The sequence below is a fragment of the Staphylococcus sp. HMSC14C01 genome (genome assembly GCF_001808085.1).
GTDB lineage: Bacteria > Bacillota > Bacilli > Staphylococcales > Staphylococcaceae > Staphylococcus > Staphylococcus hominis.
Map to the genome: position 1 here is coordinate 115,343 of NZ_KV792011.1, position 46,416 is coordinate 161,758.

A 46,416-nucleotide genomic window follows, 5' to 3' on the forward strand; every position below is an offset into this window, starting at 1 on the left:
GTTGTGCTTTACATTCATGGTGGTGCTTGGTTCCAAGATCCATTAGATAATCATTTTGATTTTATTGATCAACTTGCAGGAGAATTGGATGCACGAGTGATTATGCCTGTTTATCCTAAAGTACCTCACAGAGACTATCGAACAACATTTGAATTACTAAAAAATATTTATCAAAAAGAAATATTGGAAGTTGAAAATCCGCAACATATGACGATAATGGGAGATTCAGCAGGCGGTCAAATCGCTTTATCATTTGCACAATATCTTAAAAAAGAAACACAATTACCACAACCAGGACATATTGTGATGCTGTCTCCAGTTCTTGATGCAACATTTAGTAATCCTGAAGCTAAAAAATATGAAAAAGTAGATCCTATGCTAGGAATTGAAGGAAGTAAATATTTCATTCAATTATGGTCTGGTGATACGCCAATAGAAGACTATAAAATATCGCCAATTAACGGAGATTTAGAGGGTCTTGGTCGTATATCTATTTTTATAGGCACAAAAGAAACGTTATATCCAGATGCATTAAAGCTCTCTAAAATGTTAAATGATAAAGGAATTGAACATGATTTTACACCTGGTTATAACTTATTCCATATTTATCCTATTTTCCCATTACCAGAACGTCAAAAGTTCTTTACACAACTGAAAAATATAATGGGAAAAGATTAAATACTAGTTTGAACATTGGTGTTATTTTTAAAAGCACTCGAATAAAGAATAAAACATCTATGATAGCACATATGACTAGGCTGTTTTTTTAAAAAGATAATAATAAAATAATGAGTAAAATGAATATCATTCTAAGAATTTGAAATGCATTGAAAATCGAATGTTTAGGTTGTAAAATTTCAGCAAAATTCAATAAAAACATGTCACTTATTAATAGTCTAGCAGTAAGTAACATATTAATTCGCATTTTATATAAACATAAAAACAGATACTAACTTGTATTATTCTCTAGAGTTAGTATCTGTTTCTTTATATTCAGTATTAATAGTATCGTTATGTGAAGATAGGGCATCTTCTTTTTCTATTTCAGTAAAATTTGAAGTCGAATGTGGTGATTTGTTTTTATTGATTGTCTCGTGAGAAGATTGAGAACTGTTGTTGATATAACGATGATCAGTATCTAATACAGAATTACTCATGTCATTTCCTTGTAGACTGCCAATCAAAATAAAGATGAGATAACTAGAACAAGCCAGTAAAACTAAAGAAAGATAAATGCCAACTGCAATTTTAACAGGTTTAGCCATAGATTTATCCATTTATGTCCTCCTAGAGTCATAGCAATGTTTACTTATAAACTAACATGAGAGTTTTAAGTAAATGTAAATAAGAAGTAAATATTTATCGATTTACTATTAATAAATGTAAGGTAATTAAATTTGTCGATATTAATTTGAAATAATCAATAATTTATTCGAGAAAATATTGATATTCTATTAACTTTTTTATAATTTTATACTATTTTTAACTGAATATTTACATTTTTAAAACTGACTAAATATTAAGATGATAGCATACCCTTATTAAAGTGTTTAACGCATTCATTAAGATAATATTAAATGAAAGAAAAAATATGTTTAAAGAGAGGGACTTCAGTTTGATTCTCATTATCATTTGTATCGCTTTGATATTATTTCTAGGAATTAGAGAGAAAAAGCGACATACACACCGTTTAAATAAGATTCCTCTACGAATAAATATTAATGGTATTCGTGGTAAATCAACTATTACAAGAATGATTTATAGTATTTTGCGAGAAGATCAATATCATGTCATTGGTAAAACAACAGGCACTGATGCCAGAATGTTGTATTGGTTTACAGAGAAAGAATATCCTGTCCTTAGAAAACCGCAAGGCGCCAACATAGGAGAACAAAGAGACATTGTGCAAAAAGTAGTTAAGCAAAAAGGCAATGCGCTTGTTAATGAATGTATGGCAGTGAATCCAGATTATCAAATTGTCTTTCAAGAAGATTTAGTAAAAGCGAATATTGGTGTCATTGTCAATGTTATGGAAGACCATATGGACGTATTAGGGCCGACACTTCAAGATATTGCTCAAGCATTTACTGCAACGATTCCCCGAAATGGAAAATTAGTAGTCATGAAGGATGAGTTTACAGACTTTTTTGCTAAGGAAGCTAAAAAACGTAAAACTGAACTTATTGTTGTAGATAAAAATGATATACCTGAATCATACTTAAGGAAATTTAATTATTTAGTATTTCCTGATAATGTCGCTATCGCTTTAGGTGTAGCGCAAGCTGTAGGAGTTGAAAAAGACGTTGCACTGCGCGGCATGTTAAATGCACCTCCTGATCCAGGAGCGGTTGAAATTAAATATTTTAATGCAAATAACACAAAAAATGTATTTGTTAATGCGTTTGCTGCTAATGAGCCTCAGTCTACGAAAGCGATATTAAATAAAGTAGAATCATACGATTATCCTTATACAAAAAAAGTAGTGATTCTTAACTGTCGTTCTGACAGGGTGGATCGAACGCGACAGTTCGTTGAGAATTTTATTGAGGACGTCGAATTCGATACCTTAATTTGTACAGGAAAAAGCACGCAAATGGTTACAGATTTAATGCAACATCTACCTGAAAAAACATACATAAACCTTGAAAATCATGATTTTTCAGATATAGAAAAAGCGATTCTTAGTGAATCACATCAGGCACTCATATTTTGTGTTGGAAATATTCATGGTCCAGGTGGAAAAATAGCAGAATTTATAGAAGGGATAGAATAAAATGATAGGTTCGGAATTATACTTTTCCCTATTTGTTGGTATTGTATTAAGTTTAATTTTTGCAGAAAAATTTGGGATTAATCCCGCAGGTCTTGTTGTACCTGGTTATTTAGCACTTATTTTTGATCAACCCATTATGTTACTATCTGTGTTGGTCATTAGTTGTCTCACTTATTTTATTGTTACGTTTGGTATTAGTAGATGGGTCATTCTTTATGGTAGACGTAAATTTGCAGCGATGATTTTAACTGGTATGGTTCTAAAATTTGTTTTTGATTTAATTTATCCACTCACTCCATTTGAAGTTGTAGAGGTTTCAGGTATCGGAGTTGTTATTCCTGGTATTATTGCCAATACCATTCAAAAACAAGGTGTTGTAATTACATTAGCTACGACAATGTTATTAACATGTATTACTTATGTCATCTTGTTCTTATATAGCTTTATTAATTAATCGCGAGCGAGGAGCGCATAATAATGAAAAAGAAAAAACGATTATCAGCGAGCGAATGGTTACTTAAGCAATCGAAACGACATAAACGAAGAAACTTTTTGTATACGTTTATTGTCTTAGTTATCACAGTAGTACTTCTAATTTTTGCTATTCGAGCTGTTAAAGTTGAACCTGTAGAGGCGATGCCACATTCGGGTAATAGTATTAGAAATACATATTTAGGAAATATCACTTTGAATAATGACATCAGAAAAGTCAATTTAAATGATGTTTTTAAAAGTTTAAGACAGCCATTACAACAAAGTGATTTTTCCACAGCTTCTTTATATGTGAACCAATTTTCTAAAAATCCTAAAGAAAATATAAACAAAAACATAGAAAACATTATGTTTTTAAAAAAACAAAATATTAAAAGTATCAATTTAATTAATAGCACTATAGATAATGTACAAGCGCAAGATTTATCCAAAAAAGTTGAAGCACAAACAGATTATAATTTTTTAACTGGAAATGGTTCGAATCCAATTAATAGTAAAACAGTGCAACAAAAAGTTAAAAATAAAAAAGTCGCTAATGTTTCGTTCACAGATATTGAATCGTATTATGAAGATCCTTTAAAAAATACGACATCTATTAGCTTAGATCCCAAAATTTTTGTACCATTAATTAAAAACTTAAAGGAAAACAATGATCTTGTAGTTGTGAACGTAGATTGGGGGATTCCTAACGAACGTAATGTAACAGATCGCCAAAAAGCTTATGCCCATGCATTAGTTGATGCAGGTGCAGATGTAATCATTGGCCATAATACAGTTATACAAAGTATTGAGAAATATAAACATGCTAGTATTTTTTATAGTTTAGGAAATTTAACCTCTGCTGATTTTCTATCAAAAAATCAAAAAAGTATAGTTGTTCAACATGATTGGGATGGTCAGCATCATCAATTTCAAATTACACCTGTTCGCTCTGCAGATGGAAAATTAACAAAAGATCATATGAATAGTATGGAGTCACAACGTTATTACAATAATATTAAAGATAAAACAATTCATCTGAAAGAAAAGAATGGGGGGTATTCTTTTGAATATTAAACAACATTGGTTACCTATTGTTACAACACTCATTATTATTGCTATTTTATTAATGGTTACATTTGCTAGAGCAAATGAAGGTCTCGATAATTACGAAAAAAATGAATTAAATAAAGCCACGGAGCAATATTTATCTAAAGGGGCCAAGTAGTATGAATATCTATAATAAAGTGACACTATCAGTCATTTTAGTGATTACAATTTTAATCTCATTTATATTTTATTTTTTTAATAAAGAAGATAAACTTGATAAAGATGATCTATATGAAAACAAGATTGCTAACCGTAAATCAGCAACCTCTGATGAGCAAAAAACGTATGGTGTCGCTTCAAACAATGCGATCGCAACACGTGTAGGTAATAAAATTATTGAAGATGGTGGTAATGCAGTTGACGCAGCGGAAGGTGTCGCATACGCGCTTGCAGTAACAGAACCTCATTCATCTGGATTAGGTGGTGGCGGCGCTACACTTACCTACGATGGTAAAAATGGTGAAGAACCTCGCATGTATGAATATAAAACAACATCTTCATTTAATTACAAAAAGGGAGATAAAATAGGGACACCTGGTTTTGTACGCGGTTTACATGATATGCATGAAAAAGAAGGTAAAATGGATGAGAAAAAAATCTTAAACTATGTCATTCCATTAGCTGAAGATGGCTTTGAAGTAGATTCAGAGTTAGAACGTAGCTTGAAATTATTTGGTTCTGACATTGATCGAAACTCTCCCTTCTTTAAAGGCAAGCGTACAGTTCGTGAAGGTGCAATTGTAAAACAACCTGCTTTAGCAAATACTTTAAAGAAAATTCGAGATAAAGGACCGGATTATTTTTATAATCATATTGGAAAAAGTTTATCTAAACAATTAAAAAATCAACTCACTGAAGAGGATTTTAAACAAGTAAAGACAGAAGAAAAGAAACCTATTAGTACAAAATATTTAAACAATACTGTTTATGCTGCATCTAACCCATTAGGTGGAATCTTAATGGAACAAGGTTTGAAGATTGATGAAAGCGTAAATTCTGCAAATGATCGTACAGATTATATTACAGGGATTGTCAAATCTCGTGATATTATGTATCGAAATAGAGATATTGTTAATGGCAAAGAATCTAGTAGCAATACCTACTTGTCTCAAGATTATTTATTAGATAAGATTAACGGTATCAATTTTGACGAACAAGGTAGTGACTTCAATACACAACGTATTGATAACACAAGTACAACACACTTTGTAGTGATTGATAAGAACGGTAAGTTAGCAAGTACTACAAATACATTATCAAGCTTCTTTGGAACAGGTAAATATGTTAAAGAAGGTTTTTATATGAACAACTCGCTAACAAACTTTTCAACAGATCCAAACAGTCCAAACTATGGTGAGAAACATAAAGCACCACGTTCTTATACGTCACCTACTATTATTGTTGGACCCGACTTCTATATGGGTATTGGTTCGCCTGGAGGAAATAAAATTCCAACGATTCTTAATGAAGTCATTGTAGATTATTTAAGAGGAAATGGGACGTTACAAGAATCTATTAATAAGCCACGTTTTTATAATGATGGTGGAACAATCTTCTATGAAAATGCTATGGATGATAATGATGTCAATATTTTCAAAAGTCTAGGTTTTGGTGTAGAAGAAAAACGTAACGATCCTAACTTTGGTAGTGTTCAAGGTGCGGTTTATAACAAGCAAGATAGAACAGTGGAAGTTGGACAAGATGTAGGAAACAGATAATAAAAAGGGACAAAAATCAATCGGTTTTTGTCCTTTTTTTATTTACTTAAAATAAGTATTGAAATAATTATTTAAAACGCTATCATAAATACATAGATAGCTAAATTTAATTTATATATAATAGAAAATATAAAAATAATAAATTGTCATTAATATAATTATATGAATAGTGATATAAAGGGTGAGTCGTATGAAAGAAGCAGTATTAGGTATTGATCTTGGAACTAGCGCAGTTAAAATTATTGCGGTAAATCAATCAGGCCATGTGATTACTTCAACAAGTGTGCCTTTAAATTTAATACAATCCCAACCTGGATATAGTGAACAAGATCCAGAGGAATGGTTTAATGCAGTTAAAACAGGCATATATCAGTTAAATCATTCTGATGAAATGAAATTATATAAAGTGAAGGGTATCTCATTCTCAGGGCAAATGCATGGGCTAGTAGCTTTAGATAAAGAAGGTCACCCTGTACGACATGCTATTCTTTGGAATGATACACGTAATTCAGAACAATGTAAGCAAATTAGATCGGTTTATGGAGAGCGATTAAATGGAAATCCGATTCTTGAGGGTTTTACACTTCCTAAGATGATGTGGGTAAGTACTCATGAACCTGAACTATGGAAGAAAGTAGATGTGTTCGTTCTTCCTAAAGATTATGTACGTTATCGTTTAACAGGTAAGATTCACATGGAATATTCTGACGCTGCAAGTACGCTCCTTCTTAATCCAGAAACGCATGATTGGTCAAAAGAAGTTGGAGATACATTTGATATAGGAGATGTTTATCCCTCACTTGTGAAATCCACAGACGAAGTTGGAACTATTCAAGAACCCTTAGTGAGTGAACTGGGTTTTACATCTTCGGTAAAAGTATTTGCTGGGGGTGGAGATAATGCTTGTGGTGCAATTGGTGCAGGTATAATCAATGATAATGATACATTATGTAGTATTGGTACTTCTGGTGTAATCGTAAACGTAGAAAAAAGTAATCAAACGCACTATAAAAATAATATACATTTTTTTGATCATAGTGTTCCAAATACATATTATGCAATGGGAGTAACGCTGGCTGCAGGATATAGTCTTAATTGGTTAAAGAGAACATTTTTTGAGAACGATACGTTTGATGAAATTGTTAAACAAGCGAGTACCTCTTCAATAGGTGCAAATCGTTTATTATTTGCACCTTACCTAGCTGGTGAGCGTACACCACATGGCGATGCATTTATTCGAGGAAGTTTCATTGGCATTAGCGGTAACCATTCTAAATCAGACTTTGCACGAGCGGTACTAGAAGGTATTACCTTTTCTTTATATGATTCAATTCAATTGATGCGAGAAGCGGGAAAAGAAATTACACATATTACTTCAATTGGTGGAGGAGCAAAAAGTGAATTTTGGCTTCAAATGCAAGCTGATATTTTTAATGCATCTATACGTAAATTGAAGCATGAAGAAGGACCAAGTATGGGGGCAGCAATGATTGCGGCGTATGGGTTACAATGGTTTGATTCTTTTGATGACTGTGTAGCGCAATTTATAGACGTTGAACATATATATGAACCAAATTTGCAACGACATCAACAATATGAATCTTATTACAATATTTATAAACAAATCTATCAACATACACATCAACTTACAGAAGCATTATTAAAGGTTTAAAGTGTTTAGCACATGATTATTTAGAAAGAAACTCGAAGAATCAGATGATAAAGTAGGGACAGATATCGTTTTTATGTCCCTACTTTTTAATAGTAAATTCCCATTAATATCCCTTATTATAATTAAAATATTATATTTTTTAATAAATATATTGACAAAAACCTAATATAGATATTAAATAATATATATAAATTCCTCATTCCAAATAACATTATCTGTTAAGTATGGAAAGGAGTGATAGTTATGAACAATACTCATTTCATTGATCAACTATCACACGTAAATATGATTGAGACGCTTTATTTAAATTCCAATGATTTAAAACCCTCTATGAATCTTTTCCTAAATTTATTATTTAAACGATTATTACTAGAATACTATGTATACATTCGTACAATTTATAATAAGTATGCATGTTTAGAAACGCCATTTCTATCCTTTCAACTTTTTTTCAATAATTTTCATGAGTTATTTTATATCATGTATACACTCATCGATACGCAAAATATAACAACTTATTCTAACGTTTTAGAATAGTAAAACGATATAGTTAAGTATGTTTGTGTGTATAAGAGATCCACCCCATTAAGAAATAGAGTGAGTAAGAAAACAATAAATAATTGATAAAATTCAATCAAGTGGTGAACATTCATATTACTAAAAGATGTATTATAACTGAGTGTATTTATAAACATCTTTTTCAGTAGAAGTGAGTATATTTCTCGTTTCTACTGTTTTTTTATGAACAAAATTAATATTTTGCGTCTAATTTTTTTTACATGAAAATTAAATTCGTTAAAATACTTAAAATGTGAATTATTTCACAAATAAATTTTAGATTTACTGTATTAGGTGTTGAAAACGTTTTCCAAGGGGTGTACTATGACATTGGCTAGGAAATTAGAGAGAAAGAGGTTATCGGGAAATGAATATTATTTTAGGCGTTGGGACTCTTGTATTAGTATTAATTGTAATGACACTTTTCTTAAACTTTGCACCATATGGGAAACAAGGATTACAAGCACTGTCGGGAGCAGCGTGTGCAACTTTCTTGCCACAGGCATTCTTAAGTTATGCGATAGGTGGCGTTTTCCATATTCACTTCTTCCAAGTGATTGGAGATTTAGCAGGGAGTTTAGCTGGCGTTGCAGTAGGAATTTTGACATGTGTTAATTTAGGTATTTCACCAGTATTTGCAGTTATCGTTGGTTTAGTATTACATGATTTTAAATTATTACCAGCATTTATTGCAGCGTATATTATTTCATTTGGTATTAAATTTATTGAGAAAAAAGTACCAGAAGGTTTAGACTTAATTGCAGTTATTTTAATTGCTCCAGCTGTTGCATTTGGCTTAGCAACAGTCATTAGCCCAGGAGTAATGGCTGTATTGCAACAAATTGGTGGTGCAATTACTGCTGTAGGAGATAGTCATCCATACGCTTTAGCAGTGATACTTGGATTAGTCATTCCAGTTACAGGTATGACACCATTAAGTTCAATGGTACTGACAAGCTTATTAGGTTTAACAGGTGTACCAATGGCAATCGGTGCATTAACTTGTACAGGCGCTTCATTTGTTAACTACGTGATGTTTAGTAGATTAAACATTGGTGGTCCATCTAAAGCATTTGCAGTTTTTGTTGAACCGCTCACTCAAATTGATTTAATTGCTAAATATCCATTACAATTATATGGAACAAATGCCTTGATTGGTGTAGTAAATGCATGTATTGTAACATTTAGTGGACTAGTAATAAATGTAAAAGGTATGGCTACACCAATTGCTGGTGCAATTGTATTGTTTGGCTTTAATACACCTATGAAAGCAGTAATTACAATCATTGCTGTAGCAATTTCAAGTATCATTTTGGCGTTCGTGATCAGTACATTGATTAAAAAATTCAATCTCATGGATTTATCTATCAAATTACCATCTAAACAAAAACAACCTAAGGAGAGTGTTTAAGAATGGCTACTAAAAAAAGTTATGACTATCAAAGTGCGTTTGATATTATTGGACCAGTCATGATGGGACCTTCAAGTTCTCATACAGCTGGAGCAGTAAAAATAGGGAATGCTGCTTTTAATGTACTCGGAGGCATTAAACCAGAAACATTAGCAATTCATTATTATGAATCATTCGCAAAAACACACCAAGGGCATGGTACAGATTTAGCAATTGTAGGTGGTGCAATGGGTTATAGTACGTTCGATAATCGAATTAAAGATTCATTAACTATTGCTAACGATTTAGGTATTCATGTTGACATTATTGAAGAAGATGGAGAAAGTATTGGAGAACATCCAAATTGTGCTTATTTAATTGCTGAAGCAAATGGACGTCATATTGAAGTGATTGGTAATTCTATAGGTGGCGGTACCATTAAATTGAGAAGAATTAGTGTTGAAGGTATAGATGTTAACTTTAATCATGGCTTACCCATTTTAGTCATGGATGGATCTAAAAATAAGTCGGAAGTGAATCATTTCTTAAATGAAGTAAACGAACTTGGCGTAAGTATAGACGAAGAATTGGTTGAAACAGATGATGATAATAGTTTAGTTGTTTTACCGTTAACAAAAGCAATCAAAGAATCAACATTAAATCAAATCAAAGAAAAATATAATCACTTAAATATATCCTATATAAAATAAAGGAGGATTAAAAATGTTCGATTCAATTAGAGAAACTATAGATTATGCTGTTGAAAACAATATGTCATTCGCGGATATTATGATTCAAGAAGAAATGGAATTATCAGGTCAATCACGTGATGAAGTTAGAGATTTAATGAAAGAAAATTTACAAGTCATGCGTGATGCTGTAGTTAAAGGGACTACAGGAGATGGGGTAGAAAGTGTCACAGGTTATACAGGACATGATGCAGCTAAAATCCGTGATTATAACGAGAATTATCATGCTTTATCAGGCCATGAAATGATGGAAGCAGTTAAAGGCGCTGTAGCAACAAATGAAGTCAATGCAGCAATGGGGATTATTTGTGCAACACCGACAGCTGGTTCCTCCGGTACGATTCCGGGCGTATTATTTAAATTAGAAAAAACACATGGTTTAACAGAAGATCAAATGATTGATTTTCTATTTGTTGCATCATTATTTGGACGTGTGGTTGCAAATAATGCGAGTGTTGCTGGAGCAACGGGAGGTTGTCAAGCAGAGGTAGGTTCAGCATCAGCTATGGCAGCAGCAGCTGCAGTATCTGTCTTTGGTGGTGAACCAGAAGCTTCAGGTCATGCGATGGCATTAGCTATTAGTAACTTATTAGGCCTTGTGTGTGACCCAGTGGCTGGACTTGTTGAAATTCCATGCGTCATGCGTAATGCCATTGGTTCAGGAAATGCATTAATTTCAGCTGATTTAGCTTTAGCTGGTGTGAAAAGTAGAATTCCAGTCGATGAAGTCATCGAAGCGATGGACAAAGTAGGGCGAAACTTACCTGCACAACTTAGAGAAACTGGACTAGGTGGTTTAGCAGGTACACCAACAGGAGAAGCCATTAAACAAAAAATCTTTGGTAATGCAGAAGACCCAGTCAATAGTTTTTCATAACATTTAAAATCCTAAACCATTCTTGAATGACAACATATTCAAGAGTGGTTTTTTTACGCCTTAAATTATCAGAAAATTTCAAAAAAAGTAATTGCAATATTTCACTTTTGGATATAAAATAACTCAAAAGGGGATGATGATATGCTTAGATTATATCTCTTATTTTTAGCCTTCATCATTAATACAACGTTAACGCGTGTATGGACGATCGAAGGAACTTGGGAGAATCTTTTACTTCAATCAATGTCCATGAGTATAATGTTTGTATTTCTTTTTTACTATGTGTGTTTTATGCTTGAAAATAGAAAACATGAAAAAATAGATAGCCTTAGAGATGAAGAATAAACAAAAAAGTCGAGACAGTTATGTGAATAACAAGATCTCGATTTTTTTATGAGTTATTTATCCGTATTTAAATCATATTGATAGAAAGCTAAATCAAGCCAACGTTCAAATTTATAGCCTACGTTTTCAATCGTACCAGCATGTTTAAAATTGAATTTTTCATGAAGTTTAATACTTGCTTCATTTGATGCATCTATGCCTGCAACTATAGTGCGATACTGGCGGTGTTTAGCATCATCAATTAAATGCTCGAGTAAATGTGATGCCACGCCTCTTCCACGATAATCTTTATTTACATATATAGAATGCTCAATAGAATATAAATAGGCAGGCCAATTTCTAAATTGACCATACGTGGCAAACCCAGCAACTTTATTATCTATTTCAAATATAAATATAGGTTCGTTTGCAAGCACTTTTGTTTCGAACCATGCTTCTCGTTCAGCAAGACTTTGTGGATTATAAGTATATACAGCAGTTGTATTCAGTATGGCATCATTATAAATATTTAATATATCAGGTAAATCTTTACGTTCTGCTTTTCTAATCATGATAAGCACCTACTTATAGTATTTATTGTTAATTTAAGCACTTGCATGAAGTTAAATCAAATATATGTCATATAATCTAACATTTTATTTAGAAAAATAAATGATATACTATGAATTAAGAATTTTAAAATTAAAGGAGTACTACTTAGTGAAAAATTGGACAAATCGACTCATGACCATTATTGGTGTGATTTTGATATTAGTAGCAGTATATTTATTTGCGAAACCATATATTGATAATTACTTACATCAAAAAGATAATGACGATAAAATAGAACAATATGATAAAAATGATAAAAGCAATACATCAAAAGAAAAACCTACGATTCCAAAAGATAAATCGAAAATGGCAGGGTATATCAGTGTACCCGATGCGGAAATCAAAGAACCTGTTTATCCTGGTCCTGCGACACCTGAACAACTTAATAGAGGTGTAAGTTTTGCAGAAGGTGATGAATCACTTGATGATCAAAATATTTCTATTGCAGGACATACATTTACTGATCGTCCACATTACCAATTTACAAATTTAAAAGCAGCAAAAAAAGGCAGCAAAGTTTATTTTAAAGTTGGAGATGAAACTCGAGAATATAAAATGACAAGCATTCGAGATGTAGATCCTGAAGATGTTCAAGTATTGGACGAACATAAAGGGGAAACTAATCAACTGACATTAATAACGTGTGATAATTATAATCAACAAACAGGCGTTTGGGAAAAAAGAAAAATTTTCGTAGCTAAACAAATTAAATAAATATTTTAGTTGACCGTTCATCTTCTCATTGATGAGCGGTTTTTATGCATAAAATTTTATTCTTTGTATGTAATTTCTAAATGTGAATATAGTTTCACTCTTCAAGTACTGACTTCAATCCCAATCATAAGGTGGATATAATGGACGATGAAAAGTATTGTAAGGGGGAAACCACTCATGATTAGAGCCATTGCAGTAGATATGGATGGGACATTTTTAGATACAAATAAAGAATATGACAAAGCGCGCTTTGAGATAATTTATCAAGAATTAAAACGAAGACATATTGAATTTATTGCAGCCAGTGGTAATCAATATGCTAAGTTAAAGTCTATTTTTGGAGAGCGAGACATGTACTTCATTTCTGAGAATGGTGCAGTGATTTATCATGGTAATCAATTGTATAATTACCGTAGTTTTGATCAAACCATATATGAAAAAGTAGTGAATTATATTCATCTTGATCAACATATCGACGAATTCATTGTATGTGGACTTAAAAGTGCATATATTTTAAAAGATACGTCAGAAGCCTTTAAAAAAGATGCCCATTTTTATTATCGTCAATTAGAAGAAATAGATACATTTCAACCTTTACCTAATGATGAATATGTGAAGATTGCATTAAATATTAATCGTGAGACACATCCCACTTTGGATACAGATTTAGAAACAAAGTTTAAAGAAGAAATTAAACTGGTTTCAAGTGGCCATGATAGTATTGATATTATTATGCCTAATATGACAAAAGGCCAAGCGTTAAAACGTTTGTTAAAAAAATGGGAAATGTTACCATCTGAATTAATGGCATTCGGTGATGCTAACAATGATAAAGATATGCTAGAATTTGCAGAGCATAGTTATGTTATGGCAAATAGCCATGATCAATCATTATTTGATATTGCAAAATTTATAGCGCCAAGTAATGATGAACAAGGGGTACTTCAAATTATAGAAGAAAAAGTATTAAAGAGTGAGACAGAATAATTCGTCGTCTCATTCAGTAGTCGACTACTAACACATAAAAAAGGCCTAGGACATCATAAGTTGTCCCAGGCCTTTTTATATATTAAATCTTAGTTTAATTGAGTGTCACATTTACCTGTGTTAATTACAGATAATGCAGCATTTAATCCACCTTCAACTAAGTTTCTAACTGCTTCATCTGAGAAGAAAGCAATATGAGGTGTCACTAAGATGTTTTCATTTTCAATTAATTCAAGTAACGTTTTATCTTCAATTTCTTTACCTGTCCAGTCATATGTGAAGTAATCAGCTTCATTTTCATATGTGTCAATGGCAGCACCGTATAAAGTACCATTATTTACAGCATTAATTAAAGCTGGTGTATCAATAACAGCACCACGAGCGGCATTTACTAATACAGCGCCTTTTTTCACTTTGCTAAACATGTCAGCATTGAATAAGTGGAAGCTTTCTTTGTTAGCAGGTACATGTAAAGAAATGATATCAGCATCGGCAATGGCTTCTTCAACTGAATCTTTATATTCTAAGAAATCTAATGAGTTGTTTGGATATGCATCATAGCCTACTACTTTTGCGCCAAAACCAGCATAAATTTTACCAGTTGCAGCACCAATACGGCCTGTACCGATAATTGCAACAGTCATGTTTTTAACAGGTGTAGACATGATAGGTGCAGCCCATTTGAAATTATGTTCTTGAACGCGTTTTTCAATTGCAGGGAATTTACGTACTAATTGTAAAGCGATTGATACTGAGTATTCAGCAATTGTTTCAGGTGAATAACTTGGTACGTTAGAAATTACAATATTGTGTTTTTTTGCAAGATCTAAATCATACATATCAAAACCAGCAGTACGTTGAGCGATTTGTTTAATACCGTATTTTTCAAGTTTAGGATAAACAGAATCTGATAATTTACCGAATTGCATTGTAGTTACGCCATCGAAACCTTCTAATTGATCTACTGTGTCTTCGCTTAAAATTTCTTCAGAAGTAACAACTTCTACATTGTGTTCTTTACCCCAATTTAAAGCGTCTTTTTTTTCGTAATCACGAGTTCCGAAAAACATAATTTTTGTCATTAAAATAACCCCATTTCATTTTGTATAAAAAAGTTAAAATTTAATAAATACGTAAGACTAAAGTTAAAGTAAGAGATTTGGTACAAAATCATTAAATATTATCTCTAACAAAACTTACAACCCTATTATATTGTGAATTAGTTCACAAATCAATTAAAAAGGATTTTTTATTTTGTATAATGTGAAATTATATACATAAAATATCATTTAAAATGAAATATTACAACTTAGAATTAGACAAATCATTTTGAGCTAATTATTTTGGCTAAAATAGTTTGTATTTTATAATTTGAGTAAGATTTTTAATAGAGGAGTGGATGACTATCAATCAGATTCAAAATACCATTATAGATGCGTTTAAATTTAGATTTGCTACTAAGGAATTCGATACAACAAAAAAGATAAGTGATTCTGAATTTAATACAATTCTTGAAGCAGGACGATTATCTCCTAGTTCGTTAGGCCTTGAGCCTTGGAGATTTCTTGTGATTCAAAACGAAACGCTGCGTGAGAAATTAATACCTTATAGTTCTGGTGCACAAAAGCAACTTAAATCTGCCAGTCATTTTGTACTAATTTTAGCTCGTAAGAATGTAACACAGACGTCTGATTATGTACAGTCATTTATTAGAGGGATTAAGCAGTATGAAGAGAGCACCATTCCAATGTTTGAAGATAAAGTACAGGGATTCCAAACACGTTTTCATATTAATGACAACGCTAGAACCATTTTGGATTGGGCGTCTAAACAAACCTACATTGCATTAGGTAATATGATGACAGCAGCTGCATTAATGAATATTGATTCCTGTCCAATGGAAGGTTTCGATTTAGATGGCGTAACTGAGTTATTAGAACATGAAGGAATCATTGATAGTAATCAGTTTGCACCTTCAGTTATGGTAGCTTTTGGTTACAGAAAAGAGAATCCTACAAAACCTAAAACACGTCAACCACAAGAAGATGTAATTGAATGGTTAAATTAAGCATAGTTTTGTAAAAAAAGGGTAAATAATAAATATACAAAACGTATCAATGATGAAGTGAATTTAACATTACTTTATAGAGAGTTACGTTATGATTTATTTATAAACAAAGAAAGAGGGATGAAAACGTATGGCAAAAGTAAATGTTAGAGATTTTTTAGATGAACAATATGATTTATTTATAAATGGCGAATTCCAACCAAGTGAAAGCGGAGAAACACTTACGGTAACTAACCCAGCAAATGGTGAAGAATTAGCTAAAGTTGCTAAAGCAAATGAAAAAGATGTTGATAAAGCAGTGCAATCAGCACATGATGCATTTGATAGCTGGAGTAAAATTTCTAAAGCAGAACGTGCAGATTATTTATTAGAAATTAGTCGTCGTATTGAAGAAAATAAGGAACATCTAGCAACAGTTGAATCACTTCAAAATGGTAAACCTTATCGTGAAACTTCAACGATCGATATTCCTCAAGTAGCTGAACAATTTAAATATTTTGCAGGAGTATTAACGACTGATGAAGGTTCGGTTAATCAAATAGATCATAACACTATGAGTTTAGTTGTAAATGAACCTGTGGGAGTAGTAGGTGCAGTAGTAGCATGGAACTTCCCAATCTTACTTGCATCTTGGAAATTAGGTCCAGCATTAGCAGCAGGTAATACAGTGGTGATTCAACCATCATCTTCTACACCATTAAGCTTAATTGAATTAGCTAAAATTCTTCAAGATGTGTTACCTAAAGGTGTAGTCAACGTCATTACTGGTAAAGGTTCAGAATCAGGTGATGCGATTTTCAAACATGAAGGTGTAAATAAATTATCATTCACTGGTTCAACTGATGTAGGCTATGGTGTTGCTAAAGCAGGTGCTGAACGTATTGTGCCGACTACATTAGAACTTGGCGGTAAAAGTGCTAATATTATCTTTGATGATGCAAATTTAGATCAAGTCATTGAAGGCGTTCAATTAGGTATTCTATTCAACCAAGGTGAGGTATGTAGTGCCGGTTCACGCTTATTAGTACAATCATCTTTATATGATAAATTATTACCAAAATTAAAAGAAGCGTTCGAAAATATTAAAGTAGGTGACCCATTCGCTGAAGATACAAAAATGGGTGCACAAACTGGCCCAGAACAAATTGAAAAAATTGAAAGTTATATTAAATTAGCAGAAGAAGATGACAAAGCAAATATCTTAACGGGTGGACATCGTATTACTGATAATGGTTTAGATAAAGGCTATTTCTTCGAACCAACAATCATTGAACTTTCAGATAATAGTCATAAATTAGCACAAGAAGAGATTTTTGGACCTGTTGTTGTTGTTGAAAAATTCGAAGATGAAGAAGAAGCAATTAACATTGCTAATGATTCAGAATATGGTTTAGCTGGTGGTGTCTTCACTACAAACTTACTTCGTGCATTAAATGTTGCAAAAGCAATTCGTACTGGACGTATTTGGGTTAATACGTATAATCAAATTCCAGCTGGTGCGCCATTTGGTGGTTATAAAAAATCTGGTATCGGCCGTGAAGTTTATAAAGATGCAATTAAAAACTATCAACAAGTTAAAAACATCTTTATTGATACAAGTAATGAAACAAAAGGCTTATACTAATTAAAATATAATTAAATAGTTTAATAAATGTTTTGAAATGTCGACAAAGGTGTATACTTTGTCGGCATTTTTTTATGAAGTATGATTAAGAAATAGAAAAGTATGACGGATTTTATTTTGAAGTTGTATAGTCTTTTAAATAATCTCAATCCCACTTATATGAAGATGTTCTGATGAAAATCTAAATATTAAGATCTTCAAACTGAAATCAAAATTTAATATAAATTGTATTTTCAATTTAAATATTGGTGGTTAATATATTATAAATACGTCTTTATATTTTAAGTTTGATAAAGTTTAAATACATTATATATTTTGAAAAGGAAAAATGATGAAACGTTTAAAATTTTTAGTTATTTATTTAGTTATTACAATTATAGTAAGTGGTTGTTCAAACATTGACAATGTAAAGCATCCTAAAGAAGCATATACACCTAAGTCATTAACTGTTGGGTTTATCCCATCTCAAAATGCTCAAATTCTTAACGCTAAAGTAAAACCTTTGCAACAATTATTATCTGATGAGCTGGAGGTTCCTGTAAAAGTACATATAGCAACAAATTATAATACAATGATAGAAGGATTGAAATCGAAAAAAATCGATATTGCTTTTATTTCTCCTGTTTCTTACACATTAGCTCATGATGCTCATGCAGCAGATGTATTGTTAAAGTCAAAAGGTTACCTAGTAGATAATAAAGGGAATCAAACACATCACCTTGTAGATTACTATCGATCTCAAATTGTGGTTCGTAAAGATAGTAATATTAATCATTTAAAAGATTTGAAAGATAAGAAGATAGCATTGCAAGATGTGGAATCAACGTCAGGATATATTTATCCTTTAGCAACATTAATGGAAAAAGGAATAAAAAAGTCTGATATTCAAATTCAACAAGTGAAAGGTCATGATCAGGGATTAATTGCATTATTAAATCATGATGTAGAAGCTGTTGCTACATATCAAGATGCTCGGGCAGATTTAAAAAAAGATGATCCCGATATTTATCAAGAAACTAAAGTGATTTATCGTACAAAGAAAATTCCTAATGATACCATTTCAGTACGTAATGACATGAGTAACAAATGGAAAAATAAAATTAGTCAAGCATTCATTAATATAAGTCATACAAAAAAAGGTAAACAGATTATTAGTGATATTTATGGTCATCAAGGTTATGAAAAAGCAAAAGATAGTGACTTTGATACTGTAAGAAAATATCGAGATATTGTAGATTAAAAAAGGTTGGATGACAATCATCCAACCTTTTTTAATCAGGAACCACACTCACATCTCCATGAATAGTCATACTAAAACCTTCAGGTGATGTTAAATTTGTTTCTTTAGCGTGAGGTTGATAGATATCAATATGTGTTAATCCATAAGTGTTTTTATTGTCTGGATTCACTTGATTAGATTGCCATGTATTCACAGCAATGTGATGATGATAGTGTTGTGTAGAAATAAATAAACTTTGAGGGAGATTTGAAATATGTTCAAAACCAAGTTGATCAATATAGAATTGACGAGCCTCTACCAAATTATGTGTTTTTAAATGGAGATGTCCTAGTTTTCCATCTGATGGAAAACCTTGCCAACCATTTTCAGTACGATGTGAAATTAAATCTTGTACATCAACTTCAAGAGTATCCATTTTAATAAAGCCATTCTTCCATTCCCAACCACTAGAAGGGCGATCTTGATAGACTTCAATACCATTACCTTCTGGGTCATTGAAATATAGTGCTTCACTTACTAAATGGTCACCGCCACCAACAGGCTGATTTAAACTACTCATATGATATAGGAAGTTAGCTAAATCTTGTCGTGAAGGTAATAAATAAGCGATATGAAAAAGGCCAGCTTCTCTAAATTCAGGATGACGTCCATGATCTAAAAGATGAAGCGTTAACGTGTGACCATGTTCTCCAACATTAAAAATAGTTTGTGTGTCAGTTTTCTTTTTAATAGAAAAACCGAGTACTTCAGAATAAAAGTGATTCATTTTGTTTAAATCTTTAACATTTAAAGTGACGTTCGTCACTTGCATTGCTTCTTTTGAATGAAATGTAGTCATGTATCATAGCCTCTCTTTTTTATACTAAGTATATTAAATATACTAGAATAGTTACTAAGAGACAAGATAAATAACTTGATTAAAAAATCCTCTAGAGAATCATTCTCTAGAGGATGATATTTTACTTTTATCCTAAATAAACATCTTGGTAACTATCATTTTTTTCTAATACATCTTTTGCAAATGGACAAGAAGCGATAATTTTTAAGTTATTTTGACGAGCATGTTCTACAACTGCGTCAACTAATTTAGTTCCTAAACCTTGACCACCTAATTCATCAGATACACCAGTATGATCGATTTCAATTTCATTGTTATCAACTTGTTTGTAAGTGATTTCTGCTTTAGGATTATTTTCGTCTTCACCTACATAAAATTTATTGTTACCTTGTTTAATTTCTTCAGCCATATTACTTCACTCCTTATATAATGTCTTAGTATTATTTATCACATTTCCGCTAAATTAAAACATTACATAAATAAAATTTAGAATATAAAAATTATAAAAAATTTAAATACAAAGTCATTGCTTTTTTATAAAAGAACAGATATAGTTGAGAACGAAATTATTACGTTTTGGAGGGGTTTGTGTGAAGAAGATGATCGCAATCATCAGTTTAATGTGTTTGTGCCTCATATTATCTGCTTGTAGTACAAATCGCGATATCACTCACAAACATAAAAAGGTAACAACTGAGAATAAATTGAAAATTTATACTACGGTTTTTGCGTTTGAAAGCTTTACAAAACAAATTGGTGGTAAATATGTGGATGTAGATACGATTTATCCACCGGGTGCTGATATGCATACATATGAACCTAGTCAACGCGATATGATTAATATTGCAAAGAGTGATTTATTTGTTTATTCAAGTGATCATCTTGATCCAGTAGCGGCTAAAATCACAAAATCAATGAATAATAATGATATGAAATTGGCGGTTGCAAATAGTTTAAATAAACAAATCCTTTTGAATGAAGACGATGATCACGATGAACATGGACATCATCATGAAGCAACATCATATGATCCTCATGTTTGGCTTGATCCAATACTAGATCAACAATTCGCAAAGAAAATTAAAGATGATTTAGTTCACAAAGATCCTACACATCGTATATATTATGAGCATAACTATAAACAATTAGTTGAAGATTTAAAACAAATTGACCATACATTATCTAATATAACGACGCGTCCTAAACGAGATAAAGTAATTATTTCTCATGATTCATTAGGATATTTAGCGCGACGTTATCACTTCGAACAAAAAGGGGTTAGTGGTATGAATAATAAAGAGCCAAGTCAGAAAGACATCTTAGCGCTCATTAATCAAATAAAAGACACACATGAACCGTATATTTTATATGAACAAAATATTTCTTCAAAAATAACCGATGTGATTCGTCAAGAGACACAAACACAACCTGTAAATTTTAATAATTTAGCAGTATTGTCTCAATCTCAATCAGAAGACCAAACACTCACGTTTCAATCTATTATGAAAAAAAATATTCAAGCCCTTGATAAAGCATTAAATAAATAAAAAGAGAGCAAAAAAGAATGTAACGCCATTCTTTCTTGCTCTCTTTTTTTATTTTTAATTTACCATCTAATATAACTTACAGTTGTATTGTAATATTCTTCAAAACCATGAATACCATCTGCACCACCAAGGCCAGATTCTCTCCAACCTGCGTGATAACCATTGACTGCTTCTTCTGCCTCACAATTCGCATACACTTCTCCAAATTTTAAACGTTCAGTAGCTGTCATAATTTCTTTTAAGTTTTCAGAGAAAATATAAGATGATAGACCAGCGTTAGTATCATTTGCCATATCAATAACGTCATCAAAGTTTGTATACGTAGTTATAGCAAGAACAGGACCAAAAATTTCTTCTTTAAAAGCACTATCAGTCGTTTTTACATGATCTAAAATAGTAGGAGCGTAGAAGAATCCTTCACGGTCTAATTTATAACCACCTAACACTAAATCTGCTCCATTTTTTACTGCTTCTTGAACTTTATCATCAATACTATCTAATTGTTTTTGATTAATGATTGCACCATAGTCAGTGTTTTCATCATATGGATCTCCAACTTGAAGCGCATCCATTTTATCTTTCACTTTGTTAATAAAGTCATCATGTACATCTTCATGAACAAAGATACGTTCTGGACATGTACATACTTGACCAGCGTTATTAATACGTGCAGTAACGATATAATCAACAGCTTTATCTAAGTCAGCGTGTTGTGTGACAAGAACAGGCGCATTTCCACCTAGTTCTAAGTTAAGTTTTTTAATGCTGTCAGCTGCGTTTTTGAATACAGCTTTACCTGCTCCCATACTACCTGTTAATGAAACAAGTTGAATATCTTTATGAGTTGCCAATTGTGTTCCAACTGTTTCGCCAGTACCTGGAACGATTTGAATAAGACCAGCTGGAATAGTTGAATCACGGAAAAGTTCAGCGATTTTTAATGTTAATAATGTTGTTTCTTCACTTGGTTTGATAACGACAGAACAACCCGTTACAATAGCTGGAATCACTTTACGCATAAGCACTAAAATTGGAGCATTCCAAGGTACAATACCAGCCGTCATACCGATTGGTTTTTTTGTCAGTTGAATAGTTTCATTTACTATACTATTTTGTAATACTTCACCTTTGTTACTCATACTTAAACTTGCCATATAATCAATGAATTCTATTGATTTATCAATTTCACCTTTAGCTTGTACTATTGTTTTACCTTGTTCTTTAACGTATAAATGAGCAATGTCATCTTTATGTTGTTCAAGTAAAGGAATTAATAATTTTACATGCTCAGCACGTGTAGGAGCTGGTACTTTTTCCCATTCAAGTTGAGCGTGTTTAGATTTTTCAATTGCGTCGTTTACCTCTTCTTCAGTAGCGAATGTAATCGTATCGATTGTTTCTCCCGTAGCAGGATTAATCACGTCCATTGTTTCGTTTGACTTACTTTCTACAAATTCATTATTAATAAATAGTTGATTGGTCATTAACGACACCTCCATACCTATTATTCCCGTAAAGTATTAAATTTAATCTATAAAAATAAAAGATTCAAAAGGAGATTAATGTGCTCCCTTTGAACCTTCTTTTTTTGAATATTTAAAATGTCTAACCCCTTTATATAAAATAGGAATGAGTAGAATAAAGCCAAATAACCCCATAATTGGAAATACTTTGCCAATGAGTGAAATAAAGCCGATAAATGTACAAATGAACGTCACGATTGTCATGACGATAATAAGTACAAAATATTGTTTTGAAAACGGTGTTGTGAAACGAGAGGCGAATGCGTACATTAAGCCTACAATAGTATTATAAATAACTAGAATCATAATAATAGACATGATAGTTCCCAAAATAGGTGAGATATGTCGTGCCAATAATAAGGTTGGAAGCGCTACGGATTTAATATCATTAAATTTTGTAATTAAGCCTAAATTAATCATTAAAAGTAAAAATGTAATAATGACGCCACCAATTAATCCACCCCAAATAGAAGCACGTTGGTCATGTAAACGTCCCCCCATTACACTTAGAAAACTGAAGGCAGCAGCAATTTGTAAACTGGCATAATTGATACCATCAAACCACCATCCAAGTGAAATAGATGATTTATGCTGTGCATATTGATTTGCACTTTCAAAGTCAAGATGGCCAGTTGCAAGATAATATATCGCAATAATTGTGACGACGATAACTAAGAAAGGTGTAACGATACCTAGTACTGCAATTAAACGATCAAATTTTAAAAATAATGTAACCAAAATAAGACTTACGAGAATAAGTGAACTAAGCCAATAAGGTAAATGAAAACTTTCTTGAATTGTAGATGCACCGCCCGCGCTCATAATAATAGCGAGTGAAAACAAGAATAATGTTAGAACAATATCAAATAATCGAGCAATCATAGGATGCAAGTAGTAATGAATGGATTCTGAATGATTATGTGATTTTATGTTGTAACCAGTATTTAAGACGAACATACCGCCAAGTGTGATGATTAATCCTGTAATAATAATCCCTAATACACTGAATTGACCGTTACTTGTGAAAAATTGGAATATTTCTTGACCCGTAGCAAAACCAGCACCAACGACAACACCTACAAAGGCAAATGCTACGATCATCGATTCTTTTAAAACTTTCATTTTTAAAAATCCTTTCTAAATCAAACACATGAGAATATATTAATCTATTTTAAAGGACATTTTGTTAAAAATAAATATTAAAGTTTACTTGTAATGAACATTGTATTTCTCAAAAATACATTCGAAAGAATTTGTATAAATTTTAAGTTATATGGGGTATATAATAGTTTATAGTTCTCATATAAATGTTATTAAAAAATGTAATAAATATACTATACAGTATTCAGTAAAGTTTGATAGGATATTGCAATATATTCAATTTAAATAAGGAAGGTGTAGATATGTTATTTGATTTACCTGTAATGCTAGTTATTGTATTATTTCTTGCATTAGGTATCTTCAGTCAATGGTTAGCAAATCGAATTAAATGGCCTTCGATTGTAGTAATGTCGATTGTTGGTTTATTAGTGGGACCCATATTAGGACTAGCAAATCCTGAGCATACGCTAGGTTCAGAGGTATTTAGTCCAATTGTATCTCTTGCGGTAGCAATCATATTATTTGAAGGAAGTAGTAATTTAGATTTTAGAGAATTAAAAGGCATTTCTAAGGCGGTTATACGTATTATTACGCTAGGCGCCACAATTGCATGGGTGCTTGGCGCCATTGCCTTACATAAAATTTTAGGTTTTCCTATTTCTATCGCTATTGTTATGGGAGGATTACTTCTTATTACTGGGCCAACAGTGATTCAGCCACTGTTAAAACAAGCCAAAGTTAGAAACAGTGTAGATACTGTCTTACGTTGGGAAAGTATTATACTTGATCCACTTGGTCCAATACTAGCATTAGCTGCATTTTATGTGTATCAAATAATTGGACAAGGTTTTGGTTTCCAATTACTCTTTATATTTATTTTTAAAATGTTGGTTGTAGCATTAATTGGTTTTGGTGCTTCATTCTTCTTCAATTGGCTCATCCAACGCGATGTCATACCACAAAATTTAATGCCTTCTATTCAGTTGGTGTTTATATTGCTCGTGTTTAGTATCTGTGACCAAATTCTCGATGAATCTGGTTTACTGGCAGTAACTATTTTTGGATTAATGATGGCACGTTATAAACGACATGATTTAATTTATAAAGAGTCAGATCATTTTATTGAAAATATGTCTTCTATTCTAGTTTCAACGGTGTTTATTTTAATTACATCATCATTAACACCATCTGTATTGATGAATGTATTATCATGGAAGCTTGTGATTTTCTCACTTATCATGGTTGTGTTAGTACGTCCAATTGCGGTTTTATTATCTACCATTGGTACTGAAATCACTAAAAAAGAGCGTGCGCTTGTAGCCATGATGGCACCAAGAGGGATTGTTGTATTAACTGTAGCACAATTTTTCGGTGGATTATTCTTAAATGATAATATGAAAATGGCATCTTATATTACACCGGTAACATTTGGTTTAGTATTTATTACCGTAGTCATATATGGTTTTAGCTTTACACCAATAAGTAAAATGCTTGGTTTAGCAAGTACTGAACCTCCAGGTGTCATTTTAGTAGGTGAGAGCGAATTCTCTTATCACTTAGGTACACAGTTACAATCGCATGGTATTCCAGTTATGGTGTTTAACTTGTTTAGTAACACTTCTGATAAAGCTGAAGAACTCGGTTTTGAAATTTTTAAAGGAAATTTATTATCAAGTAGTGATCGTATGTATGCAGACTTAATTCGCTATAACAAATGCTTATTAATGACTAAATCATTTATTTTTAATAGTCTTGCATTTAATGAGTTAGTTCCAGAATTTGGATTAAATAATGTAAATATGATGCCAGTATCATTTACAGATGATCAAGCACGTAATAATTTAAATGGACCGCTTCGTAATCATATTTTATTTGATGAAAAGCATAGTCCAAGATGGTTTGACAATGTGATTACTAATCAAAATATTGTCGAAGTTCCAGCCTCTTCATATCATGATATTACAGATAAAGATATGATTATTTATCACATTAGTGACGATAAAGAAGCAACATTCCATAGGAGTACAAAATCAATGGATGAATATGACAATGGAACATATGGTATTTTAAGAAACGTATATCAATAATAAAAGCGCCCGGCGACCGTTCATTTGAAATGTCGCCGGGCATTATTATAGGTTTATTTTAAATATCTGTCGTGCATTAATAATTTTAACATGCGAATTTGTTCCATAATGTCTTTACCGACATTCGTATCTCTAATTTTTTTACGTTGTAATTCTTCATCAACGACACGTCGTATTGATAGTTCATCAGCACCATCAGATAAGACATTCTCTTTAGAATCAAAGAATTGATGTGCTACAAGCTGCATACCAAATGAATTGTAAAGTAACGTGTAACCTGCGATACCTGTAGTGGATTGATACGCTTTTGAGAATCCACCATCAATGACTAACATCTTACCATTGGCTTTAATAGGATCTTCGCCATCGATTTCTTTTACTGGTGTATGTCCATTGATAATACGACCTTCATCAGGATTAAGTCCGAAATCTTTTAGCATTTTGCGAATCATATCTACATCTTCACGTAAGTAATAATACGGGTTTTTCGGTTCTTTATGAGACGCTTTATCTTCAATGAAGTAGCGCTCAAATGTAGTCATGGCACGTTTACCAAATAAAGAACTATATTTACCTGTCCATAAATACCATACAAGATCCGTAGATAAATCATCTGTTTTCTCTTTGTCGCTAAATGCTAAGCGTACGTGACGTTCAAAGACATCTAATAAATCACGGCCTTTATGTTTTACACCTTCAATTTCAAAAGCTTCCATTTCACCATGATCATCTACAGGAATGCAACCATGAATAAGAAGATTACCATTATAAGGGAGGTATAATTTACCTTTTTGCATTAGAAAGGCCATATGACGTTTTAATTTTTCAGATTGTTGGAAAGACAGTAATAATTTATTAACAACATCTTCTTCTTCTGGTAATAATGTTGCAGGATCTTTAGGATCCACAGTACTAAAGCAAGTATCTTTTAAAGGATACGTTTTACCATAAATTGTAATTTCGTTTGTATCATAATTTATTTTTTCTAAAACTAAACGGTCTTCCATTTCAAAACTTGGGCGACGTTTAATAATTGGCATTTCAAGCTTAAATTGAATCATTGCAATGGCTTGGTGAATCTTAGTGATTTGTGCTTCTTCGTGTTTAGATAAGCCCACTTTTTTATCCGGACGTTTTTTCGGTTTGAACGCTGGGTTATCGCCATCGTAATGTTTTTCAGCTAAAGTGAGAAGGGGTCTTAAATTAATACCATATGCATCTTCAATAATATCTAAGTTATCATAGCGTGCACATATACGTAGTAAATTGGCTAAACACACTTTAGAACCTGCATAAGCTCCAATCCAAAGTACATCATGATTACCCCATTGAATATCAACAGAATGGTAGTCAATTAATGTATCCATAATTTTGTCAGGTTCTGGACCACGGTCGTAGATATCACCCACAACATGAAGGTGATCGACGACAAGACGTTGGATGGTATACGATAATCCAATAATTAAATCATCTGATTGCTCAAGCTCGATAACTTGATTTAAGAGTGTTTCATAATACGATTTTTTATTATTAAATTCGTTATTTTTATAAAGCAACTCTTCAACGATATATGTATACTCTGAAGGTAAGGCTTTACGTAGTTTTGAACGCGTATATTTTGAAGAACAATACGTGATTAAATCAATCAAGCGTTCGATTGTTAAGATATACCATTCATTTAACTCACGTTTTGAATTAAAGTCATTCTTAATGAGCTTTAATTTTTCTTCTGGATAATACACTAGCGCAGCTAAATCATCTATTTCTTTTTGGGATATATTACCTGCAAAGATATCGTTAATTTTAGCACGGACATTACCAGAGCCATTTCTTAATACGTGTTGGAACGATTTATATTCACCATGAAGATCGCTGACGAAGTGTTCAGTACCTTTTGGTAATTCTAAAACGGATTCTAGATTAATAATTTCTGTTGCAAGTTTTTCAGGACTATCAAATTGCTGAGATAGTAAATCTAAATACTTTTTCTTTAATTCACTTTCCGTAGATTGAGACATTTGATTTCACTCCTGTATGGGAAATTTATTAGATAGTAAGCAAAGTAATAAAACCGCTTACATAAATTATCGTTAAAAAGCATCACTTTTTCAACAGTGATGCTTAAATTGTTGTAAATTTAATTTGAAAGTAAAAGTAATGTACTTATTTAGCGTTATTTTTTTTGAAGAATAGACGATAGAGTACATATAGAATAATAATGATAAGAATCACATACATAAAGTAAGAATAGGTATGAATACCAGACATTAATACGTCGAAACTATCGCTAAGAAGACGACCAAGTAAAATTAAGGCAAAGTTCCAAATCGTTGTACCTAGTAATGATAACATCGTAAATGTTGCAACGTTCATTTTATTGATACCTGCTGGAATAGTGATTAATACACGTAAAACAGGAATGAAACGACATAATAGCACTGCCCACGCACCATAACGTTTAAACCAGTCGTTAGCACGTTTCACATCATTTCCTTTAAGTTTGAACCATTTACCATATTTATCAACAAATCGATAAATACTTTCTTCTTTAATTAAACGACATAAATAATACAAAATAAGTAAACCAATAAATGAAGCGATTGTTGAAATAATAAATAAAACTAAAATTGAAAGACCTGATTTAACTGACATTAAACCTGCAAATGTTAATATAATTTCAGAAGGAACAACAGGTAAGACATTTTCTAATAAAATAAGAATAAAAATGGCTGCATAGCCCCATTGGCCTATAAAATTGGTAATAATTTGTTCCATTATAAAATTAAAAATCCTCCGTTATTAAACATTACTCGAATAAAAAATTCATAGTAAATTCATTATATAGGAATTTACTATGAATTGCTTGTTATAACATTATATGGATTGTACAACTTATTTTAAGGCCTTTAAATATTGATGATACAATTGTTCTGCTTCATTATCATCTTCAACGCCATAAACATTCATTCTACCATCTTTGAATAAGGTGATTTCATAATTACCGTCTTTAATTAGTTTTGCAAATGAGGTTGATTTTACAATATCACCTGGGAAATGTTCAGCATAGTCAAAAGCAGTAGGTTGATATCTAAATAAATAGGTTTTTCCACATAAGCTTTCAATCTTCTGTTGTTGTTTCGTTTCTAATAATTCGTAATGAGCTTTACCACATACGTCACATTCAGCATCTTTTAAAACATCGATATTCATTGCTTTATAATCAATGTTAAATGCATCAAGAGTAATTAACTTATGAGAAAATCCATGACCAGATAAATAACGAATCGCTTCTGTGACCTCATAGCTTGCTACTTGTGTAATCACAGGTGGTAATACGCCGTTAATAGCACAACTCTCTGCACTGGTTGGAATTTGTTTTAATAAACATTTCAAACAAGGTCCTTTGAAATCAATGCCGTAAACGGTACCTTTACTGCCTACAGCAGCACCATACACCCACGGAATATGATGTTTGTGACAGGCTTCATTAATAAGATAACGAATTTTGAAATGATCCATACCATCAATGACAATATCAGGATTGACGGCTTTTAAAATATCCTCAATAGTTGTAGAGTCAATTTCTTGATAATAAGTTTGAACATTTACATTTGAATTAATGTGTTCAATCTTTTGTTTAACTGCGTGAACTTTAGGGACCATATGATGAGCATCATCTTCAGTATAGAGTGCTTGGCGATGTAAATTAGATAATTCAACGATATCCATATCGACAATGGCTAAATGATGTGCACCCATACGTGCTAAAAGCTCCGCAACGTGACTTCCTAACGCGCCTGCACCAAGTATTAAAATGGTTGCATTGGAGAGGGCAGTTTGGCCATCCTCTCCAAATGCATGGTAACGCAATTGACGGTTATAGCGTTGCATTATAAGAATCCTAAACCTTCAGTAGGGCTTGATGCTTGGGCTGTATATTTTACTGGAATACGTCCTGATTCATATGAGAGACGACCTGCATGAATACCAAGTTTCATTGCTTCAGCCATTTTAACAGGGTCTTTTGCACCTGAAACTGCAGTGTTTAAAAGAATAGCATCAGCGCCTAATTCCATCGCATGACACGCATCTTTTGGTGAACCAATACCAGCATCCACAATAACGGGAACATTTGAATTTTTAATAATGTAACTTAAATTAAGTTGGTTATTAATACCACGTCCAGTACCAATTGGAGAAGCAAGTGGCATTACAGCATGAACACCTAATTCTTCTAAACGTTTCGCTAATACGACATCATTAGAAATGTAAGGACATACGATATAACCTTTTTCTAATAACACTTTACATGCTTCATATGTTTCAAATGGATCAGGTAACAATGTTTCATCGTCACCAATCACTTCGACTTTAATCATGTCACATACGCCAGCATGTTTTGCAATTTCAGCGATACGAATCGCTTCTTCAGCAGTTTTGGCACCGGCTGTATTTGGAAAAGTAATAAAGTCTTTAAGATTAATATTTGCTAATGGATTAGGTAAGTTTTTATCATATAAATTCATACGTCTTACAGCAAAAGTCAGCACATTCGCTTCTGCTGCTTCAATCGCTTTTGTTTGCGTAGCTTCATCTTCAAATTTTCCTGTACCTAATAATAAACGAGATTTAATTTCTAATGGTCCAATTTTAAACATTTTATCCGCCTCCAACAAATTCTAATAATTCTAATCGATCATCTTCACGTACTGTATGTTGATCGTAGTCTTCTTGTTTAATTAAAGTTTTATTATGTTCGACAATGACACGTTTAGGATCTAATTCAAGAGATTCAAGTACAGATGTAATAGATTGTTCTGAATCAAAATTGAATGTGTCCCCATTAATGATACACTTCATGATTTAACCTCCTTGAAGCACTAAATGATTCATATCGACGCGGTTTAACACCGGTGAGTATCCAATTAGCGATATCACGACCAATAATAGGCGAAAGTAAAATACCGTTACGATAATGACCAGAAATCACATATAAATCTTCATCAATACGGTCCATTATCGGTATTTCTCCTTCAGTATATGGACGGACACCAGACCATTGTTTAATGACTTTGCCGTGTGCGAGTTCTGGTATACGTTCATTTGCAAAGTGGTGTAACCAAGAGATACCATCGTCTGTATTACCAACTGAATAGTTATCAAACTCGCTTGTGGCACCAATTAAGAAACGATTTGGATATTTTGGTACGATGTAACAGCCATTGGTCATAAATACGGTTTCTTTTAAATCCAAATGATCATTTTCAATCAGTAAGACTTCACCTTTTACACCGACTACATCTCTAGGTAATGAGTATTGATTTAATAATTTAGATGTCCATGCGCCCGCTGCCACAATGACTTTCTTAGCTTGTAATGTGCCTTGTGACGTTTCAACATCGTAGTACCCATTTTGGCGATGAACAGATTGTACCTCTGTATTAAAATATCGCTTAATTTGACGTTGCTTTAAAGCTGTAAATAAAGCTTTAGTGTAGTGATTGGCATTAATTTGTCCATCTTGTGGAATGTAAATAGCCATTTCACTTGATGTTACTGTACCATTCGTTAAATGAGTAAGTTCCTCATCTGAAAGAACAATGACGCTAGAATCTAAACCGCTTAAAAATTGATACTGCTTTTCTAAACTTTCAACATCTTCAGGACGATTAGCCACTTTAATTAATCCTGAATTTTGAAACTGAATATCAATACCTGTCTCATCTTCTAAATCTTGACATAATTGTGGAAAGAGACTTCGTGATTCAAGAGCAAGTCTAAATAAATCAGTATCTTCAGTAAATTCATTTTGAGCACCTAACATACCACCTGCTTTATATGATGCGTGTTTACCTGGCACGTCACGATCGATAAGTGCAATGTCAAGGTGAGATTGGCTTAATTGTCGCGCAATAGACATGCCAATCACGCCCGAACCTATGATTAAAACATCATGCATCTTTCAACCACTCCTTTCGCAACAGTTCAATTTGTTGTAAAGATGCGTTCATAAAAAAAGAAATCGCACAAATTCCTTTAAAACCATGAGGTAATTGAGGAATCGTTTTTTCAGTGATACCTCCAATGGCATAAATTGGAATAGGAATCTCTAGCACACGTTGAATCTCTGCTTTTGATCGAGGCAATTGATTAGGTTTTGAAGGTGTCTTAAAAATGTGTCCAAAAAAAACATAATCAAGATCGTGTTCATAAGCTGCTTTAACAGATTCAATTGAATGTGTAGACATACTCACTTCAATCTCTGGATGTATGGATTTATAGCTAAATGCATCTTCATCCATTTCTCGAAAATGAATATGAGAGAGATGAAGTTGTTCAAGTAAATGTACATCACTATGAATAATGATTTTTGATTTAGGAAATCCTTTTTCTATAAGTGTTTTTAAAAATGAAGACAAGTCACTTGATGACATGGGAGTACGAAACAATAACCCATCTATTCCATCCGAGATATCAAGAAAATGTTGTAAATCATCATTGGTTAAATCTTTATATTTCGTTATCGCTATAAAAATGAACATCACTCCTTAGTAAACAAAAAAACGCTATTTCCCTGTAGTAGGGAAATAGCGTTTTGCTTAACTTTATGATATCCTAGTCGCCACTTTCCTACGCCAGTACAAACTGGATCAGGTTCCAGGAATTATAAAGTTCGTTCTTTACTCTCAGCCTTAAACAAAGGCACTTCCAGTGGATCGTTTATTCAGTTGTGTTTAAAATAAACATCAGCATTTTTGCTTCATTTTTATTCTACAACCTTTTTTAATAGAGTTCAAATACAAAAATAAATTAGATTTATAGCGATATACTTTTTAATCAAGAAAACACGTTTTACATAACATTGAATTGAAAATACATGCTACCTCTCTTCTTCCTACTGTTTTCTTTTTATAATAGACGGGTAAAACGTTATAATTATATTTGGAAGGTGATTATATGATTATTATTAATGCGAAACTTAAAATTAAAGAAGATGTGCGTAATGACTATTTAGATTTAATGAACAAATTAGTTCAAAGTTCACGTCAAGAACCGGGTAATACATTTTATGCTCATTATGAAGATGTAGCAGAACATAACACATTCGTTGTTGTTGAAAATTATAAAGACCAAGAAGCGGTTCAAGCACATAACCATTCAGATCATTTCAAAGCATTTAGTGAAAATATAGGAAAATATGTCGCTGAAGAACCTGTCATTGATGTAGCAGAAACAAAATAATAACTAAACTTGCCTTGTCTAAGTGATATTTGTGCTTAGGCAAGGCGTTTTTCATGTTATGATAAGATGTATGAAAAATGAAAGGAAAGATATAGTGGGACATGTGATTGCTTCATTAATAAGGTTTGATAAGCCTAAAATTAATCTATGGAAAGGTATACGCCAAGGATTATTAATGATTATCCCAACATTGATAGGGTATTTACTAGGACATTTTAGTTTTGGTCTACTCGTAGCAACTGGAACTTTGGCACATACTTATGTATTTAAAGGTTCAGCACAATCCATGTTAAGAACAGTCATTATTTGTACGTTATCCTTTACCATTTGTATGATGCTTGGAACATTAACTGTCAATCAGCCAGTTCTGTACGGCGTATTATTATTAATCGTTACTGTCATTCCATTCTATGTATTTAATGTGTTAAAAATTGCGGGTCCTTCATCCACATTCTTTTTAGTTACATTTTGCTTATCCAGTAACTTACCTGACGCTCCAGAACAAGCACCGATTCGTGGCTTAGCGATTTTTATTGGAGGAATGTTAGCGACATTAGTCGTCATTTTAACTATTGTATTCCAAAAACAAAAAGCTGAAGATCGAGCGATTACCTCTGACTTTCAGACGATTAATAATTTAATGCATCACTTTAATGATGCTGAAAAATTTAAAGACATTTCACAAGACACAGTAACGAAATTTAAAAATTCAGAGAAACTATTGATTACATCGACTACTGCGATGAGTGAAAAGTTAAGTTCTCGCTTTGAAAAGTTATTGCTTCTTCATACATCAGCCCAAGGAATTTATGCCGAGTTACTTGAGCTAAATGAAAAAAATATTCGTCCCATCCCTCAAGAACTGATTGAGATGATGGATATGATTACAAGAAATGCCTATAAATTATCTTCAAAACGAGAAAAATGGACGAAAAAAGTCGATGTGGATAAACCATTTGAAAGTCTGATGCAACACATACTTAAAATAGATGAAATTGCGCAATTACAACCGGAACAAATAGAATCTGAAGCGAGTATTCGTAAGCCATTATATAGTAAACGTATCGTTCAAAACTTAACACTCGATTCCATTATTTTCCGTAATGCATTAACGTATGCTGTTATTATGGGCGCGGCTATTTTTGTCTCGTTATTTTTCAATATCCAACGCTCATATTGGATCCCATTATCCGCTCATACAGTATTATTAGGATTAACGACGATTCGGATGTTAGACCGTTCATTAGCACGGGGTCTTGGAACAATTGTAGGGACCTTACTTCTATCAGCCATACTCTTTTTCCAACCTCATTTAATTGTTGCAGTCATTTTAATGGGACTGTCTGCTATGATGACAGAAGGATTTGTCGCAGCAAATTATGCGTTTGCAGTTATTTTTATTACAACGCAAGTCATCCTGTTAAATGGTCTAGCCTCTGGTAATTTATCCATTGATATTGCCTATACACGAATTGTTGACGTATTGATTGGGATTGTGATTGCGGTCATTGGTGTTTTAATCATTAATCGAAAAAATGCTTCAACCATGTTACCTACTGTGATTGCAGAAGTGGTACGTAAAGAAGCGGTTATTTTCCAATATTTATTTTCAGAAAATAAATATCAAGATACAGCACGTGATAGAACAGAAAGTTTATCATTATCTGTAAAAATGAATAACATGACACAAGTGTACAATTCAGCCAATGGTGAATTATTCTCAAGTAAAGAGGCCATTCGTTATTATTATCCAAGTATTTTTGCCTTAGAAGAAATTAGCTTTATGTTAATGCGTGCAATGCAAGACAAACAACGTCAACGCATTTCAGATAAACAAATGGGAGAATATCTTGTCACATTTGAAAATGTAGCAAAACACTTTGAATTGCGCGGTAGTCTTAATGAAAAAGAATTGACGGATTTACCACAGTATAATTATTTAAAATCGGCCTTAATGAAGTTACAAGATAATTGTGTAGCAACACGTAAAGACGTTGATCATACAAATCATCAGAAAACGGTGGACGCTTAATATCAATGTATGACGTTTCATTATAGCGTAGGGTGGTAAAGCTTACTAAACACTATAGAGGAGCGTGACATCATGCCTTGGACAATGAATGATTATCCACAAACTTGGAAACATTTAGATGAATTAGAGCGTAAAAAAGCAATTGATATTGCAAATGCGATGTTAAAAGACGGCTACAAAGAGGGAGACGCTATTCCTATTGCAACAAAACAAGCAGAAGAATGGTACAAAGATGCCAGTAAAGAAGAATTAGAAGAATTAAAACATAAACATATTACTCAACATCAAAAAGATCCATCAGCACGACCTGAACTTAATGATGAAGATGTTCATGTATATTATGAAGATCATGAATGGAAAGTCAAAACAGAAGATGCAAAACAAGCGTCTGATACATTTAGTACTAAAAAAGAAGCAAAACAACGTGCTAAAGAAATTGCTGATAATCGTGATACACAAGTGATTGAACATAAAAAAGATGAATAATGTATAAAGTCCGAATAGCAATTAAACCTGCTATTCGGCTTTTTTTATGACTAAATGACTCAGACTAAATGAGTAGCGTAAAGTCTAGGTTATCATTTTTAGTTCACTTAAGAGTTAGATATAATATACAGTGATGATTAAAGGAGGCAACAAATATGTACGTAGAGAGAAAACCATCATTGTACATTGAAGAGTTACGCAGTGAATTCAAAGAAAATATTAATAAGTTTAAGAATGGAGATGAAGCATTCGATAAACTCGTGGGTTTCGTAGAACTCGATCATTTATACTCTTCTGCATTAAAAGAGATTAGTACAAAATTAGATATTTTAGATGACAATTTTAATCATATTTACAAACATAATCCAATTCATCATATGGAACGTCGCGTCAAAGAAATGACGAGTTTAGTTAAAAAATTGCAACGTAAAGGTTTAACTATAGATGCAGAAACAGCGAAAGCCAATATTTTAGATATCGCTGGTATCCGTGTGGTGTGTAATTATCTTGAAGATATTTATGTGATTGAGAAGTTATTATTAAAACAAGAGGACGTTAAATTACTTAAACGTAAAGATTATATTGAACATCCAAAAGAAAATGGTTATCGCAGTCTTCATATAGTCGTGTCGATTCCAGTTTTTCTAGCCGATAGAGTAGAGGCTACACCAGTAGAAATTCAAATTCGAACAATAGGTATGGACATGTGGGCAAGTTTAGAACATAAAATTCGTTATAAAAATAATACCAATACTGAGGACTATAAAGATAAACTTAAAGAATGTGCAGTAGAAATCTCAGATGTCGAAGCAAAAATGCAAACCATTCACTCAGACATTCAAGATAAAGATAAATAGTTTAGTAATATAGCGAAACGATAGAAACGTATAGCTATTGTTTCGCTTTTTTATGTAAGATAAAATGATATATTTTTATGATAAAATAAATGAATAGTAATATATATTTTTTTGGAGTTTTAAAATGATTGAGCAGAATTTTAAGTCACAACGATATGAACTAAAACAATTTAAGGGTGAACACATTGAAGTCGCATTTGCCGGAAATAAGGATGCAGATAAAACCATCGTATTTATACATGGAGCAATGATGACATATCGCATTATGTTGTTGTTTGAACCTTATTTTAGAGACAACAACCTGATTTTTGTTAACTGTCCAAGTAGAGGCGAAAGCTCTAACATTGTAAGAGAACAACATACGTTAGATGATTATTCTGAGCGTATCAATGATGTGCTTTCACAAGTTATAGAAACATACGGTATTAAAAATTTAGTTATCATAGGTTATTCTATGGGAGGGATGATTGGCACACGCTTATTAAAATTTAATACTTTACCTATTTCACATCTGGTTTATTTAAATAGCGCCGCACGTATTACACCAAATCAAAGCATGTTGTCACGTTTATTTACTTCAAATAGTAAAAGAGATCATTTTAAAGATGAGATGATTGCTTTTAAAAATTTACCACAATATATCTTGAAAAAATCTTTTCATAACAAAAATAATAGCATTCGTAATTTATTTTCATATATTGCACCAATTAAAACGATTATTACAGATATCATTTATTCTACAAACGCAGATTACCTTCCAGATATAGAAGAAATAGAACAATTTCCTAAACTGTTATTTATTTCAGGTGAAGATGACGAAATCATTCCTTACACGGATTCACAAGAAACAATGAAAATGTATAAAAAATATGGCGGTGAAGTAAATGAGGTCGTATATTCTGGTATCGGACATATCGACTTTCCTGCTGTCTTGGATAATCTGCCTAATGGAACAATAGGTATTATTGACCACATTAAACAGTGGATTCAAGAAGAATAAGACCACCGGCAGACTGCATAAGCAAATGTTAAAATAATACTTGCTTATGACGTAGCGTCATTAGCTATGTTAACAGTAGGAGGTGAATGATATGTCACACTATACGATTGGAGAATTGGCAAAACAGAGTAAAGTCACGATTCGAACATTACAATATTACGATCGAAGAGGATTACTTATAGCTCATCGACAAACTGACTCTAATCGCAGATATTATACTGACGAACATGTAAAGCAGCTTGAACTGATTTTAGTATTAAAACAATTAGGATGTACGTTAGATGAAATAAAGACATTACTTGATGAAGATACAAATATGAACACGTTTAAAACATTACTTTCATTGAGAAAAGATGCGTTACATTCAAAAGTAGAGATGTACAGTCATACATTAAATCAAATTGAAAAGGTCGAAACATACATTTCTGAACAGTCAAGTGCGCCTATAAACCATCTTACTGATATTGATGATGCTATGAAACAAGAATATAAAATAACATACTTTAGAAAAAAGATTTGGATAAGTGTTGGCATCTTAGGGATAATACAATATAGTGGTTTGCTATTAAGTCTATTAAGACGTTCAATTAAGCCATTGATTGTTATATTACCCATCTTAATCACATATGCCATTGTGCTGACAGCAATATATTTAAAAAAGGTGTTATATCTGTGTCCGAATTGTCACCATACATTTAAACCTACATTAGGTGCCTTCGTAAAAGCGAAACATACACCTAAAACAAGACAATTAAAATGTCCCAACTGCCATCAAACACATTATTGTATCGAAGTATATCAAAACGAATCGTAATAAACACCTGGCTTATCATGAGCTAGGTGTTTTAAATTACAAAAAAGTAAGCGCTTGCAAAAATAGGGTGAGTGTATTACTATACTTGTATACAAGTTAACGTATTGAGGTGAAAAAATGGAACAACATTATCCGAAACAATGGAAAAACAGAATGACTACAGGGGAAAGTATCGCTGCGGAACTCAGGTTTCAGATTGTTAACAGTACACTTGAACCCGATACATTACTAACTGAAAATCAAGTGGCTAAACAATTCGATGTGAGTCGCTCTCCAGTTAGAGATGCATTTAAATTGCTGCAAACGAATCAACTCATTCACCTCGAGCGCATGGGTGCAAGGGTTCTTGAATTTGGTGAACAAGAAAAGAAAGAATTATATGATTTAAGATTAATGCTTGAATCCTTTGCATTTTCAAAATTAAAGCATATTGATAGAAAAAAAGTGATTAAAGAAATGAAAAAACATTTAGAAATGATGAAAGTCGCTGTTCAATTTGAAGATGCTGAATCCTTTACGCAACACGATCTTCAATTTCATGAAGCATTGATTCATGCCTCTCGACATCATTATCTTCAAACATTTTGGAACCATTTGAAACCCATTGTAGAAGTACTTGTATTATGTTCAATGAGAGAGCGAATGAGAACAAATAAAGAAGATTTTGACAGAATACACCGTAATCATTCGGTATTTATAGAAGCGGTAGAACGTTATGATACGGATACGTTAAGAGAAGCGTTTCATTTAAACTTTGATGATGTAGGTAAAGATATTGAAAGCTTTTGGTTACAATAAATAGAAGGAAGAAGGAATAGGTATGAAATACATGATTGGAGTAGATATTGGAACAACAAGTACGAAGTCAGTACTTTATGATGAGCATGGTCAATATATTACAAAACATCATATTGGCTATCCTTTACATACGCCAAACGTTGATGTTTCAGAAGAAAATCCTGACGAATTATTCGATGCCGTATTAATGACAGTCAAACATGTGGTTCGCGAATCTGGGGTGCGTAAAGAAGATATTAAACTCATTTCTTTTAGTGCGCAAATGCATAGCTTAATTGCATTAGATAGTCAACACGAGCGCTTAACTGAAAGTATAATTTGGGCGGATAACCGTGCGAATCAATATGCTGACTTGATACATGAACAATATGGGGGACATGACATTTATAAACGCACAGGTACACCCATTCATCCTATGTCACCACTCTCTAAAATCTTTTGGATGAAACATGAACAACCAGATATTTATCAAAAAACTGCAATGTTTGCGGATATTAAAACATATATTTTCTATCAACTTTATGGAGCATACGTGATGGATCACTCTATGGCTTCAGCAACAGGTATGTTTAACTTACAGCAATTAGACTGGGATCAAGAAGCACTTGAATTACTCGGTATTTCAGCCTCTCAATTGCCTCAACTTGTACCAACAACACACATTTTAAAAGGGATGAAAAAACGTTATGCCACATTGATGGGTATCGATGAAAATACGCCGGTTGTGGTTGGTGCAAGTGATGGGGTGTTATCAAATTTAGGCGTTAATAGTTATAAAAAAGGTGAAGTTGCAGTCACAATTGGGACATCAGGTGCGATTCGTACAGTCATTGATAAACCTCGTACAGATTATAAAGGCCGCATTTTCTGTTATGTCTTAGATGAAGAGCATTATGTGATTGGTGGACCGGTCAATAATGGGGGTGTCATTCTTCGATGGTTACGAGATGAATTACTCGCCAGTGAAGTTGAAACAGCAAAACGCCTGGGAGTGGATCCTTACGATGTACTTACTAAAATAGCGAGTCGTGTTAAGCCAGGTGCAGATGGCTTAATTTTCCATCCGTATCTTGCGGGAGAGCGTGCACCCTTATGGAATGCGAATGCACGGGGTTCATTCTTCGGGTTAACATTATCACATCAAAAAGAACACATGATACGCGCTGCACTTGAAGGGGTGTTGTACAACCTTTATACCGTCTATTTAGCACTTGTTGAAGTAATGAATGAAACGCCAAATACGATTAAAGCAACAGGTGGCTTTGCGAAAAGTGAAGTATGGCGTCAAATGATGGCAGATATTTTTGATACTGATGTTATCGTACCAGAAAGTTATGAAAGCTCTTGTCTAGGTGCGTGTGTCCTTGGTTTAAAAGCATTAGGAGACATTGAAGATTATTCAATTATCGAAAATATGGTGGGTACAACTCATGCACATCAACCCAACCAAGATACAGTAAACGTGTATCAACAACTTGTAACGATATTCATAAACTTAAGCCGTACACTTGAAGATCGCTATGAAGAAATTGCAGATTTTCAACGTAAACATATGAATTAATCGACGTATTTAAATCAATGAAACGTCAAAGGGGAGAAGACAAATGGGAACAATATGGACACTAGCAAGTGTTGTTATTGGAATCGTATTACTATTGACACTGATTATTTTCTTAAAACTAAACACATTTATTTCATTAATTATTACATCGATTGTCACGGCCATCTTATTAGGTATGCCTTTAAATAAAGTAATGGAAACGATAGAAGCAGGTATGGGCGGCACCCTTGGTCATATTGCACTCATCTTTGGATTAGGCGCAATACTTGGTAAATTACTGGCAGATGGTGGAGGCGCCAATCGTATTGCAGATACACTGATTGATACATTTGGACAAAAACACGTTCAGTGGGCGATGCTGATTGCAGCTTTCATCGTTGGTATTGCATTATTCTTTGAAGTAGGACTCGTATTACTCATTCCACTTGTTTTTACAATTGCTAAACGTGCGAAAGTGTCACCACTGAAACTAGGATTACCTATGGTAACAGCATTATCTGTGACACATGGTTTTTTACCACCACATCCTGGTCCTGTGGTCATAGCAAAAGAATTAAAAGCGAATATTGGACATGTGTTACTATATGGGATTATTATTGCCATTCCAGTGACACTCATTGCAGGTCCGATTTTCAATACATTTGCCCAAAAACTTATCCCTTCTGCTTATACACGTGAAGGAGATATTTCAGCACTTGGTTCACAAAAAGAATTTAAAGCATCTGAAATGCCAAGTTTTGGTTTAAGCATACTCACTGCTGTATTACCTGTTATTTTAATGTTATTATCAACGGTTGTTCAATTAGTGACTGGACATGAAAATGCTAAAAATCTGTTTGAACAAATCATTTACTTTATCGGTACAGCAGGTACAGCGATGTTAATTTCAGTCATCTTTGCTATTTTTACAATGGGCTTACATAGAGGAAGAAAAATGGATGACATTATGAAATCTGTGACGAATGCTATTTACCCAATTGGGATGATGATTTTAATTATTGGTGGTGGCGGTACATTCAAACAAGTTCTCATTGATGGCGGTGTAGGGGATACGATTGCTAAGTTATTCGAAGGTTCAACCCTGTCACCTATCTTACTAGCATGGATTGTCGCTGCAGTATTACGTATTGCACTAGGTTCAGCAACAGTCGCAGCGATTTCAACCACAGGTATCATCTTACCATTATTACAACATTCAGATGCCAATGTGGCACTTGTCGTACTTGCCATTGGTGCAGGGAGCGTTATCTTATCACACGTTAACGATGCTGGATTCTGGATGTTCAAAGAATATTTCGGATTGACTGTGAAAGAAACATTCTTAACTTGGTCATTACTTGAAACCATCATTTCAGTATCGGGCATCATCTTTATCTTATTCATTAGTTTATTTGTATAACTTATCAAAGAAGTGAGAGAGAAATCATTGAATTTCAATCTTACTTCTTATTTTTTATATCATGGAAGAATACAGTCAATCGCTATGAATGACAATAAAAGAATGATAAACTTACTTATAATATAAAAGACAGAATGCGCAAAGGAGATACTCGAGTTTGAAACAGATAAAGAAAGCCATCATACCTGCGGCTGGTTTAGGAACACGTTTTTTACCAGCGACAAAAGCCATGCCTAAGGAAATGCTTCCTATTTTAGATAAGCCAACGATTCAATATATTGTTGAAGAAGCGGCACGTGCAGGCATTGAAGATATTATTATTGTGACTGGTAAACATAAACGTGCGATTGAAGATCACTTCGATAATCAAAAAGAACTAGAAATGGTCCTTGAAGAAAAAGGGAAAACAGACTTACTAGAAAAAGTACATTATTCTACAGATTTAGCGAATATCTTCTATGTACGCCAAAAAGAACAAAAAGGATTAGGACATGCCATTTATACTGCGCGTCAATTCATTGGTAACGAACCGTTTGCAGTATTATTAGGTGATGATATCGTAGAGTCTGAAAAGCCAGCAATTAAACAATTAATGAATGTATATGAAGAAACAGGACATTCTGTTATTGGAGTGCAAGAAGTGCCTGAAAATGTGACTCACCGTTATGGCATAATTGATCCATTAGAGAAACAGGGTCGTCGCTATGAGGTAAAACAATTTGTTGAAAAACCTGAACAAGGTACAGCACCTTCTAATTTAGCGATTATGGGACGTTATATTTTAACGCCAGAAATTTTCGATTATTTAAAAACACAAAAAGAAGGCGCCGGTAATGAGATTCAATTAACCGACGCAATTGAACGTATGAATAGTGCTGTTCCAGTGTATGCATATGACTTTGATGGTGATCGTTATGATGTTGGAGAAAAATTAGGATTCGTTAAAACGACAATAGAATATGCGTTAAAAGATCCTAAAATGAAAGAAGAACTTGTAACTTTTATTAAACATTTAGGATTATAATAATTAAAGTGCCTAAGACATTGAAGAACAAGTGGTTATTCTTCAATCTTCTTAGACACTTCAATCTCATCAAAACTAAACCTAAAAACAGGACACACCCTATTTTCCGCTAAGGCGTGCCCTGATTAGAGAAGATATAAATTGTCGACAAACACTTCTCTAATCATAAATCCTCAACATCCCAGAAAATTTTTTTCTGAGAAACTTTTCCTCAGCGTCTTAGGACTTCTCCTAAGACATTTTTATTATATAATATAAAATTTGAATATCATAGATGTTGCAATAGCAATAATTCAACTAATAATATCACTTTTTAGAAAAAACAAGATAAACTTAATTAATAATAAAGTGAGTTGATTATATGAGTGAGTATAAAACTAAAGAAGCAGTTCACAATAGAGCTAAAGAGGCAGTAGGAAAAACAATTAGAGAATTAAATAATGATGCTCCAGTGTTAGGATATAAGAGTTCGGTAGGTGATGCCTTTGAAGCTTGGTTTGGAAAAACAAAAGATAGTGAAAGTCGTCCGGATATGGAAGAAGCTGGCGTAGAGTTAAAAGCAACTCCTTTTAAAAAATTAAAAAATGGTAATTATAGTGCAAAAGAAAGATTGGTTTTAAATATTATAAATTATGAAAAGGTAGCTAAAGAATCATTTGAAGATAGTTCATTCCTTTATAAAAATGGAACAATAGAACTAGCTTTTTATGAATATGTTAAAGATGTTGCTAGAGATGATTGGAAAATAAAAGAAGCAGTTCTATATGAGATGAAAAAAAATCCAGTAGATTATGAAATTATAAAAAAAGATTGGAATATTATACATGATTATATAACTCAAGGTAGAGCACATGAATTAAGTGAAGGCCTTACTGATTACTTAGCTCCGTGTACAAAGGGAGCTAATTCTAAGTCAGTTCGTAAGCAACCTAATTCTGATATTCTTGCGAAACAAAGAGCTTTTTCATTAAAATCTGGATATATGACTTCTATATTAAGAAGGTATATTTTAGGAGAAGAAAAAATTGATTCTATAATTAAAGATAAATTTGAAATTAAACATAAGAATATTGAAGATATTGTTTATGAAACATTCAAACCTTATTATAATTGGACAATTGATGCATTATGTGAATACTTTAACATTGAAAGGAAAAGTAAAAACCTTAATTACAGAATAGCTTCAGCAATTCTTAACTTAAAAGGAAAAGTTAAAAAAAATGAAAAATTCCCAAGAGTTGAAGAATTTGAAAAAGCTTCTATTGTCGTAAAGACAGTTCAATTTAATGAAAACAATATAAATAAGGAGAGTATGTCATTTCCTACTTTTAAATTTAGTGATTTAGTCAAAGAAAAATGGGAAGATACTAATGGAAATCCTCAAGCGACTTGGCATAATTTTTTACTAGAAACGAAGTTTTTATTCTTTGTAGTAAAAAGCGAAAGTGAAAATGATGTATTTAAAGGAATTAAATTTGTAACTATACCTGAAGAAGATATAGAAGGACCTATTAAAAAAGTGTGGGAAGATACTGTAGAAAAATTAAAAAAGGGTGTTACTCTTACTGCCAGATATAAAAAAGACGGATCTCTTTATAGAATAGAAAATAACTTTATTAACAATTCAGATGATATGATTTGTCATGTTCGACCTCACCAATCAAAATCGGATTACAGAGAAAATGGGCAATGTGCAGATTATCTACCTTCTCCAGCTAAATGGATAAATAGACCTGAAGACAAGATAAAATATTCAAGTCAATGGATGACAAAACAATGTTTCTGGATAAATAACACGTATATAAAAAAACAAGTTGAAGATTTATTGTAGAAAGTTATGTTAAAATAATAGTGTTTATTTTGTATTTAGAGCGAACGATCGTTCGCTTTTTATGTTATAATTTAATTAATACTGTTAAAGGAGGTGCTCTCATGAATGAAATTAAAGTAGCTGAGCTTTTTGCAGGAGTGGGTGGATTTAGATTAGGTTTGGAAAATACAAATGAAAAAATGTTTAATGTTACTTGGGCAAATCAATGGGAACCTTCTAAAAAGATACAACATGCCTTTGATTGTTATAATAGTAATTTTTCAACTGGAGTACATATCAATGAAGATATCGCTTTAATAAGTGATGAAGAAATGGCAAAAACAAGAGCCGATATGATTGTAGGAGGCTTTCCTTGTCAAGATTATTCAGTAGCGAGAAGTTTAAGTGGAGAGCTGGGTATACAAGGTAAAAAGGGTGTTTTATTTTGGCAAATTATTAGATTTATTCAAAACACTTACCCTAAGTATATTTTACTAGAAAATGTAGACCGCTTATTAAAATCACCGTCAAGTCAAAGAGGAAGAGACTTTGGTGTCATGTTATCAACATTAAATGAACTTGGCTATAATGTAGAATGGAGAGTAATTAATGCAGCTGACTACGGAAATGCTCAAAGAAGAAGAAGAGTTTTTATTTTTGGCTACAAACAAGATTTAGATTATGCTAATTTAATAGATAAACATTCACTTGAAGAAATAATATATAAATATGGAATGTTTGCAGAAGCTTTTCCGATACAAAGTGAACCAAACAAAAATAGAATTAATTCTATTGCCATATCAAAGGATATTGTAGAAATATCAGATGAATTTAGTTTTCAGTTTTATAATAGTGGCATCATGAAAAATGGTAACATCTTAACAATTGATACTATTCCTAAATATGAAAAATCAATAACGTTAGGTGAAATAGTCTTAAATGAAGTAGATGATAATTATACTTTGTCGAAAGAAAAAATTGAGAAATTTAAATACTTGAGAGGTCCTAAAAAAATAAAAAGAACTTCTAAAGATGGTCATGAATACTATTTTTCAGAAGGTGGAATGTCAGAATTCGATGCTTTGGACTTACCTGCTAGAACCATGTTAACTAGTGAAGCGTCAGTTAATAGAAGCTCGCATTTTTTAAAAATTAATGAAACATATAGAACTCTAACTCCTATAGAAGCAGAAAGGTTAAATGGTTTTCCTGATAATTGGACAGATACAATGCCAGATCGTATGAGATACTTTTGTATGGGAAATGCTCTAGTAGTTCCTATCGTTACAAGGATTGGCAATCAAATTGAAAAAATAGAAAAACTGACTAAAGATAAATTTAGTCAATTAAAACTTTTTTAAGAGTCCGGGACATAAAGTTTCTAGATAAGTGAAAAAAGACAATTTCTAT

At 32.5% G+C, this 46,416-nt stretch carries 43 protein-coding genes and 1 riboswitch (1 of these 44 running past the window's edge); of the genes, 29 read left to right on the plus strand and 14 right to left on the minus strand.

Features of this window, described 5'->3' with window-relative positions; all coding sequences use genetic code 11:
* A protein-coding gene (locus HMPREF3131_RS00945; RefSeq protein WP_048682925.1) for an alpha/beta hydrolase fold domain-containing protein crosses the window boundary here: on the plus strand, nucleotides 1-678 show its 3' portion. Its footprint begins 300 nt before the window's first position; only the last 678 of its 978 coding nucleotides appear in the window; its start codon lies beyond the left edge, outside the window; the stop codon is at nucleotides 676-678.
* Nucleotides 679-959: 281 nt separating this feature from the next.
* Here the strand turns inward: HMPREF3131_RS00945 and HMPREF3131_RS00950 are convergent, their stop codons facing one another.
* Nucleotides 960-1,265 (minus strand): hypothetical protein, encoded by a 306-nt coding sequence (locus tag HMPREF3131_RS00950; RefSeq protein WP_048762467.1) that lies wholly within the window; start codon nucleotides 1,263-1,265, stop codon nucleotides 960-962.
* Nucleotides 1,266-1,615: 350 nt separating this feature from the next.
* Between HMPREF3131_RS00950 and pgsB the strand changes: the two genes are divergently transcribed.
* From pgsB to sdaAA, 9 genes are all read left to right on the plus strand, one after another.
* On the plus strand, nucleotides 1,616-2,773 hold the full coding sequence (gene pgsB / locus HMPREF3131_RS00955; RefSeq protein ID WP_017175062.1) for a poly-gamma-glutamate synthase PgsB: 1,158 nt from the start codon (nucleotides 1,616-1,618) through the stop codon (nucleotides 2,771-2,773).
* Nucleotide 2,774: 1 nt separating this feature from the next.
* Nucleotides 2,775-3,227, plus strand: a complete 453-nt coding sequence (pgsC, locus tag HMPREF3131_RS00960; protein WP_017175061.1) for a poly-gamma-glutamate biosynthesis protein PgsC — start codon at nucleotides 2,775-2,777, stop codon at nucleotides 3,225-3,227.
* 23 nt (nucleotides 3,228-3,250) lie between these two features.
* Nucleotides 3,251-4,321, plus strand: a complete 1,071-nt coding sequence (locus HMPREF3131_RS00965) for a CapA family protein (RefSeq protein WP_017175060.1) — start codon at nucleotides 3,251-3,253, stop codon at nucleotides 4,319-4,321.
* Complete coding sequence (locus tag HMPREF3131_RS11255; RefSeq protein ID WP_002488200.1) at nucleotides 4,311-4,472, plus strand: hypothetical protein; 162 nt, start codon at nucleotides 4,311-4,313, stop codon at nucleotides 4,470-4,472. Before HMPREF3131_RS00965 ends, HMPREF3131_RS11255 begins: the two co-directional genes overlap by 11 nt.
* 1 nt (nucleotide 4,473) lies before the next feature.
* Complete coding sequence (locus HMPREF3131_RS00970) at nucleotides 4,474-6,072, plus strand: gamma-glutamyltransferase (RefSeq protein WP_017175059.1); 1,599 nt, start codon at nucleotides 4,474-4,476, stop codon at nucleotides 6,070-6,072.
* 190 nt (nucleotides 6,073-6,262) lie between these two features.
* Nucleotides 6,263-7,744, plus strand: coding sequence for a xylulokinase (gene xylB / locus HMPREF3131_RS00975; protein WP_048762243.1), 1,482 nt, complete (start codon nucleotides 6,263-6,265; stop codon nucleotides 7,742-7,744).
* Nucleotides 7,745-8,669: 925 nt separating this feature from the next.
* Complete coding sequence (locus HMPREF3131_RS00985; protein WP_017175056.1) at nucleotides 8,670-9,713, plus strand: PTS sugar transporter subunit IIC; 1,044 nt, start codon at nucleotides 8,670-8,672, stop codon at nucleotides 9,711-9,713.
* A gap of 2 nt (nucleotides 9,714-9,715) precedes the next feature.
* Entirely contained in the window at nucleotides 9,716-10,402 is a 687-nt protein-coding gene (locus tag HMPREF3131_RS00990) for a serine dehydratase beta chain (protein ID WP_017175055.1), read from the plus strand.
* Between the two features lie 13 nt (nucleotides 10,403-10,415).
* A complete protein-coding gene (sdaAA, locus tag HMPREF3131_RS00995) occupies nucleotides 10,416-11,318 on the plus strand; it encodes an L-serine ammonia-lyase, iron-sulfur-dependent, subunit alpha (protein WP_019835129.1) in 903 nt (300 codons plus the stop codon).
* 398 nt (nucleotides 11,319-11,716) lie between these two features.
* On the opposite strand, the gene HMPREF3131_RS01005 is transcribed toward sdaAA, so the two are convergent.
* The gene (locus tag HMPREF3131_RS01005; RefSeq protein ID WP_017175052.1) at nucleotides 11,717-12,214 is read right to left on the minus strand and encodes a GNAT family N-acetyltransferase; all 498 of its coding nucleotides are present in this window, start codon (nucleotides 12,212-12,214) and stop codon (nucleotides 11,717-11,719) included.
* Between the two features lie 148 nt (nucleotides 12,215-12,362).
* On the opposite strand from HMPREF3131_RS01005, the gene srtA reads away from it, so the two are divergent.
* Nucleotides 12,363-12,968 carry a class A sortase SrtA gene (srtA, locus tag HMPREF3131_RS01010; protein ID WP_070436350.1) on the plus strand — a complete coding sequence of 202 codons (606 nt, stop codon included), beginning with the start codon at nucleotides 12,363-12,365 and terminating at the stop codon, nucleotides 12,966-12,968.
* Nucleotides 12,969-13,145: 177 nt separating this feature from the next.
* On the plus strand, nucleotides 13,146-13,955 hold the full coding sequence (locus HMPREF3131_RS01015) for a Cof-type HAD-IIB family hydrolase (protein ID WP_070436351.1): 810 nt from the start codon (nucleotides 13,146-13,148) through the stop codon (nucleotides 13,953-13,955).
* 89 nt (nucleotides 13,956-14,044) lie between these two features.
* On the opposite strand, the gene HMPREF3131_RS01020 is transcribed toward HMPREF3131_RS01015, so the two are convergent.
* The gene (locus HMPREF3131_RS01020; protein WP_048679920.1) at nucleotides 14,045-15,037 is read right to left on the minus strand and encodes a D-lactate dehydrogenase; all 993 of its coding nucleotides are present in this window, start codon (nucleotides 15,035-15,037) and stop codon (nucleotides 14,045-14,047) included.
* A gap of 317 nt (nucleotides 15,038-15,354) precedes the next feature.
* On the opposite strand from HMPREF3131_RS01020, the gene HMPREF3131_RS01025 reads away from it, so the two are divergent.
* The 3 genes from HMPREF3131_RS01025 to HMPREF3131_RS01035 all read left to right on the plus strand — a co-directional run bounded on the left by HMPREF3131_RS01025 (nucleotide 15,355) and on the right by HMPREF3131_RS01035 (nucleotide 18,887).
* Complete coding sequence (locus HMPREF3131_RS01025; RefSeq protein WP_079335305.1) at nucleotides 15,355-16,023, plus strand: NAD(P)H-dependent oxidoreductase; 669 nt, start codon at nucleotides 15,355-15,357, stop codon at nucleotides 16,021-16,023.
* A 130-nt stretch (nucleotides 16,024-16,153) separates the two neighbouring features.
* Nucleotides 16,154-17,647: an aldehyde dehydrogenase family protein gene (locus HMPREF3131_RS01030; RefSeq protein WP_017175047.1), complete on the plus strand. Its 1,494-nt coding sequence runs from the start codon at nucleotides 16,154-16,156 to the stop codon at nucleotides 17,645-17,647.
* A gap of 331 nt (nucleotides 17,648-17,978) precedes the next feature.
* Entirely contained in the window at nucleotides 17,979-18,887 is a 909-nt protein-coding gene (locus HMPREF3131_RS01035; protein ID WP_017175046.1) for a phosphate/phosphite/phosphonate ABC transporter substrate-binding protein, read from the plus strand.
* Between the two features lie 31 nt (nucleotides 18,888-18,918).
* On the opposite strand, the gene HMPREF3131_RS01040 is transcribed toward HMPREF3131_RS01035, so the two are convergent.
* Entirely contained in the window at nucleotides 18,919-19,725 is an 807-nt protein-coding gene (locus tag HMPREF3131_RS01040; protein WP_070436352.1) for a VOC family protein, read from the minus strand.
* Nucleotides 19,726-19,852: 127 nt separating this feature from the next.
* Nucleotides 19,853-20,134, minus strand: a complete 282-nt coding sequence (locus HMPREF3131_RS01045; protein WP_002448625.1) for a GNAT family N-acetyltransferase — start codon at nucleotides 20,132-20,134, stop codon at nucleotides 19,853-19,855.
* A 181-nt stretch (nucleotides 20,135-20,315) separates the two neighbouring features.
* Here HMPREF3131_RS01045 and HMPREF3131_RS01050 point away from each other — a divergent pair, with 181 nt between their 5' ends.
* Nucleotides 20,316-21,272 carry a metal ABC transporter solute-binding protein, Zn/Mn family gene (locus tag HMPREF3131_RS01050; protein ID WP_049379280.1) on the plus strand — a complete coding sequence of 319 codons (957 nt, stop codon included), beginning with the start codon at nucleotides 20,316-20,318 and terminating at the stop codon, nucleotides 21,270-21,272.
* 59 nt (nucleotides 21,273-21,331) lie between these two features.
* Here HMPREF3131_RS01050 and aldA read toward each other — a convergent pair whose 3' ends face one another.
* Together aldA and HMPREF3131_RS01060 are read right to left on the minus strand one after the other, a co-directional pair.
* Nucleotides 21,332-22,756 carry an aldehyde dehydrogenase gene (aldA, locus tag HMPREF3131_RS01055; RefSeq protein ID WP_070436353.1) on the minus strand — a complete coding sequence of 475 codons (1,425 nt, stop codon included), beginning with the start codon at nucleotides 22,754-22,756 and terminating at the stop codon, nucleotides 21,332-21,334.
* A 75-nt stretch (nucleotides 22,757-22,831) separates the two neighbouring features.
* Entirely contained in the window at nucleotides 22,832-23,917 is a 1,086-nt protein-coding gene (locus tag HMPREF3131_RS01060) for a YkvI family membrane protein (RefSeq protein WP_017175041.1), read from the minus strand.
* Nucleotides 23,918-24,198: 281 nt separating this feature from the next.
* Between HMPREF3131_RS01060 and HMPREF3131_RS01065 the strand changes: the two genes are divergently transcribed.
* A complete protein-coding gene (locus tag HMPREF3131_RS01065; protein WP_070436354.1) occupies nucleotides 24,199-25,983 on the plus strand; it encodes a cation:proton antiporter in 1,785 nt (594 codons plus the stop codon).
* A gap of 53 nt (nucleotides 25,984-26,036) precedes the next feature.
* On the opposite strand, the gene HMPREF3131_RS01070 is transcribed toward HMPREF3131_RS01065, so the two are convergent.
* The 7 genes from HMPREF3131_RS01070 to HMPREF3131_RS01100 form a co-directional block, all read right to left on the minus strand.
* Nucleotides 26,037-28,001, minus strand: coding sequence for a fructose-bisphosphatase class III (locus tag HMPREF3131_RS01070; protein ID WP_049379282.1), 1,965 nt, complete (start codon nucleotides 27,999-28,001; stop codon nucleotides 26,037-26,039).
* Nucleotides 28,002-28,146: 145 nt separating this feature from the next.
* A complete protein-coding gene (locus HMPREF3131_RS01075) occupies nucleotides 28,147-28,758 on the minus strand; it encodes an undecaprenyl phosphate transporter UptA (protein WP_002448460.1) in 612 nt (203 codons plus the stop codon).
* Nucleotides 28,759-28,875: 117 nt separating this feature from the next.
* A complete protein-coding gene (locus tag HMPREF3131_RS01080) occupies nucleotides 28,876-29,874 on the minus strand; it encodes a ThiF family adenylyltransferase (RefSeq protein WP_048681941.1) in 999 nt (332 codons plus the stop codon).
* Nucleotides 29,874-30,641: a thiazole synthase gene (locus HMPREF3131_RS01085; RefSeq protein ID WP_070436355.1), complete on the minus strand. Its 768-nt coding sequence runs from the start codon at nucleotides 30,639-30,641 to the stop codon at nucleotides 29,874-29,876. The genes HMPREF3131_RS01080 and HMPREF3131_RS01085 overlap by 1 nt, the downstream gene beginning before the upstream one ends.
* A 1-nt stretch (nucleotide 30,642) precedes the next feature.
* Nucleotides 30,643-30,843 (minus strand): sulfur carrier protein ThiS, encoded by a 201-nt coding sequence (thiS, locus tag HMPREF3131_RS01090; protein ID WP_017175036.1) that lies wholly within the window; start codon nucleotides 30,841-30,843, stop codon nucleotides 30,643-30,645.
* The gene (thiO, locus tag HMPREF3131_RS01095; RefSeq protein WP_048762224.1) at nucleotides 30,827-31,942 is read right to left on the minus strand and encodes a glycine oxidase ThiO; all 1,116 of its coding nucleotides are present in this window, start codon (nucleotides 31,940-31,942) and stop codon (nucleotides 30,827-30,829) included. Before thiO ends, thiS begins: the two co-directional genes overlap by 17 nt.
* Nucleotides 31,935-32,525, minus strand: a complete 591-nt coding sequence (locus HMPREF3131_RS01100) for a thiamine phosphate synthase (RefSeq protein ID WP_048762223.1) — start codon at nucleotides 32,523-32,525, stop codon at nucleotides 31,935-31,937. Before HMPREF3131_RS01100 ends, thiO begins: the two co-directional genes overlap by 8 nt.
* A gap of 68 nt (nucleotides 32,526-32,593) precedes the next feature.
* Nucleotides 32,594-32,703, minus strand: a riboswitch (TPP riboswitch).
* A 237-nt stretch (nucleotides 32,704-32,940) separates the two neighbouring features.
* On the opposite strand from HMPREF3131_RS01100, the gene HMPREF3131_RS01105 reads away from it, so the two are divergent.
* The 12 genes from HMPREF3131_RS01105 to dcm all read left to right on the plus strand — a co-directional run bounded on the left by HMPREF3131_RS01105 (nucleotide 32,941) and on the right by dcm (nucleotide 46,367).
* On the plus strand, nucleotides 32,941-33,225 hold the full coding sequence (locus HMPREF3131_RS01105) for a putative quinol monooxygenase (RefSeq protein WP_002448351.1): 285 nt from the start codon (nucleotides 32,941-32,943) through the stop codon (nucleotides 33,223-33,225).
* Between the two features lie 94 nt (nucleotides 33,226-33,319).
* A complete protein-coding gene (locus HMPREF3131_RS01110) occupies nucleotides 33,320-35,257 on the plus strand; it encodes an FUSC family protein (protein ID WP_176743761.1) in 1,938 nt (645 codons plus the stop codon).
* Nucleotides 35,258-35,329: 72 nt separating this feature from the next.
* Nucleotides 35,330-35,743 carry a DUF2188 domain-containing protein gene (locus tag HMPREF3131_RS01115; protein ID WP_048683330.1) on the plus strand — a complete coding sequence of 138 codons (414 nt, stop codon included), beginning with the start codon at nucleotides 35,330-35,332 and terminating at the stop codon, nucleotides 35,741-35,743.
* Nucleotides 35,744-35,898: 155 nt separating this feature from the next.
* On the plus strand, nucleotides 35,899-36,600 hold the full coding sequence (locus HMPREF3131_RS01120) for a GTP pyrophosphokinase (protein ID WP_048762219.1): 702 nt from the start codon (nucleotides 35,899-35,901) through the stop codon (nucleotides 36,598-36,600).
* A 124-nt stretch (nucleotides 36,601-36,724) separates the two neighbouring features.
* Nucleotides 36,725-37,600: an alpha/beta fold hydrolase gene (locus HMPREF3131_RS01125; protein WP_048680193.1), complete on the plus strand. Its 876-nt coding sequence runs from the start codon at nucleotides 36,725-36,727 to the stop codon at nucleotides 37,598-37,600.
* A gap of 91 nt (nucleotides 37,601-37,691) precedes the next feature.
* Complete coding sequence (locus HMPREF3131_RS01130) at nucleotides 37,692-38,414, plus strand: MerR family transcriptional regulator (RefSeq protein WP_048762218.1); 723 nt, start codon at nucleotides 37,692-37,694, stop codon at nucleotides 38,412-38,414.
* 117 nt (nucleotides 38,415-38,531) lie between these two features.
* Nucleotides 38,532-39,212: a GntR family transcriptional regulator gene (locus HMPREF3131_RS01135; RefSeq protein ID WP_070436357.1), complete on the plus strand. Its 681-nt coding sequence runs from the start codon at nucleotides 38,532-38,534 to the stop codon at nucleotides 39,210-39,212.
* Between the two features lie 22 nt (nucleotides 39,213-39,234).
* On the plus strand, nucleotides 39,235-40,773 hold the full coding sequence (gene gntK, locus HMPREF3131_RS01140) for a gluconokinase (protein WP_070436358.1): 1,539 nt from the start codon (nucleotides 39,235-39,237) through the stop codon (nucleotides 40,771-40,773).
* 43 nt (nucleotides 40,774-40,816) lie between these two features.
* Entirely contained in the window at nucleotides 40,817-42,172 is a 1,356-nt protein-coding gene (locus HMPREF3131_RS01145) for a gluconate:H+ symporter (protein ID WP_070436359.1), read from the plus strand.
* A gap of 157 nt (nucleotides 42,173-42,329) precedes the next feature.
* Nucleotides 42,330-43,196 carry a UTP--glucose-1-phosphate uridylyltransferase GalU gene (gene galU, locus HMPREF3131_RS01150; RefSeq protein WP_070436360.1) on the plus strand — a complete coding sequence of 289 codons (867 nt, stop codon included), beginning with the start codon at nucleotides 42,330-42,332 and terminating at the stop codon, nucleotides 43,194-43,196.
* Between the two features lie 361 nt (nucleotides 43,197-43,557).
* Complete coding sequence (locus HMPREF3131_RS01155; RefSeq protein WP_070436361.1) at nucleotides 43,558-45,027, plus strand: Sau3AI family type II restriction endonuclease; 1,470 nt, start codon at nucleotides 43,558-43,560, stop codon at nucleotides 45,025-45,027.
* Between the two features lie 101 nt (nucleotides 45,028-45,128).
* Nucleotides 45,129-46,367 carry a DNA (cytosine-5-)-methyltransferase gene (dcm, locus tag HMPREF3131_RS01160; RefSeq protein WP_048682690.1) on the plus strand — a complete coding sequence of 413 codons (1,239 nt, stop codon included), beginning with the start codon at nucleotides 45,129-45,131 and terminating at the stop codon, nucleotides 46,365-46,367.
* Nucleotides 46,368-46,416 lie beyond the last annotated feature (49 nt).

Bases quoted from the DNA above. Each gene is read 5' to 3' on its own strand.
- HMPREF3131_RS01060 (WP_017175041.1), bottom strand. From the start codon at position 23,917: ATGAAAGTTTTAAAAGAATCGATGATCGTAGCATTTGCCTTTGTAGGT.
- HMPREF3131_RS01020 (WP_048679920.1), bottom strand. From the start codon at position 15,037: ATGACAAAAATTATGTTTTTCGGAACTCGTGATTACGAAAAAAAAGAC.
- HMPREF3131_RS01075 (WP_002448460.1), bottom strand. From the start codon at position 28,758: ATGGAACAAATTATTACCAATTTTATAGGCCAATGGGGCTATGCAGCC.
- HMPREF3131_RS01080 (WP_048681941.1), bottom strand. From the start codon at position 29,874: ATGCAACGCTATAACCGTCAATTGCGTTACCATGCATTTGGAGAGGAT.
- aldA (WP_070436353.1), bottom strand. From the start codon at position 22,756: ATGACCAATCAACTATTTATTAATAATGAATTTGTAGAAAGTAAGTCA.
- dcm (WP_048682690.1), top strand. From the start codon at position 45,129: ATGAATGAAATTAAAGTAGCTGAGCTTTTTGCAGGAGTGGGTGGATTT.
- HMPREF3131_RS01130 (WP_048762218.1), top strand. From the start codon at position 37,692: ATGTCACACTATACGATTGGAGAATTGGCAAAACAGAGTAAAGTCACG.
- HMPREF3131_RS00985 (WP_017175056.1), top strand. From the start codon at position 8,670: ATGAATATTATTTTAGGCGTTGGGACTCTTGTATTAGTATTAATTGTA.
- HMPREF3131_RS01035 (WP_017175046.1), top strand. From the start codon at position 17,979: ATGAAACGTTTAAAATTTTTAGTTATTTATTTAGTTATTACAATTATA.
- HMPREF3131_RS00965 (WP_017175060.1), top strand. From the start codon at position 3,251: ATGAAAAAGAAAAAACGATTATCAGCGAGCGAATGGTTACTTAAGCAA.
- thiO (WP_048762224.1), bottom strand. From the start codon at position 31,942: ATGCATGATGTTTTAATCATAGGTTCGGGCGTGATTGGCATGTCTATT.
- sdaAA (WP_019835129.1), top strand. From the start codon at position 10,416: ATGTTCGATTCAATTAGAGAAACTATAGATTATGCTGTTGAAAACAAT.
- HMPREF3131_RS01120 (WP_048762219.1), top strand. From the start codon at position 35,899: ATGTACGTAGAGAGAAAACCATCATTGTACATTGAAGAGTTACGCAGT.
- HMPREF3131_RS01155 (WP_070436361.1), top strand. From the start codon at position 43,558: ATGAGTGAGTATAAAACTAAAGAAGCAGTTCACAATAGAGCTAAAGAG.
- HMPREF3131_RS01105 (WP_002448351.1), top strand. From the start codon at position 32,941: ATGATTATTATTAATGCGAAACTTAAAATTAAAGAAGATGTGCGTAAT.
- HMPREF3131_RS00990 (WP_017175055.1), top strand. From the start codon at position 9,716: ATGGCTACTAAAAAAAGTTATGACTATCAAAGTGCGTTTGATATTATT.
- HMPREF3131_RS01125 (WP_048680193.1), top strand. From the start codon at position 36,725: ATGATTGAGCAGAATTTTAAGTCACAACGATATGAACTAAAACAATTT.
- HMPREF3131_RS01030 (WP_017175047.1), top strand. From the start codon at position 16,154: ATGGCAAAAGTAAATGTTAGAGATTTTTTAGATGAACAATATGATTTA.
- HMPREF3131_RS01115 (WP_048683330.1), top strand. From the start codon at position 35,330: ATGCCTTGGACAATGAATGATTATCCACAAACTTGGAAACATTTAGAT.
- HMPREF3131_RS01070 (WP_049379282.1), bottom strand. From the start codon at position 28,001: ATGTCTCAATCTACGGAAAGTGAATTAAAGAAAAAGTATTTAGATTTA.
- HMPREF3131_RS01135 (WP_070436357.1), top strand. From the start codon at position 38,532: ATGGAACAACATTATCCGAAACAATGGAAAAACAGAATGACTACAGGG.
- xylB (WP_048762243.1), top strand. From the start codon at position 6,263: ATGAAAGAAGCAGTATTAGGTATTGATCTTGGAACTAGCGCAGTTAAA.
- HMPREF3131_RS01015 (WP_070436351.1), top strand. From the start codon at position 13,146: ATGATTAGAGCCATTGCAGTAGATATGGATGGGACATTTTTAGATACA.
- HMPREF3131_RS01040 (WP_070436352.1), bottom strand. From the start codon at position 19,725: ATGACTACATTTCATTCAAAAGAAGCAATGCAAGTGACGAACGTCACT.
- HMPREF3131_RS01100 (WP_048762223.1), bottom strand. From the start codon at position 32,525: ATGTTCATTTTTATAGCGATAACGAAATATAAAGATTTAACCAATGAT.
- HMPREF3131_RS01045 (WP_002448625.1), bottom strand. From the start codon at position 20,134: ATGGCTGAAGAAATTAAACAAGGTAACAATAAATTTTATGTAGGTGAA.
- thiS (WP_017175036.1), bottom strand. From the start codon at position 30,843: ATGAAGTGTATCATTAATGGGGACACATTCAATTTTGATTCAGAACAA.
- HMPREF3131_RS01005 (WP_017175052.1), bottom strand. From the start codon at position 12,214: ATGATTAGAAAAGCAGAACGTAAAGATTTACCTGATATATTAAATATT.
- gntK (WP_070436358.1), top strand. From the start codon at position 39,235: ATGAAATACATGATTGGAGTAGATATTGGAACAACAAGTACGAAGTCA.
- HMPREF3131_RS01085 (WP_070436355.1), bottom strand. From the start codon at position 30,641: ATGTTTAAAATTGGACCATTAGAAATTAAATCTCGTTTATTATTAGGT.
- HMPREF3131_RS01065 (WP_070436354.1), top strand. From the start codon at position 24,199: ATGTTATTTGATTTACCTGTAATGCTAGTTATTGTATTATTTCTTGCA.
- HMPREF3131_RS00950 (WP_048762467.1), bottom strand. From the start codon at position 1,265: ATGGCTAAACCTGTTAAAATTGCAGTTGGCATTTATCTTTCTTTAGTT.
- HMPREF3131_RS00970 (WP_017175059.1), top strand. From the start codon at position 4,474: ATGAATATCTATAATAAAGTGACACTATCAGTCATTTTAGTGATTACA.
- HMPREF3131_RS01025 (WP_079335305.1), top strand. From the start codon at position 15,355: ATGACTATCAATCAGATTCAAAATACCATTATAGATGCGTTTAAATTT.
- pgsC (WP_017175061.1), top strand. From the start codon at position 2,775: ATGATAGGTTCGGAATTATACTTTTCCCTATTTGTTGGTATTGTATTA.
- HMPREF3131_RS01145 (WP_070436359.1), top strand. From the start codon at position 40,817: ATGGGAACAATATGGACACTAGCAAGTGTTGTTATTGGAATCGTATTA.